Origin of the sequence: Microbispora sp. H13382 (assembly GCF_014161445.1) — a bacterium.
Taxonomy (GTDB): domain Bacteria; phylum Actinomycetota; class Actinomycetes; order Streptosporangiales; family Streptosporangiaceae; genus Microbispora.
Window position 1 is genome coordinate 1 of sequence record NZ_JABBXA010000032.1, and the last position, 57,671, is coordinate 57,671.

43 protein-coding genes and 8 pseudogenes (1 of these 51 running past the window's edge) are annotated in these 57,671 nt (G+C 69.5%); 32 read left to right on the top strand and 19 right to left on the bottom strand.

Annotated features, from left to right (window positions below):
• The first annotated feature begins 391 nt into the window (after positions 1-391).
• From HHX41_RS37905 to HHX41_RS37915, 3 genes are read left to right on the top strand one after another with little or no spacing between them, the layout of a single operon-like run.
• The gene (locus HHX41_RS37905) at positions 392-1,747 is read left to right on the top strand and encodes an SWIM zinc finger domain-containing protein (RefSeq protein ID WP_182909793.1); all 1,356 of its coding nucleotides are present in this window, start codon (positions 392-394) and stop codon (positions 1,745-1,747) included.
• Positions 1,744-3,720, top strand: coding sequence for a DUF6493 family protein (locus tag HHX41_RS37910; protein ID WP_182909794.1), 1,977 nt, complete (start codon positions 1,744-1,746; stop codon positions 3,718-3,720). Before HHX41_RS37905 ends, HHX41_RS37910 begins: the two co-directional genes overlap by 4 nt.
• Positions 3,717-6,368, top strand: a complete 2,652-nt coding sequence (locus HHX41_RS37915; RefSeq protein ID WP_182909795.1) for a DUF6493 family protein — start codon at positions 3,717-3,719, stop codon at positions 6,366-6,368. Before HHX41_RS37910 ends, HHX41_RS37915 begins: the two co-directional genes overlap by 4 nt.
• A 380-nt stretch (positions 6,369-6,748) precedes the next feature.
• Here the strand turns inward: HHX41_RS37915 and HHX41_RS37920 are convergent, their stop codons facing one another.
• Together HHX41_RS37920 and HHX41_RS37925 are read right to left on the bottom strand one after the other, a co-directional pair.
• Positions 6,749-7,561, bottom strand: a complete 813-nt coding sequence (locus HHX41_RS37920; RefSeq protein WP_182909796.1) for a hypothetical protein — start codon at positions 7,559-7,561, stop codon at positions 6,749-6,751.
• Between the two features lie 171 nt (positions 7,562-7,732).
• Positions 7,733-8,950 (bottom strand): IS110 family transposase, encoded by a 1,218-nt coding sequence (locus tag HHX41_RS37925; protein ID WP_182909797.1) that lies wholly within the window; start codon positions 8,948-8,950, stop codon positions 7,733-7,735.
• 380 nt (positions 8,951-9,330) lie between these two features.
• On the opposite strand from HHX41_RS37925, the gene HHX41_RS37930 reads away from it, so the two are divergent.
• Positions 9,331-10,398 (top strand): IS110 family transposase, encoded by a 1,068-nt coding sequence (locus tag HHX41_RS37930; RefSeq protein ID WP_182909834.1) that lies wholly within the window; start codon positions 9,331-9,333, stop codon positions 10,396-10,398.
• Positions 10,399-10,814: 416 nt separating this feature from the next.
• On the top strand, positions 10,815-11,513 hold the full coding sequence (locus HHX41_RS37935) for a trimeric intracellular cation channel family protein (protein WP_220504801.1): 699 nt from the start codon (positions 10,815-10,817) through the stop codon (positions 11,511-11,513).
• Between the two features lies 1 nt (position 11,514).
• Here HHX41_RS37935 and HHX41_RS37940 read toward each other — a convergent pair whose 3' ends face one another.
• The 7 genes and pseudogenes from HHX41_RS37940 to HHX41_RS42535 form a co-directional block, all read right to left on the bottom strand.
• A complete protein-coding gene (locus HHX41_RS37940) occupies positions 11,515-12,765 on the bottom strand; it encodes an amidohydrolase (protein ID WP_182909799.1) in 1,251 nt (416 codons plus the stop codon).
• 143 nt (positions 12,766-12,908) lie between these two features.
• Positions 12,909-13,061 carry a helix-turn-helix domain-containing protein gene (locus HHX41_RS41455; RefSeq protein ID WP_259401637.1) on the bottom strand — a complete coding sequence of 51 codons (153 nt, stop codon included), beginning with the start codon at positions 13,059-13,061 and terminating at the stop codon, positions 12,909-12,911.
• Positions 13,062-13,167: 106 nt separating this feature from the next.
• Positions 13,168-13,344, bottom strand: a pseudogene (locus HHX41_RS41460) (recombinase family protein); the annotation flags it as partial.
• A gap of 389 nt (positions 13,345-13,733) precedes the next feature.
• Complete coding sequence (locus HHX41_RS37950; protein WP_182909800.1) at positions 13,734-15,878, bottom strand: UvrD-helicase domain-containing protein; 2,145 nt, start codon at positions 15,876-15,878, stop codon at positions 13,734-13,736.
• Positions 15,879-16,192: 314 nt separating this feature from the next.
• Positions 16,193-16,525: pseudogene (locus tag HHX41_RS37955) on the bottom strand (Tn3 family transposase); the annotation flags it as partial.
• Between the two features lie 899 nt (positions 16,526-17,424).
• The gene (locus HHX41_RS37960; protein WP_182909801.1) at positions 17,425-18,021 is read right to left on the bottom strand and encodes a DUF3987 domain-containing protein; all 597 of its coding nucleotides are present in this window, start codon (positions 18,019-18,021) and stop codon (positions 17,425-17,427) included.
• Between the two features lie 7 nt (positions 18,022-18,028).
• Positions 18,029-18,115, bottom strand: a pseudogene (locus HHX41_RS42535) (hypothetical protein); the annotation flags it as partial.
• A gap of 183 nt (positions 18,116-18,298) precedes the next feature.
• On the opposite strand from HHX41_RS42535, the pseudogene HHX41_RS37970 reads away from it, so the two are divergent.
• Positions 18,299-21,217 (top strand): annotated as a pseudogene (locus tag HHX41_RS37970) (Tn3 family transposase).
• A gap of 67 nt (positions 21,218-21,284) precedes the next feature.
• Here HHX41_RS37970 and HHX41_RS37975 read toward each other — a convergent pair.
• Complete coding sequence (locus HHX41_RS37975; protein ID WP_169989096.1) at positions 21,285-22,298, bottom strand: NADP-dependent oxidoreductase; 1,014 nt, start codon at positions 22,296-22,298, stop codon at positions 21,285-21,287.
• A gap of 104 nt (positions 22,299-22,402) precedes the next feature.
• Between HHX41_RS37975 and HHX41_RS37980 the strand changes: the two genes are divergently transcribed.
• On the top strand, positions 22,403-22,987 hold the full coding sequence (locus tag HHX41_RS37980) for a TetR/AcrR family transcriptional regulator (RefSeq protein WP_182909802.1): 585 nt from the start codon (positions 22,403-22,405) through the stop codon (positions 22,985-22,987).
• A gap of 472 nt (positions 22,988-23,459) precedes the next feature.
• On the opposite strand, the gene HHX41_RS37990 is transcribed toward HHX41_RS37980, so the two are convergent.
• Positions 23,460-23,837, bottom strand: coding sequence for a MerR family transcriptional regulator (locus HHX41_RS37990; RefSeq protein ID WP_182909803.1), 378 nt, complete (start codon positions 23,835-23,837; stop codon positions 23,460-23,462).
• Positions 23,838-24,011: 174 nt separating this feature from the next.
• Here HHX41_RS37990 and HHX41_RS37995 point away from each other — a divergent pair, with 174 nt between their 5' ends.
• Together HHX41_RS37995 and HHX41_RS38000 are read left to right on the top strand one after the other, a co-directional pair.
• Positions 24,012-24,428 carry a carboxymuconolactone decarboxylase family protein gene (locus HHX41_RS37995; protein WP_182909804.1) on the top strand — a complete coding sequence of 139 codons (417 nt, stop codon included), beginning with the start codon at positions 24,012-24,014 and terminating at the stop codon, positions 24,426-24,428.
• Position 24,429: 1 nt separating this feature from the next.
• Positions 24,430-25,146, top strand: a complete 717-nt coding sequence (locus HHX41_RS38000; protein WP_182909805.1) for an SDR family oxidoreductase — start codon at positions 24,430-24,432, stop codon at positions 25,144-25,146.
• 353 nt (positions 25,147-25,499) lie between these two features.
• Here HHX41_RS38000 and HHX41_RS41470 read toward each other — a convergent pair.
• Positions 25,500-27,355 (bottom strand): annotated as a pseudogene (locus HHX41_RS41470) (transposase).
• Between HHX41_RS41470 and HHX41_RS41475 the strand changes: the two are divergent.
• Positions 27,252-27,788, top strand: coding sequence for a hypothetical protein (locus HHX41_RS41475; RefSeq protein WP_259401638.1), 537 nt, complete (start codon positions 27,252-27,254; stop codon positions 27,786-27,788). The pseudogene HHX41_RS41470 and the gene HHX41_RS41475 overlap by 104 nt on opposite strands.
• Before the next feature lie 216 nt (positions 27,789-28,004).
• Here HHX41_RS41475 and HHX41_RS42540 read toward each other — a convergent pair.
• Positions 28,005-28,397 (bottom strand): annotated as a pseudogene (locus HHX41_RS42540) (DUF4158 domain-containing protein); the annotation flags it as partial.
• Positions 28,398-28,469: 72 nt separating this feature from the next.
• Between HHX41_RS42540 and HHX41_RS38015 the strand changes: the two are divergent.
• The 9 genes and pseudogenes from HHX41_RS38015 to HHX41_RS38055 all read left to right on the top strand — a co-directional run bounded on the left by HHX41_RS38015 (position 28,470) and on the right by HHX41_RS38055 (position 37,932).
• Positions 28,470-31,699 (top strand): annotated as a pseudogene (locus HHX41_RS38015) (Tn3 family transposase).
• Between the two features lie 296 nt (positions 31,700-31,995).
• Positions 31,996-32,427 (top strand): Rrf2 family transcriptional regulator, encoded by a 432-nt coding sequence (locus tag HHX41_RS38025; RefSeq protein WP_182909808.1) that lies wholly within the window; start codon positions 31,996-31,998, stop codon positions 32,425-32,427.
• Between the two features lie 93 nt (positions 32,428-32,520).
• A complete protein-coding gene (locus tag HHX41_RS38030; RefSeq protein ID WP_182909809.1) occupies positions 32,521-33,273 on the top strand; it encodes an SDR family NAD(P)-dependent oxidoreductase in 753 nt (250 codons plus the stop codon).
• Between the two features lie 323 nt (positions 33,274-33,596).
• A complete protein-coding gene (locus tag HHX41_RS38035; RefSeq protein WP_182909810.1) occupies positions 33,597-34,379 on the top strand; it encodes a zinc-binding dehydrogenase in 783 nt (260 codons plus the stop codon).
• Positions 34,380-34,411: 32 nt separating this feature from the next.
• Positions 34,412-35,032, top strand: coding sequence for an NADPH-dependent F420 reductase (locus HHX41_RS38040; RefSeq protein ID WP_182909811.1), 621 nt, complete (start codon positions 34,412-34,414; stop codon positions 35,030-35,032).
• A gap of 46 nt (positions 35,033-35,078) precedes the next feature.
• Positions 35,079-35,495 carry a nuclear transport factor 2 family protein gene (locus HHX41_RS38045; protein ID WP_109383693.1) on the top strand — a complete coding sequence of 139 codons (417 nt, stop codon included), beginning with the start codon at positions 35,079-35,081 and terminating at the stop codon, positions 35,493-35,495.
• Positions 35,496-35,935: 440 nt separating this feature from the next.
• Positions 35,936-36,832, top strand: coding sequence for a recombinase family protein (locus tag HHX41_RS38050; RefSeq protein WP_220504802.1), 897 nt, complete (start codon positions 35,936-35,938; stop codon positions 36,830-36,832).
• A 257-nt stretch (positions 36,833-37,089) separates the two neighbouring features.
• Positions 37,090-37,428: pseudogene (locus tag HHX41_RS41485) on the top strand (recombinase family protein); the annotation flags it as partial.
• Between the two features lie 15 nt (positions 37,429-37,443).
• Positions 37,444-37,932: a helix-turn-helix domain-containing protein gene (locus tag HHX41_RS38055; RefSeq protein WP_259401642.1), complete on the top strand. Its 489-nt coding sequence runs from the start codon at positions 37,444-37,446 to the stop codon at positions 37,930-37,932.
• Between the two features lie 96 nt (positions 37,933-38,028).
• Here HHX41_RS38055 and HHX41_RS38060 read toward each other — a convergent pair whose 3' ends face one another.
• From HHX41_RS38060 to HHX41_RS38085, 6 genes are all read right to left on the bottom strand, one after another.
• Entirely contained in the window at positions 38,029-38,229 is a 201-nt protein-coding gene (locus tag HHX41_RS38060) for a helix-turn-helix domain-containing protein (protein WP_182909812.1), read from the bottom strand.
• Between the two features lie 645 nt (positions 38,230-38,874).
• A complete protein-coding gene (locus HHX41_RS38065) occupies positions 38,875-39,414 on the bottom strand; it encodes an SMI1/KNR4 family protein (RefSeq protein WP_182909813.1) in 540 nt (179 codons plus the stop codon).
• A 162-nt stretch (positions 39,415-39,576) separates the two neighbouring features.
• Complete coding sequence (ltrA, locus tag HHX41_RS38070; protein ID WP_182909814.1) at positions 39,577-41,064, bottom strand: group II intron reverse transcriptase/maturase; 1,488 nt, start codon at positions 41,062-41,064, stop codon at positions 39,577-39,579.
• An 820-nt stretch (positions 41,065-41,884) separates the two neighbouring features.
• Positions 41,885-42,196 carry a barstar family protein gene (locus HHX41_RS38075; RefSeq protein WP_182909815.1) on the bottom strand — a complete coding sequence of 104 codons (312 nt, stop codon included), beginning with the start codon at positions 42,194-42,196 and terminating at the stop codon, positions 41,885-41,887.
• Between the two features lie 11 nt (positions 42,197-42,207).
• A complete protein-coding gene (locus tag HHX41_RS38080) occupies positions 42,208-42,615 on the bottom strand; it encodes an ankyrin repeat domain-containing protein (RefSeq protein ID WP_220504804.1) in 408 nt (135 codons plus the stop codon).
• A 438-nt stretch (positions 42,616-43,053) separates the two neighbouring features.
• On the bottom strand, positions 43,054-43,539 hold the full coding sequence (locus tag HHX41_RS38085) for a GntR family transcriptional regulator (protein WP_182909816.1): 486 nt from the start codon (positions 43,537-43,539) through the stop codon (positions 43,054-43,056).
• A gap of 90 nt (positions 43,540-43,629) precedes the next feature.
• On the opposite strand from HHX41_RS38085, the gene HHX41_RS38090 reads away from it, so the two are divergent.
• The 13 genes from HHX41_RS38090 to HHX41_RS38150 all read left to right on the top strand — a co-directional run.
• Positions 43,630-44,865, top strand: coding sequence for a Tm-1-like ATP-binding domain-containing protein (locus HHX41_RS38090; protein WP_182909817.1), 1,236 nt, complete (start codon positions 43,630-43,632; stop codon positions 44,863-44,865).
• Between the two features lies 1 nt (position 44,866).
• Entirely contained in the window at positions 44,867-45,706 is an 840-nt protein-coding gene (locus HHX41_RS38095; RefSeq protein ID WP_182909818.1) for a phosphoenolpyruvate hydrolase family protein, read from the top strand.
• A gap of 350 nt (positions 45,707-46,056) precedes the next feature.
• Positions 46,057-46,818: an SDR family NAD(P)-dependent oxidoreductase gene (locus HHX41_RS38100; RefSeq protein WP_182909819.1), complete on the top strand. Its 762-nt coding sequence runs from the start codon at positions 46,057-46,059 to the stop codon at positions 46,816-46,818.
• Between the two features lie 61 nt (positions 46,819-46,879).
• Entirely contained in the window at positions 46,880-48,298 is a 1,419-nt protein-coding gene (locus tag HHX41_RS38105; RefSeq protein WP_169989121.1) for an ABC transporter substrate-binding protein, read from the top strand.
• 66 nt (positions 48,299-48,364) lie between these two features.
• The gene (locus HHX41_RS38110; protein ID WP_182909820.1) at positions 48,365-50,599 is read left to right on the top strand and encodes an ABC transporter permease; all 2,235 of its coding nucleotides are present in this window, start codon (positions 48,365-48,367) and stop codon (positions 50,597-50,599) included.
• Positions 50,586-51,344, top strand: coding sequence for an ABC transporter ATP-binding protein (locus tag HHX41_RS38115; RefSeq protein ID WP_182909821.1), 759 nt, complete (start codon positions 50,586-50,588; stop codon positions 51,342-51,344). The genes HHX41_RS38110 and HHX41_RS38115 overlap by 14 nt, the downstream gene beginning before the upstream one ends.
• On the top strand, positions 51,341-52,048 hold the full coding sequence (locus tag HHX41_RS38120; RefSeq protein ID WP_182909822.1) for an ABC transporter ATP-binding protein: 708 nt from the start codon (positions 51,341-51,343) through the stop codon (positions 52,046-52,048). The genes HHX41_RS38115 and HHX41_RS38120 overlap by 4 nt, the downstream gene beginning before the upstream one ends.
• Before the next feature lie 3 nt (positions 52,049-52,051).
• Positions 52,052-52,408: a hypothetical protein gene (locus HHX41_RS38125; RefSeq protein WP_182909823.1), complete on the top strand. Its 357-nt coding sequence runs from the start codon at positions 52,052-52,054 to the stop codon at positions 52,406-52,408.
• Positions 52,409-52,506: 98 nt separating this feature from the next.
• Positions 52,507-53,748: an NADH:flavin oxidoreductase gene (locus HHX41_RS38130; protein ID WP_182909824.1), complete on the top strand. Its 1,242-nt coding sequence runs from the start codon at positions 52,507-52,509 to the stop codon at positions 53,746-53,748.
• A 2-nt stretch (positions 53,749-53,750) separates the two neighbouring features.
• Complete coding sequence (locus tag HHX41_RS38135; RefSeq protein ID WP_182909825.1) at positions 53,751-55,412, top strand: AMP-binding protein; 1,662 nt, start codon at positions 53,751-53,753, stop codon at positions 55,410-55,412.
• Between the two features lie 12 nt (positions 55,413-55,424).
• Positions 55,425-56,585, top strand: coding sequence for an acyl-CoA dehydrogenase family protein (locus tag HHX41_RS38140; protein ID WP_182909826.1), 1,161 nt, complete (start codon positions 55,425-55,427; stop codon positions 56,583-56,585).
• A complete protein-coding gene (locus HHX41_RS38145; protein ID WP_182909827.1) occupies positions 56,585-57,526 on the top strand; it encodes a bifunctional MaoC family dehydratase N-terminal/OB-fold nucleic acid binding domain-containing protein in 942 nt (313 codons plus the stop codon). Before HHX41_RS38140 ends, HHX41_RS38145 begins: the two co-directional genes overlap by 1 nt.
• Positions 57,526-57,671 carry the 5' end (the start) of an acyl-CoA dehydrogenase family protein gene (locus HHX41_RS38150; protein ID WP_182909828.1) on the top strand. It continues 976 nt past the right edge of the window, so 146 of the gene's 1,122 nt are visible here — the first part of the coding sequence; it begins with the start codon at positions 57,526-57,528; its stop codon lies beyond the right edge, outside the window. Before HHX41_RS38145 ends, HHX41_RS38150 begins: the two co-directional genes overlap by 1 nt.

A 57,671-nucleotide genomic window follows, 5' to 3' on the forward strand; every position in this document is an offset into this window, starting at 1 on the left:
GTGTCCACGAGGTCTCCGGTCTTCGGTTTGTCTTGGTCGATCAACCAAATACCGGAGACCTCTTGCGTTGTCGATCTACGACCTCTCCGACTCCCGCACCGCCGCGGACTTCGATACAGGCCCTAGGCGCGGCCAGGCGTGCGCCGCCTCGGACGCGCAGCCTTGGCCGCCGGCACGTCGCGGGGGAAGACCATGCTCGCGGCTCTCGCGGCTCTCGCGGTTCCTGCGGGACGTCGCCGGGGCCAGGCGGGCTCGGCGCGCAGCCGTCCCCGCGGTCGGTGCGCTGCAGCGGCGACGAGATCAGCGACACCCGCAGTACATCGGCGTCCGATCGGCGCAAGCGGCTCAGGCATCGGCGGAATGTCGGTCATGATCTGTAGCGTCCCGGGCCATGGCTGATGCGGTGCTGGCGTACTCCTATGTGCGTTCCTCCGGGCTCGACCTGTCCTCAGGTCTGCTCGACCTGTCCACCTCCGGGGGCGTGACCCCCAGCGGGCCGGCCTTCCACCCCGCGTTCTTCAGCGGCCTGCTGACCCGGGCGGCGCCGGCGGCGGCTGGGCTGCTCGGGGTCGCCGACGTGGCCAGGGCCCGCTACTACGACGCCCGGCCCACAGGCATCGTTCGTGATCCGGTGGTGACGTGCAACGGTGACCGATTGCGCTTCGAGTCCTTCTCCGCCTGCGGCGGCGTCTACGCCCGGCTGGATGTCCTGCAGCAGGCCCTCGACGGCGAAGTCGTCGAGCTCGGCACCACCAACGTGGACGTCAACGACCCGCTGCGGCGGGCGCTGGTCCGGGTCGGCGGGAACGACCCTCTGCACCTGCGGGTCGGCGTCGAGGAACTGGTGGCCACCACGCTCGACGGCGCGGTGGTGGAGAAGAAGGTGCCGCTGCCCACGCGGTGGGTGCGCGGCTTCGCCGAGGTGCAGGTCATCGCCTCGGGGTTCGACCTGCGCGCGGAGTTGACCGGGCCGGAGGCGGTGCGGTTCCTGCGGTCGCTGCCCAGGCGCGGGGTGCTGTGGGCGGTGCCCGCCGGCAGGTCGCTGCGTCTGTCGGCCCGTCCGGCGGCGGGCGCGGTCTGCCTGCCCGGCCCCGACCGGCTGGCCACCCTGCTGCCTCTGCTGCGCTTCGCCAGTGGCCTGCGGGTGTACGGCCCGGCCGTCCCGGCGCATGGGCTTGCGGTCGCGAGCGCCTGGGAGCTGGAGTTGCCCGGCATGCGCTACGTGTTGACCCTGTCGCCGGAGCCGCGCAGGGGATTTTCGGGGGAAGGCGCGGTGCTGGACGACCTGGCCACCGCGCACGCGGAGGAGGACGCCGACCTGGTCGGTGCGATGCTGGCGTTCGAGCCGCGCCTGGACGCGGATCTGCTGGCGGAACGGTGCGGGCTGCCCAGGGACCGGATCCGCGCCGCGCTGACCCAGCTCGGTACGGCGGGCCGGGTCGGCTACGACGTGGCCGAGGCGGCGCACTTCCACCGGGAGCTGCCCTACAACCCGGGCCGGGTGGCGGCGATGAATCCGCGGCTGAAAGCGGCCCGGGAACTGGTGAAGCGAGGAGCCGTCCGGTTCACCGCTCCTGACACCGCGGTGGTGGGGGAGCGGCGGGTTCGGCTGACCCCGGGCGGCCCGGTCTGCACGTGCCCCTGGTACGCCGACTTCCGAGGCAGCCGCGGCCCGTGCAAGCACGTGCTGGCGGCCCAGCAGGTTCGCGACCAGGCTCAGAGGGACCCGAAGGGCGGCACGGAATGAATCCCTGGACGGAGGTGACCGCCCGCATCGACGCGGGCGGCGGCAACAAGCTGGCGCCGTTCCTGGCCACCCTTGACGAGCATGGCCGGCGGGCGGTCGCCGATCAGCTGCCGGGATATCTGTCCGAGCGGCTGGCCCAGGGGTGGGAGGGCCGACGCTGGGTGCAGGACCGGACGGACGCGTTCCGAATCGCGGGGGCGGCCTGCCTAAACGGCGCCGCGCAGGTCGCAGCGTGGCTGAACCGGCGGGACCTGCGCTGGGTGCGCGAGCCCGAGGCTGACGCCGCCCGGATCCTGGCTCTGATCGGGGACCGGCCGGCCGCATGGCGCGAGGATCTGGCCGTTCGCCTGGTGGAGCGGGTGCGCCCGCCGTCGGGGTCCGCGTCACGGCTGATGGAGAACGGTGTGCCGGGGTGGGATCTGGCCGCGGGCCTGGTGCTGGAGACGGGCATCGAGCCGCCGGACAGCGACGCGTTCACCGCCGGCTGGTTGTGGCGGCTGGTCAGGCGGCACTGGATGAACCAGGGCACGCCCGACGCGCTTGCCGGGGACCCGCTGCCCGCCCTGCCGCCCCTGCTCACCTCGCCGGAGGACCTGGCCTGGGAACTCGAGGCGCTGCGGTGGCCGGACGGGCCGCCGCAGTTCGAACGCATACTCGCCGCGCTGATCGAGCTGACCCACCGCGACCGGGACGCCGTGGCGCAGGCACTGCGGCCCTGGTGGCACAAGCACTGGCGGCAGCCGTTCGACCCGACCACCTACGTGTACGGCATCAGCGGCTTCGACCGGACCACGCACGCGCTGCTCATGCGGTGCGCGCTGGCGGTCGTCGCACCCGCCGACAGCAGGAAGCTGTCGGCCCTGCTGGCGGACCACCGGCGCGGCCATCCTGACTATGATCCGCCGATCCAGCTGCTGGTGCAGCGCCGGCTGCGCGAAGTCGTCGAGATGCTGGAGGCCGGCCGCAGCGTGCCGGTACTGCTGGCCACACCGACCTCCCCCACCGGCCACGTCGACGCGGAGACGCTGATCGAGCGGATGGAGCGGATGGAGCGGCTGGAGGGCGCCGAGCCGCTTCAGGCCGACTTCCACCAGGCGCTGCTGCGGCTGCCGCGCGAGATCGACCCGAGGGCCGCCGTACGCGCCGAGGGGCTGACCTCGCGGGCCGGCCGGACGCTGGCGGAGTGGCTGCGGCGGGGCGGGCTGCCCGACCCCGAAGTGACCGTCGGCATGCAGACGGCGCAGCGGCCGTACGCGCACTGGAACACCAGCGCGGACCACTACATCACCGTGCGGGAGATGTACGTCCGGATCGCGCCGCCAGCCGGTGTTCCCGAACCCGTCGCCGAGCTCTGCACGGGGCCGGCGACGGCCTTGTACGACGTCGAGCAGACGGTGTGGTGGCCGGCCGTCATGCCCTCCCACAGAGAGGTCGTCGCCGCCCACCTGCTGGAGACCCTGACCCTCGACATCGACAGCTCTGGGGGCGGGGGTGAGGTTCTCGCGGCGCTGGTTCACGGTGATGGCCCGGTCGGAGCGGCCACCGCGAGCGCGCTCGCCATCGGGATGGGGAACAAGCACCCCGCACAGCGGGGCGCAGCCGTCGACACCCTCGTCACCCTGACAGCGCGCGGGCAGCTCCCCGCCGCCGATCTCGGCCAGGCCGTCGCGCGGCTGGCCGACGCTGGCCTGGTCAAGCTCAACCGGATCACCGCCGCCATGGACGAGGCGACGACGGCGGGCGCGCACGCGGCTGTGTGGTGTGTTCTCCTCAGGGCACTGCCGCCCCTGCTTCCGCGCACAGGGGACATGCCCCGTGCCGGGCTGGGGGAGTTACTCGCGGTCGCGGTCAAGGCGGCCACCCTCAGCGGGCAACGCGCCGGCGTTCCCGGGCTGGCCGAGGTGGCGGCGCGCGGAGGATCCAGCCGGCTGGTCCAGGAGGCTCGCCGCCTTCAGCAGCAGGTGAGCCGATGAGCTTCTGGGCCGCGGTTGTGAAGCGGGCCGGGCAGCCGGGCGGGTTGCCGGGCCGCTTCCGGGCCGCAGATGCGGAAGGCGCCGCCGATCTGCTCGAGCGGGCGGATGACGAGGCAAGGCGCGCGCTGGCCGGGCACCTGCGGGAGTTCGCCGCACAGGGCGGGCTCGGGAGAGGCTGGTGGAACGGCCCGCCGCATGACCCGCAGGCGCCCGCGCTGCGCGTGGCCGGCGCGGCCTGTTTCGACGATGCGGTCGAGGTCGCATATTGGCTGACCCGCCCCGACCTGTGGTTGTTCGAAGGGCACGAGGACGACGCGCGCCGCATCGCCAGGGTGGTGCGCGGCCGGCCGCCGCGGTGGCGGGCGGAACTCGTCCGCCGGCTGGCGGACGAGCACGTGTGGAGGGACGAGGCCGACGGCGGACGGGCGCACCGGCTGTCGGCGTGGTATCCGGCCGCCCGCCTGGTGACAGAAACCGGCATCGAGCCGCCCGGCCATTCCGCCTTCGTGCTCGGCTGGCTGTATGCCGTGGCCGACTCCGGTAGCGGCGTCACCGATGAGCGGCTGACCCGTCATCTGGCCGCAAGCCTGCTGCGCAGCCGAGGTCTGGCGGCGCAGCTGCGGGGAACAGGAGACCTGGTTCCCGCATGGGCCGCCGCCATGGGGCACCAGGCGGGCGACGGCGTCCTGGAGCGCGGCACCTTGCTGGAGGGCTGCACAGGCGCGTTCCTCGACGGTGAGACCCGGCCGTTCACCGACCTCTACTCCGCCCTGCGGCCGAGCCCACAGGAGATCCCCGTCAGGGATCTGGCGCGGCTGGTGCCCACCGCACCGGGACCGGTCGTTCAGCTCGCGGTGAGCGAGCTGCGGCGCGCGGATGACGCCGGGCTGCTCCCGGACGAGCTGTTCGCCGAAGCGACCCAGACACTGATGTTCCGTCCGGAGAAGAAAATCGTCCGCGCGGCCCTCACCTGGGCGCAGGCCGGCACCCGCGGCAGGCGGGAGCGTACCGGCGCCGCTCTGCGAGCACTCGCCGCGGCCTTCGGCAGCGCTCACCGCGACATCGCCGAACGCGCCGTCGCGGCGGCGTCACGGCTGGCCGGCCACTCGGACGAAGACGGTCATGCAGCCGTCCGCGCGGCGGCGGACGCTCTTCCCGCCGACCTGCGGGACCGGCTGACCCCGGCCTTCCACCTGGACGGGCGGCCGATCCCCGCACAGACCGCCCTGCCGGCCCCACCGGCAGAGGAGGCTGAGCCGGTCCCTGTCATCGAGTCGCCCGAGGAACTCGCCGAACTGGCCGTCACCGCGCGGGACCCGCTGACAGTCGAACGCCTGCTCGCCGGGCTGGTGACGCTCGTCCACCGCGACCGCGAGGCGGTCCGCGCGGTCGTCGAGCCGGTGCTCCGCGCGAGCTGGCCGTTCCTGTTCGACGTCGAGCTCGCCGCCCACGGCATCGGCGGGATGAACGACGACCCGCATCTGCTGACGATGCGCGCCGTGCTCGCCGCGGTGGCGCCCGAGGCCGGCAGAAGGCTCCGCGGCCTGGTGAAGTTCTACCCCTTCCGCGACTGGGACCCGGCTCCCGACATCCTCGTCGTGACACGCCTGCGGGAGATCGTCCGCGAGCTCGAAACCGCGGAGGTGCCGGTACTGCTGGCCACGCCCACCGTCACGTCCGGACACATCGACCCGATGACCCTGGTCGAGCGTATGGAGCGGCTGGAAGCGGCCCGCGCCGAGCCACTGGATGCCGATTTCCAGCAGGCGCTCCTGCGGCTACCGCAGACGATCCCCCCGGCGGCGGTCACCCGGGCCGAGACGCTGACATCGACCGCGGGCCGAAAGCTGGCGGCGTGGCTGCGGCGGGGCGGGCTCGCCGACCCGGTGATCGGCCACCGGGTCGTGCGGCTGCCCTTCTATGAAGGCTCTGCCACGATCGTGACGCGGATCTTCCCCGCCGTGCGGCCTCACGAGGAGGACCTGCCGGACCTCGTCCGGCGCATGAGCGTCGTCAATCCCGCCGATGCCGTGAACACCGCCTCCCAGACGATGGGCTGGTGGCCCCTGCTCATGCCGTCCCACCGGGAGGTGATCACCGCCTGGATCCTGCCGCGGCTGCCCCCGCTGATCAAATCCCGCCGGGCCGACCTGGCGCCGCTGTACCGGCTGGCCTGCGGGCAGGGGCCGGTCGGCGCGGTGACCGCCGCCGCACTCGCCCACGGCCTTGGCTGTGAGGACGACGGCGCGCGGGGCATCGCGGTCGACGCGCTGCTGGTCCACGCCGCCCGCGGCGACCTGAACGGTGGCGACCTCGGAGGTTACCTGTCCGTGCTCGTCGCGGCGGACATGGTCAGGCTCGGCCGCGCCGTCACCGCGCTCGCGGACGCCCTTGCGGCCGGTGCGCACGCCCAGGTGTGGGACGCCGCCGCGCGCATGCTCGCCGAGCTTCTCCCGCAAGCACAGGAGCGACCCCGCATCGGCACGACTGACCTGCTCATCGTCGCCGCGACCGCCGCCTCCCTCACCGGCGCCCGCCTACGGATCCCACAGCTGGCCACCGCCGCACAGCGGACCGGCGGCAGCGCCTTCGTCAAACAGGCCCGGCGCCTCCATGAGCTGATCACCACAGGGGAGGAGACGACATGAGCCCGTGGGCGGAGGTTCTCGGACGGATCCAGGCGCGCGACACCGTCCGACCGCCGCGAGATCGCGACGGAACTCCCCGGCTACCTGCAACAACTGCGGCGCGGGCGCTGGGCGGCAATCACGCGCCAAGCTCATCCTGTCCGGCGGGTGAGTGGCTGTGTGCAGGTCTCGCATCGATCACCAAGTGGTATGACGGAAGGGTTCTCCGGATCGCTCAGTACTCGCGAGTCGGCGTCGCGGCGGCCAGGACGAAGATGCCGATCTTACGCCTACAGCCCAGCGGGGTGGTTGCCGACCTGGCGGGCGCGCTGGGCGGCGAGGTCTGCCGGGTCGGTGAGTTCGGGTCCCAGCCGTGTGCGTGCCAGGGGCTTCGGTGGCCCTCACTGCGGGCGAACGGCGATCGATTCGGCGGAGAGTGTGACCTCGACGGTGATGTGCGGATTGTCCAACTGCGGGAGCTGAAGCCCACGCTTGAACTCCTCCGCATCGTCCGGCATCACCTTCGGCTGAACTGTGACCTTGACTTGGCCGGTCTCGTCATCTGGGTGCGCCATCATCGTGGCCACCTCAGGACGGGATCGGAGCCAGGAGACGACCGTGTCCTGGGCCCGCTGGAGCTCCGCGGCCGAGAATCCCTTGCCTCCGATCAGGGTGACCTCCATGGGGAGGGTCCTGGCCAGCTCGATCGCGCGAGTCGGGATGAGACCCTTGAAGCCAACGCGCAGCCCCCGCTGGTCGTCGACGTATCTGACGCCGGAGATATTGTCAGGGAACTCCGCATTGAGTTCGTCGATCACCCGGCTGTTGGACGACTGTGAGCCGAAGCGGTCGATGGCCTCCTCGTACGAGATGCCCTCCGATTTGGCAATGGCCCCGAGGTCGACCAGCTCGGCGTAGGGAATGCCGTCGATCACCACGTCCGGGTCGGTCACCGCAGGGTCGTAACCCTCGAAGTCCGTCGGCTTGGGCGACGAGGTAGCAGCCACCCAGGTCGCGTACCGCTTCACGACCTCCCCCAGGGATCGGCCCGACGACGCCGCCTCTCGCTTGAGCCGCTCCAGGGTGGGCCGATGCACTTTGGGCTGATCGGCCCGCGGCAACACGATCGTCTCGACCCCGGCCACAGTGGATACCGGACCAGTACCAGACTGGCCGCAGGCGAACAACGACGCAAGCACCGCGATGACGATCAAACGCGATCTCTTCATACCTGAGGGACGCGCCACCGGCCTGGAGGGTTCAGGGGTTGAGGAAGATCCGAACGAAAACCGGCGCTTGTACTCTCCGTGACAGGCTCCGAGAGGATCGGAACGACCAGTAGTGAGAGCGGTCAGCTGGTGAAAGACATCCCAGGAGCTTGAATGTCAAGCTGCCAGCTTTTCGACACGATGCGACCAAGCAGCTGCTTCGTCGTAGAGCGTGCCGGTTTTGAGGCAGCCGTGCAGGATGCCGAAGAGCCGGTTGGCGAGCTGGCGAAGCGCGGCGTGATGGCTGACCTCGCGGGCTCTGAGCTCGTCGTAGTAGAGGCGAGCGCCGGGCGAGGCTTGCAGCGCAGCGAAGGCCTGGACGCCGAGAGCGTCGACGAGCCGGTCGTTGTGAATGTATCGGGCCAGGACGACCTTCTTCTTGCCCGAGGCCCGGGTGATCGGGCGGGTGCCGGCGTAGTTCTTGCGGGCCTTGGCGTTGACGTACCGCGTGCGGTCGTCGCCGAACTCGGCAAGCACCCGGGCGCCGAGAATCGGTCCCAGGCCGGGCCGGCTGAGAATGATCTCAGCGTCCGGGTGCCGGCCAAAATGCGCCTCGACCTGCCCTTGCAAGGCTGTGATCTGCTCGTTCAGCACGGCAAGGACGGCGGCCGCCGAGCGTACCCTCGCGGCGTAGGCGCTCACCACGATCTCAGGCTGGCCCAGACGCTCGGTCCGCAACGCGGCCTGGATCTTTGCGGTCTTGTCCGCGATGCCACGGCGGCGAGCACGCTTGAGCACCGCGGCGATCTGCGCGACCGTCAGCTTCGCGGCCGACGCCGGATCGGGAGCCTTGGCCAGCAGCTCCAAAGTGTCAGCGGCCGTCAGGTCCTCGAACGCCTCCCGCGCGGCGGGGAAGTAGTCCCGCAGCGAATGCCGCAGCCGCTGCGCGTGCCGGGTCCGCTCCCAGATCAGTGTCTTGTGCGCCCGGGCCACCACCTTGATCGCCGCAGCCTGGGCGCTGTCTCCGGCTACCGGACGCAGCTGATGGGAGTCGGTCCGGACCATGTCGGCCAGGACGTGGGCATCGGCGGCGTCGCTCTTGGCGCCCGACACCCCATGTCGCTCCCGGTACCGCGACGCCTGCAGCGGGTTGATCGCGAACACCCGGTACCCCGCGACGATCAGTGCCTGCACCCACGGGCCCCGGTCGGTCTCGATGCCGATCACCGCCTGATCGGCGGCGTCCTCGCCGAGCTGCTCACCGAGCATCGCGTGCAGCCGGGCCATCCCCGCCACGCCTTCGGGCAGCCGGGCCTTGGCCAGCCGACGGCCCGTATCGTCCATCAGTTCAACGCCGTGATGGTCTTCGACCCAGTCGTCTCCGACGAACAGCAATGCTTCTCCCGTCTGCGATGTCGATCGATCTCGGCAGCCGTTCGGGAGAACCATCAGCAACCTAATGAATCAGTGCTCACGTCCAGGCGGCGGGCACGACATCCAGTGAGACTCCAGGGGCAGCAACAACAGCCCTTGCTGAAGAGATTCAAGGGCAGGAGGTGCTTCAGTGAGGCTGACCCAACGACATCCCGGCTCCGTCTGGATGCCTTGTGATGGATCTGTCGCCTCTTCTCGGAGCATCTCCGAAGGTGCGTGCCGGAACGCTCGTGCGTGGCTTGATAGAAGCCTGATCACGCGACCCGTCACTGGTCTGCCCGCCCGGCCGACCGGCACGCACCATCTCTCAACTCTCCGAGACATGAGGACACGCGTTGGCGATGAAGCCAAGGAAGCGCCGGATCACCGGCGGGGTCGACACCCACAAGGACACCCACCACGCCGCAGTGATCTTGATGAACGGCCGCCGGCTCGCCGATGCGGAGTTCCCGGCCACCGCAGCCGGGCACGCCGACTTGCTGGAGTGGATGCGCTCGTTCGGAAGACTGCATGCTGTCGGGGTGGAGGGCACCGGCTCCTATGGCGCTGGACTGGCTCGCCACCTGCGCAGTGCGGAGGTCCGCATCGTCGAGGTGAACCGCCCCGACCGGCGGCAGCGCCGGGCCAAGGGCAAGTCAGACCCGCTGGACGCCTATGCCGCGGCCGACGCCGTGCTGTCCGGGCGTGCCATGGCAGTGCCCAAGGCCGGCGACGGCATCGTGGAGTCGATCCGCGCGCTGCACCTGGCCAGGAACGGTGCGATCAAGGCCCGAACCGCCTGCAGTAACGAGATGAAAGCCCTGGTCGTCACCGCTCCTGCCGAGCTGCGCGAGCAGCTGCCAGCACGGTCTGCCACCAAGCTTGCCCAGGTCTGTGCCCGGCTGCGGCCCCTGGCCGATCTGGCCGACCCCGCCCAAGGCGTCAAAGCCGCCCTCCGCACCCTGGCCCGCCGCTACAACGCCCTCACTGCTGAGATCGCAGACTCCGACGCCCAGCTCGCCGTCCTGGTCAAACAAGCCCGACCCGACCTGCTCGCGATACGGGGTGTCGGCGTCGAGACCGCCGCCCAGCTCCTGGCCACCTGCGGCGATAACCCCGACCGGCTGCAGTCCGAAGCAGCATTCGCCTCGCTCTGCGGGGTATCGCCGGTCCCCGCCTCCAGCGGCAAGACCAGACGTTACCGACTCAACCGCGGCGGCGACCGACAGGCCAACCGAGCCCTCTACATGATCGCCATCACCCGGATGGGCCACGACGCCGACACCCGCACCTACGTGCAACGCCGCACCGCCGACGGCCTGTCCAAGAAAGAGATCATCCGCTGTCTCAAACGCTACATCGCGCGCGAGATCTACAAGGTCCTGACCACCCGCAACACCCGCGACCAAGATCTCACGCTGGCTGCTTGACCGACATAGAAGCATCCATCAGCGATCAACTTACCCGGTTACCGGCAGGGGCACTGTCTTTCATCAGGGCTCGAGGCCCAGGAGAACGGAGTGCTCACCTGCCGGTGGCACCAGTCCCGAGTCTGCCGGATGGCGACTCGCTAACACTCATTAGGATCACGCCCGGCTCGAACCCGGCAACCTTGGACGCCGGCGATGATCCTGCGGGGGTCGGTCACAAGTGGCGCAACGCCTGGTCCCTATCGTGAGGACGTCCGGCCCAGGGGCCCGCGCGCTGGCGGGGCGGAGGCTCTCAGAGCGCGACGAAAGGTGATGAACCCGGAAGGAGGACATGGCCGCGCGTCTTCGCGTCCCCTCGAGAGACGGCAGGTGCTGGGCCGGGCGGCGGCGAGAGGCGCTGTTAGGAAGGCGGTGTGATGGCCGAGCCACCGTTGTTGCTCGTGTTGGATCTGGCCGGCACGTTCGTCTTCGGCCTTAACGGTGCGTTGACCGCCGTGCGACTGGCTCGGCTCGACATCGTCGGCATCTTGGCCCTGGGGGTGATCACCGCACTGGGTGGCGGGATCACGCGCGATGTGCTGATCGGTGCGATACCTCCTGCGGCCTTTGAGGACTGGCGCTACCTGGCCCTGGCGCTGGGCGGCGGTGTGGTTGCGTTCGTGCTGAGCCGGCGCTTGGACCGGTTGGAGACGCCGATCGTTGTGCTCGACGCCGTCGGGCTCAGCGTGTTCGCGGTGATCGGTACCGCCAAGGCGCTGGACTTTTACCTCGGGCTCGGTCCGGCGATCCTGCTCGGGGCGATCACTGCGGTGGGGGGCGGCACGATCCGCGACACCCTGGTCCGGCAGGTCCCGTCGGTGCTGCACTCGGACCTGTATGCGATCCCGGCGCTGATCGCGGCCGGCCTCACCGCCGCTGCCGTACGCCTCGGGATCTACGGGCTGCCCGCGGCGCTCGGCGCCGCCGCGGTCTGCTTCGCCGTCCGGATGGTCGGGGTCAGGTTCCACCTCAACGCGCCGGGCCCGCCGGGCATCGGCCACCACCGCGGCGACCATGACGACCGCGACCGGGGTGGCGACGATCGGGGTGGCGACGATCGGGGTGGCAGCGAGTGAGTTATCGGGCCAGCCAGGCCAGTGCGGCGGTGATGAGGGCCTGGGTGCCGGTGTCGAGGGTGGGCTGGATGACCGGGGCGAAGCCGGGGGAGTGGTTGACCGGGATGTCTCGGGACACCCGGCCGGCGTCCTGCGCCTGCTGGTAGGTCTTTGGGTCGATGCCGCCGATCCCCCAGTAGGTGTAGGGGACGCCCAGGGTCGTGGGGATGTCGCTGAAGTCCTCACTGGCGGTCTGCTGTCCGAGTGGGCCGGCCCGGTCGCCGAAGAAGTCGCCGAACGCGGCGGCGACCCGCTCGGTGACGTCCGGGTCGTTGATGGTGAGCGGGAACCGGTCGAACAGTTCGAACTCCGGGTCGCGCGGGCAGCCCGACGCCTGACACTCGGCGGAGACGATGCGGCGGATCGCGTCGAGGACCAGGGCCCGGGTGGTGTCGCCGTAGGTGCGCACGTTGAGCTCGATCACGGCGCGGTCCGGGATGACGTTGCTCTTGCCGCCGGCCCGGATCGAGCCCACGGTCAGCACGGCCGTCTCACCGGGCGGGGTCTCCCGGGAGACGATCGTCTGCAGCCGGATCACGATCATGGCCGCGAGCACCACCGGATCGACCGCGGCCTGCGGCATCGACCCGTGCGCGCCGCGGCCGTGCACGGTGATCCGCATGCTGTCCGCAGCTGAGAGCACTGGACCCGCGAGTGTGCCGACGTGCCCGGCCGGGACCGGGAGCACGTGCTGGGCTAGCGCGACGTCCGGGGTCGGGATCAGCGTGGCGAGGCCGTCGTCGAGCATGCCGCGGGCCCCGTCGCCGGTCTCCTCGGCCGGCTGGAACAACGCCACCACGGTCCCGCGCCAGGCTTCGCGGTCGTTGGCGAGCAGTTGGGCGGCGCCGAGCAGGCAGCTCACGTGCACGTCGTGACCGCACGCGTGGGCCACGGGTACCTGGTCGCCGTCGGCGTCGGTCGTGGTGACCGTGCTGGCGTAGGGCAGCCCGGTGGCCTCACGCACCGGTAGAGCGTCCATATCCGCGCGCAGCAGCACCGTCGGGCCCGTCCCGTTGCCCAGCACCCCCACCAAGCCGGTGCCACCAATGCCCTCGTGCACCTCGTAGCCGGCGTGGCGCAGTCGCTCGCTCACCCGCTGCGCGGTGCGCCGCTCCTGATGGGACAACTCGGGATGGGCGTGCAGGTCCCGGTAGAGCTCCTCCTGCCAGGCGCGCACCCCGTCCAGCCCAGCCAGCACGCTAGATGTCGTCATGACGTCTCCGAGAGATCGGCGGTGGCCACGATGATGGCCCTCGTGTGCCCGGCGTACCCGATGCGACGGACCAGGACTTGCGTTGCGGGACGACCGTCGTGGGCAGGCCCCGGGCTACTGGTTCGGCTCGGCACGCTCCCACGTCAGATGCGACATTCGAGTCGGTCAACGGCGAGCTCCGGGACGTACTTGTAGATCGTGGATCGGCTGACGCCCAGGAGCCGGGCGATCGATGAGACGGTCGCGTCGGGCTGGGTGAGCAGGGCGCGGGCGTGCCGGACCTGTTCGGCGGTCATGGCAGGCGGGCGTCCGAGGCGAACGCCGCGAGCCTTGGCGGCGGCCAGCCCCTCGTAGGTTATCTTCCACGATGAGTTCGCGGATGAACTCGGCGAGGGCGGCGAACACATGGAACACCAGGCGCCCGCCCGGGGTCGTAGTGTCGAGCGCTTCCTTCAGGGACCGGAACCCGACGCCGCGGCGGCGCAGGTCAGCGACGATCGTGATGAGATCTTGGAGGGATCGGGCGAGCCGGTCGAGGGAGGGGACGACGAGGGTGTCGCCGGGCCGCAGATAGTCCAGAGCCTAGGCGAACTCGGCGCGGTCGGCGCTCTTGCCCGAAGCCTTGTGGGGCGAAGATCCGGATGCAGCCGGCCTCGGTCAGCTGTGCGGTCTGCTGGTCGAGCCGCTGATCCCTGGTCGCGGGCATAGCCGACGAGCGCGCTGGTGATGACCGCGTGCTCGGCGCCGAGGAGGTTGCCGGCGGCCTGGCGGATCACTGCCGAGGGCGTGGACCCGTCGGGGAGCGCCGTCACACCGGAAAAGTGTAGGCAAAACGGTGCCCTCGACGTTGTTGAACGCCCTGACTTCTCAACACGTTTTTCCGACACTCCGGCGTCCGGCCAGTGGTTCGTGAAGAGGACTTCGGGTGGGGTGTTGAGAATCGAACGTTTCTCAACACCCCGGCCGGATCAGGACGTGGACCGCTCTGGTGTCAGGAGCAGTTGTCCCAGCTCTTGGGTGCATCGGGTGAGCGCGACATAGAGTCCGTTCCAGCCTCGCGGTTCAGCAATGATGCCGGGGGCGTCGATGAGCAGGGTGGCGTCCCATTCCAGGCCTTTGGCCTCGGTCGCGGAGAGAACTGGTGTGTCGGGGAGCGCTGTGCGCAGCGCCGGTATGCGTTCGAGGGGGGCGATGACGCCGACCGTTCCTCCCGCCCACCGTTCTGAGAATTCCTTGACGATGCGTGCCGTCTCGGCCGCGAGGTCGCCGTCTTCTACGGCGCGTTCCCAGGGCTCGATACCTGAAGCCCGGACGGCGCGAGGTGGTTCGTTCTGGCTGCCTGCGTTCTGAAGTACCGGGCCGGTGAGGGCTATGACCTCGAGCGGGGTGCGGTAGCAGATGGTCAACCGGGCTTCTGTCCATCTTGTGCCGAAGGCCGCGTTGACCGCTTCTTCCCAGGTGGTGTGCCGGTGCGGCGCCTCGGCCTGGTCGATGTCGCCGACGGCGGTGATCGATCGGGAAGGACAGCGCCGCATCACCATTTGCCACTGCATTTCTGAGAGTTCTTGTGCCTCGTCTATGACGACGTGTCCGTACACCCAGTCTCTCTGTGCTGCGGCACGATCGGTCAGAAATTCACCCTGCTCGCCGTTCGGTCGTGTATCGCCCAGCAGATCGTCCAGGGCATCGAACAGGGGGATGTCGCTGCTCGCCCACGTCTGCGGTTCGCCGACGATCATTTCTCTTTCGGCGTCGGTGAGTTCCGGCGCCCGCCGGTGCAGCAGTGCTTCGTCACCCAGGAGCCGGCGTAGTTCCACCTTCGTATCGCGGGTCGGCCACCACTCGTGCAGCGTCGCGGCCACGTCGGAGTCGACGGCGATCCGGTCGTGCAGGCGCTCCAGGTCCTCCTGCGTGAGCCCCCCGTCGACGTCGGCGCCGGTTGTGCCGTTGCTCGCGGCGCGATTGTCGGAGCGCTCGAATCCGGCGTCGATTCGGCTGAGAATGTCCTCGAAGCCCTCCTCCATCTGCGCCAGCAGCTCTTCGTTGCGTTCGGCTATCGCATCGGTCAGCAGATCATGGATGTGCTCGCTGAAGACGGCGCGGGCCGCGTGGTAGGAGCGCGCCGAGGTCGCTGAGGCGAGGGCCCGGGCGATCCGTCGTCCACCGATCGTGTACCGCTCCCCTTCCCACACCAGTTCGAGGTCGGCGGGCTGCGGGATGAGCGCTGCAACGTGCCGGGAGAGCGCCTGCTGCCAGAGCGCCCGGCCTTTGACCTCCGCGACCTCGCGCGACTCCAGGCGCTCCACATCGATTCCCGGTACGAGGGTGTCGCAGGTCGCCGACACGATGGCGGTCTCCCCGAGCGCCGGCAGCACCTGGGTGATGTATTCCAGGAAACGCAATGACGGTCCGAGTACCAGCACGCCCTGTGCGGCGAGCTGCGGATAGGTGAAGAGCAGGTACGCCACCCGGTGAAGTGCCACCACGGTTTTGCCGGTGCCGGGGCCGCCCTGCACGACCAGCGGGCCTCGGGAGTCAGCGCGGACCACATCATCCTGCTCGCGCTGCAAGGTGGCCGCTGCGGTACTCATCCGGCCGGTGCGCCGCTCTCCGAGGGCGGCGAGCAGGGCGCCCTCGCCCACCAGCTCACTCGCCCTCGACCCGTCGAGCGGCTCGTCGTCAATGCTGATCACTTCGCGCCCGTTGACGCGTATGTGGCGACGTCGTTCCTGGCCCTGGGGGTCGACCGGCGTCGCGGTGTAGAAGGCCCGTGCGGCCGGTGCGCGCCAGTCGATGACCAGAGGATCCCCGTCGTCTGCGGCGCTGGGTATGCCGACGCGCCCCAAATGCAGGACTGTCGCATCGATTGCATCGAGCCGACCGAAGATCAGGCCTTGGTCTGCGCGCCGCAGCTCCTCGCGGTGCCTGGTCAGCACGCGCATCCGGGCCTGCCCGGTCGCGTCGCCCGCCGGGATGGCGAGCTCGGCATCGAGGTACTGGAGCATCCCGTCGCGGCGGGTGAGGGCCTCATCGAGGATGAGCTGTTCCTCGGCTATGGCTGCTGCGTGCGCAGGATCTTCATTCAGCGGCGGGGTGACATTACGTGGAGGCACTCGCGCTCTATTCCATACGTTTTACGGTGACCGCAAAGACTGTAACACCACAACGCTGCGGAATATCCACATCCCTCGACTTCAAGGCCATCATGAGACAATGGCCACAATGGCAGCGTCATTGCAACCCATGGAGCCAGACGATCTGTTGGCGAATCTCGAAGCTTGTACCCTTGACATCACTGGCAAGTCGTGGCCATATCCGGAGGGCTGCCGAAATGTGATACATCCTTTCATCCATTACTCGAAGCCCGCACTGGATCTGTTTCGCACAGGATTCGAGGGGCGAGGCTGCCGCTGAGATAGCTTGGGGTTCATTCCTCGTCCTCATCGCCGCAGTCGGGATCGCGCAGCGGGCGGATGCCGGTGGGGCCGAGGTCGGGCCGGCTGAAGGAGTAGGTGCCGTTGACGTTGATGTGCGCGCGGACGAACGGCGACAGCCGGGCGACGTCTTCGTCCCGCACCGGGTAGCCCTGAGCCTTGAGCTGGTCGAGGGCGGCGTCGATGTAGAAGGTGTTCCACAAGGTGACGCAGTTCAGGACGAGGCCGAGGGCGCCGAGCTGGTCTTCCATGCCCTTGTAGTACCGCTGGTAGAGCTCGCCCTTCTTGCCGTGGAAGATGCTGCTGGCCAGGGCGTGGCGGGATTCCTGGCGCTCGGACACCGAATTCGGCCTCAGCCAGACGCTGAGCCTCGGACTGCGCGACGCCGTGCTGGGCGCGGCAACGCCGTTCAACTGGACTCAGCTTCGCGCTCCTCATCCGCTTCCCAGGATTGAGACGTTGCCGCCAGCAAGCCCTGTGGGAGCCATAGCCCTACCAGCGAGCTGTTTCGGGCGGCGGGCGAGCTTGATGAGGTCTTGGAGATCACAGAGCGAGACGTGCAGACGGGTCCGCTCAGCGGTGCGGTGATGCATGGGGATTCCTGTTCCGGCCACGGCGAGAGCGCCGGCGGCCGAGTCGCGCCCGGGCGCCTCGCCCACGGGCGAGCCGGGGCGAGGCTGGGCGAGTGAGCGAGGGCGGCCCGGCCGTGGTCGGCTGGCCACTCGGGGATGGTCTCCTCCGGCGACGGGGCCGGCCGGGACGGTGCTGGGGACCGTGGGGACCGTTTCGGGGTCCCCGGACGGCTGCGCGGCTGCCGTCGAGGGGTTCCCGCAGGCGGGGACACGTCTTTCCTGGAGAGAAGAGAGAGCTAAAAGCGGCTTTTTAGGGTCGTTGTGATCTCGGTCAGCGGGTCAAACCCCGGGAACAGGCGGAACCCAGTCCCCACGGTCCCCAACCGGCCTCTTCTATGGCCTGAGCTGGCCTCACGCTGGGGACCGCGATGGTCCCCGGGTCCCCACGGTCCCCAGCAGGACGGGCGCGCATCAGCGATCACCGCGGACCATGAACACGCCGCCGCTCTGCAACTTGCCGGTGCCGCTGTAGCGCTTGTAGCTCGACAGGATCCGCGCCCGGACGAGACGGCACAGCGCGTGCCTCCAGGTCGTGCTTGCCCGTGTACCACTTGGAGCGCTTGGCGGTCTGCTGGGCGTCCCTGAGGGTGAACTCAGACCGGCGGGTCCGTTCGATCCACTGGGAGCACCCAGGGCACGCCGGGGCTGGAGTCGCGGCTCTCGCTCAGCCGCCAGGCCGCGTTGACGTGGTCGGCCTGGCGCAGGGCGCACAGGCTGAAGGCGATGGCGTAGGTCATGGTCGTCGCGTCGATGGGCTGGCTCGGCTGCCGGCCTTCGGCGAGGTGGAAGACGGCCGCCAGCCGGAGGACCCTGCCTGCGAGCTTCCCAGCCCGGTCGGTAATGTGCACGTAGCGGCCGACGACGGGCTCGAGGTGAGGTTCGAGTTTGGCGCGCAGCTCGCGCAGGAGCGCGTGAGCCCCGTCATCGAGACCGATGACCTGGCGCTCGGCGTCGACCTCGGGGATGGCCAGGATGCGAGCGACGGTCTGATCCCACAGCGACTCCAGGAGCGCAGGCATGGGCGGGCTGTCCACCGCGCGGCGCCCGAGCGTGGACTCGGGGGCCGCGAACAGGAAGCGCCCGAGCAGGCCTCGGCTTGCCGCGCCGGGGATGCGGGCCGCCTTGTCGAGGACGTCGGGCTGTACCCAGGAGCCCGATGGCCAGGGCCGGGTGCGCCAGGTAGACGGCACCGCGGCTGACGCGTTTCACGCTGCTGGGGCTCTCGTCGTACGCCTTGAGGTAGAGGTCCAGGTTCGGATCGCCGCCGTTGTAGCGACCTCCCACGAGGTCGAACAGGCCGCCCTCATCGGAGATGACGCCCAGGCGCTCGTTGTTCTCGGGGGTTGAGGAACATCGGAACGAAAACCGGCGCTAAGGCCGGAGCGGCGCTTCTGGTGCTTTTGACCTGGCTTGATCGGGTGGCGGAGTCTTCAGCGGTCGTGTTGATCGACTGTTGGGAGGCCGGGCATGCCGGTGGAATTTCTGACCGATGAGCAGGTAGCGGGCTACGCCGCGTTCGGGCGGGCGCCCTCGCGCGCGGAGCTGGAGCGGTTCTTCTTCCTCGACGACGTCGACCGGGAGCCGGTGGAGTCCAAGCGCCGGCCGCACAACCGCATCGGGTTCGCCGTCCTGCTGACCAGCGTCCGGTACCTCGGGGTGTTCCTCGACGACCCGGTCGACGTGCCGACGGTGGTCGTGGACTACCTCGCCGAGCAGCTCGGGATCGACGACGCCTCGGTGCTGAAGGCGTACGGCGAGCGGGAGAACACCCGGCTGGAGCATGTCCGGGAGCTGCGCCGGGTCCTGGACTATCGGGAGTTCGCCGAGGTCGAGGATGAGCTCCGGACGTGGGTGGACGCGCGGGCCTGGACGACAGGGGAGGGCCCGAAGGCGTTGTTCGACGCCTCGGTCGGTTGGCTTCGCGAGCGTCGCGTGCTGCTGCCGGGGGTGACGACGTTGACGCGGCCGGTGGCCTCGGTGCGGGAGGCGGCGAACCAGCGGCTGTGGGACAGCCTGTACGGGCTGTTGGATCCGGGACAGCGGGCCATGCTCGACGCGCTTCTCGTGGTCCCGGACGGCGCTCGGGTCTCGGAGCTGGACCGGCTGCGCCGCGGGCCAGTGCGGGTGTCGGGCCCGCAGATGAGCCGGGCGCTGGAGCGGGCGGCGGAGATCGCCGCGCTGGGCGTGGGTGAGGTCGACGTGTCGGGGGTGCCGCCGCGGCGGCTGGCGGAGCTGTCGCGGTACGGCGTGGACGGCAAGGCGTCGCTGCTGCGCCGGCACGGGGCGTCTCGGCGGCAGGCGACACTGCTGGCCACCGCGGTGTACCTGACCACCCGTGCGGTCGATGACGCACTGGATCTGCTGGAGATGCTGATCTCGACCAAACTGCTCGCGCGCGCCGAGCGCGAGACCGCGAAGGCGAAGATGAAGACGCTGCCGAAGGTCGAGCGCGCCTCAGCGAAGTTGGCGGCCGCGATGCAGGTCCTGCTGGAGACCACCACCGAGCAGGTCGACACCGGCACGGGCGAGGTGTTTCCGCCAGCGGCCGACACCGTTGAGGCCGTGTGGGAGCGGGTCGAGGCCGTCGTGCCCCGCCGGGAGCTGGCGGCTGCGATCGCCGCGATCACCGAGCTCGCGCCGCCGCTGGATTCGGACGCCGATGAGGCCTGGCGGGCCCAGCTCGTCACGCGTTTCCCGACGGTGCGGCCGTTCCTGGTCCGGCTGACCACCGTGGTGGACTTCGGTGCCACGCCCGAGGGCGCGCCGGTGCTCGCGGCGCTGCGGACGCTGCCGGGTCTGATGGGGCGTAAGAAGGTCGCCCCCGACGAGATCGACGTCCACCTGCTGGCCGGATCCAGGCGGCGGCTGGTGCTGGCGGCTCCGCACCTGGAGCCGGGTACGGTGGATTGGAAGGCGTACACGTTCTGCGTGCTGGAGCAGTTCCACCGGATGCTGCGGCACCGGCAGATCTTCGCGAAGAACTCCTCCAAGTGGGGTGACCCCCGCGCGAAGCTGCTGGACGGGCCGGTGTGGGAGCAGGTGAAGGCGACCGTGCTGGCGAGCCTCAGCCTCCCGGCGACGCCGGGTGAGCAACTGGCGGCGCGCGCCGAGCTCCTGGACGCCACCTACCGGCAGGTCGCCGCCGCCCTGCCGCGTAACACCCAGGTCGTCTTCGACGACGCCGGCCGGCTGCACCTGGCCGCTCTCGAACCCGAGGCCGAACCCGCCTCGCTGGTGAAGCTGCGCGAGGCCGTGAATGCGATGCTGCCGCGCGTGGACCTGCCCGAGATCCTGCTCGAGGTCTTCTCCTGGACCGGAGCCGATCAGGCGTTCACCTCGATCACCGGCGGCGAGGCCCGCCTGGCGGACCTGCACGTCACGATCGCCGCGTTGCTGGTCGCGCACGGCTGCAACGTCGGCTACACGCCCGTCATCGGCGGCATCGACGCGCTGAAGTACGACCGGCTCTCCCACGTCGACCAGACCTACCTGCGGCTGGCGACCTACCGCGCCGCCAACGCCACGAGCAGGCGCCACCTGGCTGAACCTGCTCAACGACCAAGCCGCCGGCCTCGGCGGGAAGGTCGTGGCCGGCACCCCGCGCGACTCCCTGTACGTCCTGGACGTGCTGTACGACCGCGACGGCGGCCGCCGGCCGGAAATGATCGTGACCGACACCGCCTCCTACAGCGACATCGTCTTCGGCCTGCTCACCCTCGCCGGCTACACCTACGCCCCGCAGCTGGCCGACCTGCCGGACCAGAAGATGTGGCGCATCGATCCGCGCGCGGACTACGGGACCTTCACCGACGCCGCCCGCGGCCGCATCGACATGAAGCGGATCGAGCGGCACTGGGAGGACATCCTGCGGATCATCGGCTCCATCCACACCGGCGCCGTCCGCGCCCACGACGTCATCCGCATGCTGTCCCGCGACGGCCGCCCACCCCGCTCGGCGACGCCATCGCGCACTACGGGCGGATCTCCAAGACCCTGCACATCCTGCGCCTGGCCGACGAGCCCGACTACCGGCACCAGATCAAAGCCCAGGCCAACCTGCAAGAAGGCCGCCACGCCCTGGCCCGCAAGATCTTCCACGGCAAGAACGGGCAGCTGTACCAGAACTACCAAGAAGGCATGGAGGACCAGATCGGCGCCCTGGGCCTGGTCCTCAACGCCCTCGTGCTGTTCAACACCCGCTACATGGACGCCGCCCTCACCCAGCTCCGCGCCGACGGCTTCGCTGTCCGCGACGAGGACGTCGCCCGGCTCTCCCCGTTCGTGCGCCATCACATCAACGTGCTGGGTCGGTACTCCTTCCAGCTCCCCGACCTGCCCGGCGGTCTGCGGCCCCTGCGCGACAAACACGCCACCGACGACGGGTGAACTTCGGGCAGCTGGGGAGTGAGAAAGCCGCACTGGATTTTTCTCGTCCCCGGCCCGCCGACCAGTCTTAAGGGACCGTGAGCACGATCTTGCCTTGGATGTGCCCCTGGGCGGCGCGCTTGTGTGCTGCTTGGGCGTCTGCGAGCGCGAACGTGCTGTCGATGGCGACGCGGATCGTGCCCGCGTCCATCAGGCGTCCCAATTCCGCGAGCTGAGCGCCGTTCGCTCGTACCTGCGTGCCGGATACGGTGATGCCCAGCCTCGCGTTCTCCTCGTCGTCGAACTCTCCGAAGTACACCGGGTACAGTGCGCCGCCGCGCTTGAGAGTGGGCAGGAAGCGTCGGCTGTCGGGGCCCCCGACGGTGTCCAGGACGAGGTCGACGTCGCGGACGATGTCCTCGGGGCGCTGCTTGGTGTAGTCGATGTATTCGTCGGCGCCGAGGCCGTGAAGGAAGGTTTCGTGGGTGCCGGAGGCCACGGCGATGACGCGGGCTCCCTTCCACTTGGCCAGTTGCAGGGCGAGGTGGCCGACGCCGCCGCCGGCTCCGTTGATGAGCACCGTGGTGTCGCTGCCCAGCGCCATGGGGCGGTGCCTTGCCTCCTGGAACGGGGAGGGGTGGTCGTGCCCGACGTCGATCAGGTATTGCCACGCCGTCAGCCCCGACATGGACAGTGCGGCAGCGTGTGTGTGGTCCACGGCGGCTGGCTTGGGCGCGAGGTCGGATGCGGGTGCGGTGACGTACTCGGCGTACGCGCCGCTCTGCATCAGGACGGGAAAGCGCAGCAGCCCCACCACCTCGTCCCCGGCTGTGAAGCCGGGGACATCGGCGGCGACGGCTTCCACGACACCCGAGATGTCGGTCCCCGGGATCAGGGGCAGGTCGAACGGGGGCCTGAACTCGGGAGGGATGCCGGGCATGCCCTCGCGTACGTACCAGTCGGGCGGGTTGAGACCGACCGCCCTCACGCGGACGAGTACCTCGCCCGAGGCCGGTTCGGGAACTGCGACCTCCTCGTGACGCAGCACCTCGGGGCCGCCGAACTCGTGCAGCTGGATCGCTTTCATCATGCGGGTCGGCATCGTGTTCCTCCTGCCTATATGCTTATTCGGATCAGTGGACCACATAAACGGTTCACTGATCCGAATATATGGATCAGTGAACCGGTTGTCAAGTAAGGAGACCGATGCGAGTCGACGCGCAGAGAAACCGCGACCATCTGCTCGCCGTGGCGGGTCCCGTCATAGCCGAGCAGGGCATCGACGTGTCGATGCGCGACATCGCGCGCAGAGCCGAAGTCGGCCTCGCGACGCTGCTGCGGCACTTCCCGACGCGCGAGGCGCTCCTGGAGGGCCTGCTCCACGCGAGCTTCGGCGACCTGACGACCAGAGCGAGCGAGCTTGAGACAGCGCACACGACCGAGGACGCTCTCGTCTCATGGGTGCGCGACTGCGTCGCCTGGACAACCGAGTACCGAGGGGTGACCGTACTGATGGCGGCAGCCATCGAGGACCCCGAATCCGCCCTGCATGCCTCGTGCGTCACCCTGCGCGCAGCCGGTGCCCGGCTCCTCACCCGGGCTCAGGCCACAGGCGCAGCCCGGAACGACATCGACGGCGATGACCTCTTCGCCCTGATAGCCATGCTCGCGTGGGTCGGCGATCAACCCACACTCGCATCCCGCGCCAACCACCTCTTCGACCTCGTCACCAGCGCTGTACTGACGCGCGCGGACGGCGACCGGGGCACGGGTGCCCCCGGCGAACGGTGAAGCCCCCCATCACCGGCAGGTCCGGCGCCATGACGGCAGAGCTCTCTGTCCGGATCATCACCGCCGTTCACGGGACGAAGCGGCTGCCGGGGGCCGGGGGCGCGTGTTCGGCCCGAACAGGTGACTCAGCGCCGAGCGTCGCCGGGCGCGAGGAGGCTGGTCAGCTCAGAGATCGCCTCGGGGGACGGCTTGAAGTAGCGGCGGACATTCTCCGGCTTCTTGTGCCGGGACTTGGCCATCAGCATCAGCAGGGAGGCACCCTGCTCTCCGAGGTGGGTGAGGGCAGAATGGCCTGGACCACCCACGTCCCCCAGGTCTGGTGACCAGAACGACAAGAGCCGTATGACGGGCGACCGTCACGTACGGATCTGTGAGGGCCGGGAGGTGAGACTCCCGGCTACTCGGCGGTCAAGGCCCGCCGATGGGCTGCCGCATGGCCATGCTGGCACGAGGCGGGGCGAGGACGTGTTCGTCACCCGGCGGCTTGCGGTGACGGTTCGTCGTGGATCCCGACGCGTAGGACGTGCTCGATGACGCCGTCGAGCTTGTCGCGTGCCGCGGTCAGCTCGGTGATGCGCTGCTGGATGGCGTCGCGCTCGTGCCGGATCTTGTCGTACATGCTGCCGGTGACCATTCCCGTAGACACGCACGGCAGCAGATCGACGATCGTGTGGCTGGGCAGGCCTGCGGCGTAGAGCTGCTGGATCAGCTGAACCCGCTCGACTGCGCCCTCGTCGTAGGTTCGCTGCCCGCCCGCGGTGCGGTCCGAGTCCAGCAGCCCCTGCTGCTCGTAGTAACGCAGCGAGCGCACGCTGACGCCGGCTCGATCCGCCAGTTCCCCGATCCTCATCGTGTCTCCCGTCACATTCGCCTTGGCGGATTTGTCCCTGACATCAGTGTCAGGTTCTAGCGTAGGCGACGGCTCCAAGAACGGAGACCACCACGCACCCGGCCCCCGTTCTCGCACCCTGGTGCACGAGCAGACGGGACCGGGCAGAACGAATCGGCTGAAGAGGCACACATCATGAGTGACAGCATCGACATGACCGGCAAGAGCGAGCGGTACAAGAAGGGCATCGCCTACTACGAGTCGATCCACGGCGCGGCCGGCGCGCAGTCCTTCGACGCTTTGGAGGGCATCGCCCCTGGGTTCGCGGACGTGCTCATCGAGTTCACGCTCGGCGACATCCACTCCCGCCCCGGCCTGGACGTCAAGACGCGCGAGCTGCTCACCGTGGCCGCGCTGACCGCCATGGGCACCGCGAACCTCCAGCTCAAGACCCACGTTGACAGCGCGATGAACGTCGGCTGGACCAAGGAAGAGATCATCGAGACCATCACCCAGATGGCCGTCTACGCCGGGTTCCCCGCCGCTCTCAACGGGTTCTTCGCCGCGGCCGAGGTCTTCGCCGCCCGCGAAGCCGCCGGCCAGGAGGCCTGAAATGGAGCTCGCAGGACAGACCGCCCTGGTCACGGGCGCGAATCGCGGCATCGGCCGCCGGTTCGTTGCCGAGCTCCTCGCTCGTGACGTGCGCAAGGTCTACGCCGGCATCCGCAACCCGGATGCCGCCGACCAGGAGATGCGTGAGGACCCACGCGTCGAGCTCGTGCGCCTGGACATCACCGACACCGACGCGGTCGAGGCGGCAGCACACCGGGCCGAAGACGTATCGGTGTTGATCAACAACGCCGGGATCTCCACCTCCCAGCCCCTCCTAAAGGCCGACGTCGACACCGTCAGGCGCGAGATTGAGACACACGTGTTCGGGACCCTTTCCATGGCCCGGGCGTTCGCCCCCGCACTACGAGCGCACCAGGGCGCGATGGCCAATATCCTGTCCGCGCTGTCATGGTTCTCCTACCCCGGCTCCGGTGCCTACTCCGCGGCCAAAGCAGCCGAATGGAGCCTGACCAACAGCCTGCGTCTCGAGCTGGCTCCCGCAGGTGTCCTGGTCCAGGGCGTGCATCTGGGAGCGGCCGACACCGATATCAGCGCCGGGTTCGAGGGACCCAAGATCGACCCCACCGACGTCGCACGCTTCAGCCTCGACGGGATCGAGAACAATCAGATCGAAGTCCTCGTTGACGACTGGAGTCGAACCGTCAAGGCCGCACTCACCAGCGAACCCAACGCCGTGCTTACCGCACTGGTCGGCTAGAAAAGCCGACCACAGGTGTGTGGCGTGCCGGCACGGGCACGCCACACACGGCATGGGTGCCGCACTCGGCCAGGGCCACCACCCTCGCCTGCGGATACGCACTGCGGCCCTGCCCGCGTATGGTGCCAGGACGCCCGAAGAGCTGAGCGTTCGCCGCGGTGTCCGGAATGCCGAAGACCGTGCCCCCCACCGCGACAAGCAGCCACCGCCGATACCAGGCGCCCTGCGTCCGCGCGACCGCGACCGGCCGGCACACGCCCACGCCGACTTCGCCGCCCTTCAGGCGGGCGAGAGCAACCGGTCACTCTGAGCTACTTGCCACTTCGCCGGAGTTTCGGGAGGGCAGGGCCGTTTCAGGCGGCAGTGCCGAAACCAGCTGCGGGCAGGTCCTGCTCACGCAGCGGGGTGAAGTCGACGTCGAGTTTCGGGTCGTATGCCTCGGGCTGGATGCCGAGTTCGTGCGTGGAGTACTCGCCGAACCGGTTGATGTGTTCCATCAGGTACGGCGAGATGTGGGCCAGGTCCTCCGGGTCGATCTCCCAGCCCTCCTCCAGCAACTGCCGGACGAGCTCGGCGATGTCGAGGGCGTTGTGGAAGATCACCGCGTTCGTGAGCAGCGCGTTGAATTTCATCGCCTTCTCCTGCTCGACGGGGTCGTTGTCGGCGATGACGCCGCGGTTGCCGAAGCCGAGCCACTGGAGAAGCCGTTGAACGACTCGACCTTGTTCGTTGCCGCGGTCACCCTGCACCACAGCGGGGCGTCGGAGAGGTAGCGCAGCAGTCGCACGGTGCGGATGACGCGGCCGACCTCGCGGAACGCGGTGTAGGTAGCGTTCTTCCGCGATCCCGAGCGCAGCCGCTTCAGCAGCGTCGACGAGGAGATCGCCCCCTCCCTCACGGAGATGGCCACCCGCATCAGGTGCCGGAACTGGGATTCGATCAGGTCCCAGTCGATCGTGTTCTTGCCCGGCTCGCCGAACAGCGCGTCGATGTGCACGTACTCGGTCTGCTTCGACGGCCGGTAGAAGGTCAGGCCCTTCCAGTTCCTGATCCTGGGCATCAGGTCGAAGCCCAGCAGGTGGGCGAGTGCGAACACCGGCTGGGACTGGCCCTGCGTGTCCGCGTGCACGGTGGTCGGCTTCACCTCGGAGGTGTTCTTGAGCAGGCCCTCGATGATGTAGACGGCCTCCCACACGCCGCACGGGATGAAGTGCGTGAACAGCGCGATGTAGGTGTCGGAGATGTGGTGGTAGGCGATGCCGCCCGGCTTGCCGTACCGCACGGACGTCTCGGACAGCAGATTGTTGAGGTGGGTGTCCATGTGGGTGCCGTCCGCGGCGACCGCGGAGCCGTCGCCCCACGCCTGGGAGATGTCCAGGCGGGCGTGCGCATTGACCAGGTCGGCGATCGCCTCGTTCAGCAGCACGATCGAGAAGTGCCGGTTCGCCGTGTACGACAGCTCGTGCCCACACACCCCGGGGATGTGGCGGGCGGCCTCGTACGGGCCCATGTTGGCGCCCTTGACGAACGTGGTGATGACGTAGCGGCCGAACGGATCGTCCAGCTTCGGCTCGTTGCCGGAGGCCGGGCCGAAGCGGCGCCACCACTCCACCCAGTACGCGGTCCTGGACAGAATCCCGATCAGCGTGCGCTCCGGCATCCTCGCCTTGATCTCCTGCTCCAGTCGCTTCGCCGAGGGCGTGAGCCCCTCCGCGCGGTGCGGCTTCAGCGACGGGATGCCCGTCTCCGGGTCGATGACCAAGCCCTCGTTGTCCGCGTATCCGGCATCCGCCGCCGCGGCAGCGCTGCGGAGCTTGTCCTCCAGCTGCCGGCGGAAGAACTGTGCGTCGAACCCGTCGGTCTCGCCCGGCTCGCACAGCCCGACCTCCACCAGGTAGTCGGCCAGCTTGTCCTGGACGGCCTCCCACTCCAGCAGCTGCTGGGACCAGTCGGCGTACTCCTCCGAGCCGAGAACTGCGACGTCGCCACAGCGCAGTTCCTCGGCAAGGTAGGTGAAGACCATCGCCTCGAAGTGCTTGCGGACGAACTGCCCGGTGCGGGTCTTGTCGACCACCACCTTGCGCCAGTTCTGGGTGGCGAAGGAGATGTCCACCTCCTTGCCCTCCTCGTCGATTGATGAAGGCGAGCAGGGCCGGGGAGACCTTCCCGCCCAGCCGCCGGACCACCTCGTCGGCCGGCGCCTCCTCATTCAGCCCCTCAAGGGCCGCCCCGGTCTCGGCAGTCATCTCCGCGGCCTTCGCGAGCGCCAGCTGGGCCGGGCCGTCGGCGTCGATGTCCTTGAGCACGACGCGGTAGTTCCCGATCAGCGCCTCGGTGATCTCCCGCTCGGCGAGCCGAATCTCCTCCAGCTCCGTCTTGGCCTTCTTGATCTCCGCGGCGACGCGCTTGCAGAACATCGTCGCCATGTCGTCACGGACGCGCATCCTGGCCCTGTGGACCAGGCACGCGATCAGCGCGAGGCGCTTGACGGGCGTGTAGTCCCGAAGCGCCGGGGCGTCCCCGGCATCCGCCTCCCCGGCGAAGTCGGTGATCTTCCGTGCGGCGACGCCGTCCATCCACACCGCGCTATCACTGAGGCCGTCCAGCCACTCCATGCGCTTGGCCAGGTTCTTGAAGTGTGACCAGCTCGGCCCCTTGGCGGGCTTCTTCAGCCGGTTGAACAGCGTCGTGCCGTCGTTGTCGCGCTCCTCCAGCAGCCGCAGCAGCTCGGTGCGCTGAAGGGGGCTCATGCTGTCGTGGATGCCCGCGCAGATCGAGGCGTTCACCTCGGCGCGGATCTTCGAGGCCATCTTGTCGAACGTGGAGAACCCCGGCAGCTCCAGCCCGGCCTCCACCACCTTCTCCAGCGCGATGTTGATCAGGTCCGCCGGCCGGTTCTTCGCCGCGGCCTCCTTGCAGATCGACTGCTCGGCGATCCGCCGGGCCTCCGCCTGGTCGTACGCCACCCCGACCCGCTTGCGCACCAGGCCCCGGTGATGCTTCACGGTCCGCTCCGCCCGGTACACCGGCAGCGTGCCCTCCGGCAGCTCCACCTGCCGCCGCACGAACTCCACCACCTGCTCCGGCACACCCTCCAGCGCCGGGAAACACCCCATGCGCTGGTAGGACTTCAGCATCAGAAGCAGGGCCAGCAGATGCTCGTCGCTGTCCGTCGCCCCGGCCGCCCACTCCAGCTCATCGCGAGTCGGCGAGAAGAACGGCCTGACCCAAATACACCAGAAACCCGCCACGGGATGATCTTGGGGGCCTGAGCGGGCCCACCCGTCACCCGTTCAGCTCAGCGTCGTTGGTGGTGACGTTGGATGTCGTCCGGGGCGGGGTGGGCTGTGACCTCGATCGAGAGGACCGCGTATCCGCGGTTCAAGCGGCTGATCACCGCGCACGAGCTGCACTTGTTCTTCTCGCCGAGCCGTGACGAGGTCGAGTGGGCCGCCGCTCGTGCTGGCTGTGACGAGCACCTGCTGGCCCAGCTGCTCATGCTGAAGTCGTACCAGCGGATGGGGTGTTTCCCGAAGCTGGACGAGGTCCCGGACACGGTCGTCGACTTCGTGCGTCGCGCGGTGGACCTGCCGGAGGGCACGGTGCCGAGGGCGGCGAACCGTACGGCGGAGCGGCAGCGGACCGCCGTACGGCAGCGCACCGGCTTGTCGTACGACAAGGCGAAGGCCCGGAAGATCGCCGAGGCAGTGATGCGGAACGAGGCGGTGTCGAAGAACCGGCCGGCGGACCTGATCAACATCGCGTTGGAGAAGGTCGTCGAGGCCGGGCTGGAGCTGCCGGGCTTCACCACGCTGGACGCGCTCGCGGCGAAGGTCCGCACCGAGGTGAACGCCTCGATCTGCGTGGGCATCTACGACCAGCTCAGCGAGGCGCACCGGGAGCGGCTGCTGGCCCTGCTCTCGGACAAGGACGCCTCCGGCACCACGAGGTACAACAAGCTGAAGCAGTCGGCGAAGGCCCCGACGTGGTCGCACTTCCGCTCCCAGGCCGAGCACCTTGGGTGGGTGGACGAGCTGGGCGAGACCGGGGTGTGGCTGGACGGTGTCGCATCGGGGGAGATCACGGACTTCGCCGGTGAGGCGGACGCTGCGGACGCGCCGGGACTGCGGGACTACAACCTGATGAAGCGGCTCGCGCTGCTGGTGTGTCTCGTGCACAAGGCGCGGATGCGGGCCCGCGACGACCTGACCACGATGTTCTGCAAGCGGATCGCGTTGCAGGTCAAGCGGGCCAAGGCGGAGCTGGAGAGCATCCGGGAGCAGCAGCAGGCCATCGTCGAGGCGTTGATCGGGAATTACCGCACCGTGCTCCAGCACATCGACGCCGACGGCCCAGTCCAGGCCGCACGGGAGAAGGCGGCAGCGCTGACGGCCGAGATCCTGGCGGCGGTCGGGGAACTCGACCAGGACGCGGAGGCCGGCGCTGTGGCCGCGCGGCTCGGCAGCGGGCTCGCGCTCGCCCTGCACACGATGGCGAAGGCCCTTCGGGTGCAGGCCGGCGCCCTGGGAGTGCCTGCGGCAGCGGTGAATGGTTTCGGCGGGTTCGAGGGGCAGTACGAGAGAATCGAGAAGGTCGCCGCCCACCATGGCAACTACTGGGAGGTGCTGCTGTACGGGCACCTGCCCAAGGACCGCTCCACGATGTACGACCTGACCAGCCGCCTGGAACTGACGACCACCTCGGAGGACAGCCGGGTCCTGGACGCGCTCGCACACGCCCGCCGGTACAAGACCTCCCGCGACTACATCCCGGAACGGCACGAGGACGGCCGCCCGGTCGACATCTCGTTCGCCACGCTGAACTGGCAGAAAGCCGTCCGGGACAAGAACCGGCCCGGCGCGTTTGTCCGCAAGCACTTCGAGGCGATGGTCTTCGCCGCGCTCGCCGAGGAACTGCGCACAGGTGACGTCGCGGTGACCGGGTCCGAGGAGTACGCCGACTGGAGTGAGCAGCTGCTTCCCTGGGAGGATGTCGAGGCGAAGCTGGGCGCTTACCTGGTGGAGGTCGGCCTCGCCGAGTCCGGCGACGATGCGCCGTACGACGCGGTGGCGTTCCGTCGGCAGCTGGAGGACAAACTCACTGCGGCCGCCCCGAGTGCGGATGCCGGGTACCCGGACAACGAGGGCCTGGTCATCGACCTTGAGACAGGTATCCCCTCTCTCAAGGCCCACCGCTCCGAGGGACAGCGCGCCTCGGCGAAGGTGTTGGAGCAAGAGATCAGGGCGAGGATGCCGGAGCGCTCCCTGCTCGGGATCATCTCCCGCACGGCGTACTGGGTGGAGTGGTGGCGCCGCTTCGGCCCCGCCTCCGGCAACGAGCCGAAGCTGAAGGACCCCTTCGGCCGGTACGTGATCACCACGTTCGTCAAGGGCACCAACATGGGCCCCTACGAGGCCGCCCGCCACATCCCCGGTGTCAGCGGGCACGAGCTGTCGCTGTCCGCGAACCGGCACTTCTCCATCCCGACGCTCAACGAGGCGATCGCCGACCTGGTCAATGCGCACGCCCGCCTGGACATCTCCCAGGCGTGGGGCGGCGGCTCCGCGGTCGCCGCGGACGGCACCCACATGGACACCTACCTCAACAATCTGCTGTCTGAGACGTCCGTGCGGTACGGCAAGCCGGGCGGCATCGCCTACCACCACATCTCCGACACCTACATCGCGCTGTTCACGCACTTCATCCCGTGCGGCGTGTGGGAGGCCGTCTACATCATCGAGGGCCTGCTCAAGAACACCTCCGAGCTGAAACCGACCACCGTGCACGCGGATACGCAGGGCCAGAGCTTCCCTGTCCTCGCGCTCGCGCACCTGCTGGGCTTCGACCTGATGCCCAGGATCAGGAACTGGAAGGACCTGACCTTCTACCGGCCCACGAAGAGAGCCGAGTACGTGCACATCGACGCCTTGTTCGGGGAGCCGGGCCGCAACGTCATCGACTTCGACCTGATCGAGTCCCAGTTCCGGCACCTCATGCGGGTGGCCGTCTCCGTGCGCGAGGGCGCCATCTCCTCCACGCTGCTGCTGCGGCGCCTGCGGGCGGGCTCACGCAAGAACGCGACGTACACGGCCTTCCGCGAGGTCGGCCGCGTCGTCCGCACCGTCCAGCTGCTGCGCTACCTCTCGGACGCCCCGCTGCGCCGGCGGGTGACCGCCGCCACAAACAAGGTCGAGGCGTTCAACGGCTTCTCCCAGTGGTCGGCAACGGCGGCGTCATCACCGACAACGACCCCGTCGAGCAGGGGAAGACCGTGAAGTTCAACGCCCTGCTCACGAACGCGGTGATCTTCCACAACGCCCTGGACATCGCCGAGATCGTGCGCCAACTCCAGGAGGAGGGCTGGGAGATCGACCCCGAGGACCTCGCCCACATCTCGCCGTACTTGACCGAGCACATCCGCCGCTTCGGCGAGTACTCCACCCACGAACTCGGCATCCAGCCCGAGGCGTACGACCCGCACCTGGACGTCGACTTCAGCCCGCTCCGAGGCAACGACCCGCGCGCCCCGGACGGCTACGGCCAGGCGGCATGATCAGGAGAAGTCGGCCCTGGAGTCCCACTGGCTCAGACACCAGGGGACACCTGATCCGCCGGTAGGTTGGCGGGGCCCTACCGCCGTTCGGCTTCTGTATGGTGCTGGCCGTGGGTGCGTTCTAGGAGTCGATGGACGGTGGCCCGGCTTGACGGAGAAGAACTCGGCGATGGTGTGCTCGCGGGTGGCGTGCTCCTTGACGAGGCCGATCCAGCCAGCTCCGCAGGACTTGCCGCATAGGGTTGTAACAGCTACAGTTACGACTAAGCCGAGGGGTGAGGGAGGTGGAGTCCGACGTGAGTGCCAACAGCAGACTGACCATCGCGGCGCACACCCTGACATGGATCGGGCTGTATCAGCGGCGTGGCCACGAGGTCGCCACCTCCGAGCAGATCGCGACGAGCGTCAACACCAACCCCGTGGTGATCCGCCGCCTGCTGGGCGAGCTACGTAAGGCCGGCCTGGCCGATTCACGGCGGGGGGCGGGGGCGGGCTGGATGCTCGCGCGGGACCTGGCGGCGATCACCCTGCTCGACGTCTACCAGGCGATCGAACCGGGACCGATCTTCGCCCTGCATCGCGCGACACCGGACCCCGAGTGCGTCGTGGGCCACGGCATCGGACCGGCAATGACCGCCGTGTACGACGATGTGGAGGCCGCCCTGTGCAGGGAGCTGGCCAAGACCACGCTGGAGGACGTGCTGCGGGACGTCTTGAAAGCCGCCTGACCTCGAACCGTCGACTTCCCCTGATCGAGGGGGGTCGCATTCCACGGCCACCGATGTAACCGAAATAGTTACACTAAGGAATTGGAGAATCTCATGGGACAACTGGACGACAAAACCGCCCTCGTCACCGGCGCCTCCAGCGGCATCGGCCTGGCGATCGCCCGCCGTTTCGCCGCCGAGGGCGCCACCGTCTACCTGACCGGGCGTCGCAAGACCGCGCTCGACGCCGCCGTCGCACAGGTCGGAGCCCTAGGCATCGCCATCCAGGCCGATGCCTCCGATCTCGGCGACCTCGACCGGGTCTTCGCCGAGATCACGAACCGCAGCGGCCGCCTGGACATTGTGGTGGCCAACGCCGGGGTCGGGGAATACAGCCCGCTCGGCACGATCACCGAGGAAGAGTACGACCGCACTGTCTCGATCAATTTCAAGGGCACGGTCTTCACTGTCCAGAAGGCGCTGCCGCTGCTGACGGCCGGCGCCTCGGTGACGCTAATCTCTTCCAACTCGGCCCTGCTGGCCACCCCGGGCCTGGGCATCTACGCCGCCTCCAAGGCCGCGGTCCGCAGCCTCGCACGCACCTGGGCCGCTGAGCTGGCAGGCCGCGGAATCCGCGTCAACGCTCTTACCCCCGGCCCTGTCGAGACCCCTGGCCTGGCCGAGCTCGTCGCCGCTTTTCCGCGCGACGATCGGCCCACCGCGGCCGAGCCCGCCCCGCCGACCCCGCTCGGCCGCCTCGGCCGTCCCGACGAGATCGCCGCTGCCGCCCTCTACCTGGCCGGCGACCAAAGTAGTTTCACCACCGGCGCGGAACTGCTCGTCGACGGCGGCGTCACACAGCTCTAGGCGGCGAATCGGCGAGGCGGGACGCATCGACGCTCCAGGGCCTCCGAGCCGCGTAATTGCGATCGTCTCGCCAGGGCAACGGCCTCGACACAACAAGGAGTGCGTCATGAAGAGCGTGGTCCACTACCGGGCGGGCGATGCGGCAGCCGTCGCACACATCGAGGACCGGCCGGAGGCGCCGGCCCCTCGGGCCGGCGAAATCCAAGTGCGTGTCAGCATCTCCCCGGTCCACCGCGGCGATCTGGTCGCGACGGAGACCGGCCTGCCGGACGGATCCGCGGGGCGCAGGCTGAGCACCGAGGCGGCGGGCGTGGGTGACTGCGGTGGGTCCATCGGTGCCGGCGCTCCGTGTCGGCGATCGGGTAGCGGTCTTTCCGGCCCCGGGCGCATGGTCCGAGCACATCACCGTGCCGGCCGAGGCCGCCGTAGCCGTCCCGGACTCCCTCAGCGACGAAACGGCGAGCGTCCTGCTCGTCAACACCATCACCTCTCGTGACGTGCTCCGTGCGGTCGATGAGCTGAGGGCTGCCGCGGCAGCGCCGAGCGATTCTCCACTCCTCGTGTCGGGGGCCGCGTCCGCGGTCGGCAAGCTCATCGTTCAGCAGGCCCGCGACCGTGGCTGGCCCGTTGTCGCCGTCGTCCGCAGTGACCGTGCTGCGTCAACGGTCCGCACAAACTGGCCGGACGTGCCCGTCGTGGTCTCCGGAAGCGGCGGCTGGCAGCGCGAGCTGGAGGGGGCGGTCCGCGGGAGGCCGGTGCCGGTCATCGCCGATGCGCACGGCGGTCCCTTCGTGCGGGAGATCCTGCCCTTTCTCGACGATGGCGGGACGCTGGTCGTCTGGGGCGATCTAGCCGCGCAGCCGTGGACGCTCTCGACGTTGGAGCTGCTCATGCGGGAACTGAAGGTCCGCGCGGTGAGCATCACGCGCTGGGCGACCCGCCCTGGGGATATCCGGGCCGCCGATCGGCGAGCCGCCCTCCAGATCGCCGCGCAGCATCCACACCTTCTCGCCGTTCATGCCGCCTACCCCCTCGCCGAGCTGCCGAGCGCCATCTCGGCGGCGCGGACCAGCGGCACCGGCACCGTATTGCTCAAGCTGAACTGACCAAACCTGGACCGCAGGGGAGCAGTGACCTCATGGAATTCAAGACCATCGGCACCATCGGCACCATCGGTGCGGGAGCACCAGCACAAGCCGTGGCCGCCCACGCGGCACGCGCCGGGCACCCGGTGCTGGTCAGCAACAGCCGCGGCCCCAGCACACTCGGCGACGCCGTCGCCGCCATCGGGCCCGGCGCCTCGGCGGCCACGTTCGAAGAAGCGGCGGCGGCCGACCTGGTCCTGCTCGCCGTCCCGTTCGGCGCGGTCCCCGCGGTCGGGCGGCGGCTCGGGGACTGGACGGGCCGAGTGGTGGTCGACATGACCAACCAGTTCGCCCGGTCCGACCCCTACCGCGGCTTCGCCGACGTCTCGCCGCTGACCGGCAGCGAGTGGGTCGCCCAGCAACTGCCCGGCGTCACGCTGATCAAGGCATTCAACGCCATGTTCGCCACCTATATGGCTCCCGATCCCCGGCACCAGGACGGCAACCAGGTCGTCTTCCTCGCCGGTGACGACGAGAGCGCCAAGGCCCCCTTCACACGGCTGCTGACCGAATTCGGGTTCGCGCCGGTCGACCTTGGCGCGCTGCGCGAAGGCGGGGCGCTCATGCAGCTCGGCGGGCCGCTGAGCGGCAAGCACTTCCTGTTCCAGGGCTGAGGCCCGACCGACACCTCAAGAGACGAAGAGACAAAGGACAAGGACGATGGCAACAGATACTCAGACCTCGCGGACCGTGGCCGAGAAGTTCCTGGAGCGCCTCGGCAGGCAGGACCCCGACGGCATCCAGGAACTGTTCTCCGAGGAGATCGACTGGCACGTCCCCGGCAGTGACGCACTGCCCTGGACCGGGCGCCGTACCCGCCAGGAGGAGGTCGCGCCGTACTTCACCACCATGTGGCCGCACTTCGCGCACGGCCAGAGCAAGGTCGTGCTGGAGCGCTTCATCGTCGACGGTGGTGACGTGGTGCTGCTGGCGGTCTTCACGCACACCGCCGTGACCAGCGGCAAGGAGTTCACCACACCGGTGGCCATGCACCTGGCGGTCGAGGACGGCCGAATCGTTCGCATGCACCTGTACGAGGACACACTGACCGTCGCCGAGGCGTTCAACGTCGGCTGAGCGGAGGGCACTCAGGGACCCCGCGGCCCGGGGCGGCCCGGCCGGGCATGTACGCATAGGGTCAGCCGAGACACGGCCGAAGCCGAAACGGAGAGCAGAACTCGCCCCCGGCCAATCGCTGCCGGTCAGCACGTTGGGGCGGTTGGCCTTCGGCGATGACTGCCGATCAGGTCCCCCAGCGATGCCAGGCCGTCGGCCGGTGTCGCCATGTCGACCAGCGTGCCGCCCGCCGGGTCTGCCGCACTGGGGACTTGACCGGCGCCCACGAACTTTCGTCCCCCACCGTGTTCCGCCGGTCTCCGGCCTCCTCGCCCCGCTGAATGGTGTTCGCAAACGATCGTTTTCCGACAGGCAGGCGACGCGTCCAATGAACCCGTGCAATCCGGGGATTCACGGCAGCGCGAATCCAATCAGATCCGAATGGTGATTGCTGACAGGGTTTGACGACAGATAGGGTCCGATCCTCCGTATGGAAGGGGCCCGCGACCGGCATTGAGGACCCAGTCGTCTTCGAGGAGGACCCGGGAACCTCCTGCCGCCTCCACCCGCTTCAGCGGCCGAAGTTCCGCGAACTGCTCACCTACGCGCGGCCGGGCGACACTGTGCACGTCTCCGAGATGTTCCGCCTCGTGCGCGGCACCGGCCACGTCCTCGATGTGCTCGACGTCCTCCACCGCGACCAGGTGGCGCTGCGTATCCACGACGGCGCGTTCTCCGCGATGGACCTCACCGCCCGCCATCCGCGCACCGGCGAGCTGCTGTCCACCGTGAAGTTCATGGTGCAGACCCTCGCCGCCGCTGGCGAACTCCAACGCGACCTCCAGCGCGAGCTGACCTACGACGGACTGCGAGCCGCCGAGGCCAAGGGCAGCAAAGGCGGGCGCCGCCCCGCCGTGGCGGCCGACAGGGCCGGCGCCGTCCGCACCGCGTACCTGGAAGGCCGCTCCATCGCCGCCCTTGCCCGCAAGCACGACGTCAGCCGCGGCGCGATCCGCACAGCCGTTGCCGACCTCCTGCCCAACCACACCGCCATTGAGGAGGATGCCCCCGCGCCGGAGCTGCCGGTCACCCTCGATATGCCCGGCAAGGTCGCCGACTTCCTCCGCACCACCCAACTGGACCCCGCCGAGCGGGCCGCGCTCGACCAGGGGATGACCGTACGGCGCGGCCAGGGCTACACCCTGCGCGTCAGCGCCGTCCCCGCCGTGCACCGCCAGCTCCTCGACCGCTGCCAGCCGCTCGACGGCGCCCAGGGCGTCCCGGCGGTCCCGGCCCAGCGCAAGGCCCGCCGCGAGTACGAGAACCGCGTCAATGCCCTCGCTGACGACACCCCGTAGTGAGTCGCCCGGCCTCCAAGATCACCCCATGGCGGGTTTCTGGCGTATCTGGGTCACGCCCCAAGAACAGATGCAGCTCGTGCGCGGTGATCAACCGCTTGAACCGCGGGTACGCGGTCCGCTCGATCGAGGTCACAATCCCGCCTCGGGCCAGACGACAGCTCAACATCACCACCAACGACACTGAGCCGAACGGGTGACGGGCCGGGCCCTTCAGGGCTTCAAGATCAACTCATTGCCCCCTTTGGCGCGTATCTGGGTCACACCCCTACGAAGACCCCGCCACCTCCAGCCGGCAACTCTCCCTCGACCGCGCGGGCTTCACCAAGCTGCTGCACGAGGCCGCCGTCGGCGACACCATCCGTATCGCCGACGCCGCCCGCCTGTTCCGCTCCGTCGCCGACATTCTCGCCCTGCGCCCAGTGCTCATCCGCCGTGGCCTACACCTGCGCGTCGAATCCGGGCTGCTCTCCGGCATCGACCTGGCCAGCGACGACCCCGGCACCAAAATAATGGTCTCCGTCCTGGCAGCCGTACTGGAGTTCCAGCGCGACATGATCAGCGAGAACACCCGCGAAGGCGTCGCCGCCGCCAAGGCGGCCGGCAAGACCCTGGGGCGCCCCACCGCCCTCGACCCGAACACGGCGACCGCCATCGTCGAGGCATACCGCCAGGGCGCCGCCATCAAAGCCCTGGCTCGGCAGTACCGGGTCGCCCCCAAGACCATCCGGCGCGTCCTCGACGCCGCTGGCGCGCGCGACCTGCCTGGCCCGCTCGACACGCCCCTGGTCCGCCCTGGCGAGCTGGACGACGCGCTCGCCCCACAAGTGGACGTGGTCCTCGACGTACCCGGACGACTCGCCGATCTCCTGCGCATCGCTGGGGACGAGGTCGTCCGCCTGGCCCTCGTCTCAGGACGGAACATCCGCCGCGGCCCTGGCTATTCGGTCCGTCTGGCGGCCCCGCTTGCGCTTCACCGCGCCGTGCTGGAGCAAAGTGCTGCCGCTGCCGACAGCGCCGGCCCGGCTGAGCGCAAGGCACACCGGGTGTACGCGGCCCGCGTCGCAGCCGTCCAAGCCACCCGACTGCATGGGTCATGACCTGCGGAAACCCTTCGGCGAGACGCATTCGAACGGAAAGTCACGGCAAGCCGCTCAACTCTGCTCTGCTAACGGGACTTTTCGTTCGGATGCTCGTCATGCCCCGAGCTTGGCGCTGGGGATCGAGATCTTCTGTCCGATTCGGATCGAGGGGATGTCTCCGCGCTGTACCGCGTCGTATGTGGCGTCGTCGGAGATGCCGAGCAGTCGCGCGGTCTCGGGGACGGTCAGGGTGTGCCGGTCCGTGGGGGCGGGTGTCCGCTCCTGGCGGCTGTCGGCGGTCTGCCTGTGAGTCATGGTGCGTGGAGTAGCAGATCCGGGCGTTAACGTCCCCGGGCAAGATCGACACTCGTTTGACGTGCAGTGATGCGGTCGGGGGCGTGTCGGTGAGTGAGGTTTCGCCGGGGGAGCGGCGGCCACTCATGTCGCGACCTCGCGCAGGGCGTTGAGCGCCTCGAGGTAGGCCTCGCGGTAGCGGCCCCGTGGGGTGCGCCGCCCCAGCGCCCAGTACGAGACGGCCTGGGTGGTGGCGGAGGCCGGCGGCCTGCCGCAGCGCGCGGCAGGTAGAGGGGGGCGGGAGGTCGCGGCGCTGCTGTACGCGCTCCCGTATACGCGCAGAAACGAGCGTTTCGGTCAACTTTGAGATGGCCCTGTGAGCTCGCTGGGATCAATCAAGGCGTCCACCGCGCGCCGCCAGCAGTCTCAGAAAGCAGGAGTGGGGGAGTGCCCAGGATCTCCTCTTATACCCATCAGAATGAGGTTTCTGTCTGGTTAGCGATTTCGGCATCCTCCCTGCCGAATTGCGCTCGTAGAGGATCAAGGGCGGCGCTGCGCGGCCGCCACCGCGCGCGGGCCTGCGCTCGGCCGCACGCTGCGCGTGCGGCCTGGAGGCCGTTCTCGCGTGCGCCGTGCTCGGCCCGCGCCCACGAGAGAGTCGCCCTACTACCACGGTTCACACACCAGGGGGTGACCTTCAGCTCCACGAGCGAACCCACTGCTGTCGAAGCGCGCGCCCGAAGCCCACCCGACCAGCCACTCAGTCATGGTCTCCCTGAACAAGTGCTCCTGCGCCTCGTGATCGTCAATGATGAGCGCCACAGGCCATTCCTCCGGCGTGCCCACCGTCATCCAACCGAGGTAGTCGCCATCTATGGTGGAGCCCCACGGGAAGAACCCCCCAGGCTCAGGCCACATTGCTAGGGGGAAGTCCTCGGGATAATCACCCCTGAGGTCCCGGTAGTGATCCATCCACTCCGGCGCGAGAACACACTGCTCGTGTGTGAGCGCCCGATCGTCCTTGATGCTGAGCCAGCGAGCGAACTCACAGCTTCCATAGCGCTCTAGGAACGCGACATAGTCGGCCGGAAGCCGGAGGCCAAGGTCAGCGAAGACCTCATCCCAATCACGGGTACCAAACACCGGCGTGGCCGGCGGAGGAACAAGGACAGTAAGCCGATCGAGGGGTGAAAGATCCTGAGCCACGACGGCGACTGTAGCGGGGCGCAGCCGGGACAACCATGCCTCCGGTTGGGTCGGACCGCGGCGCCCTGCCGGGGTTGCCCCCGGTGGGTTTCCGCGGCCCGCCCGCCGAACCCGACGTGCCGATTACTCGGCATCGGGCTCTCCGCGTGTCTTGCCCGTTGGTCAGCCGCTGGTGACGGCGGCCGGTGTCGGGGTCCATGGAGTCGGGATCTTGCTGCCGCGGTAGCGGTAGCGTTCGACCGTGACGCTGGCTGCGCCGGTGAACACGACTCCGTTGTGGGCGAACCGCCAGCCCTGGTCGCAGAAGCGGCGGCGCAGTTCTGACATCCCGATCGGGTGGTGTCCGCGCTTGTACTTGGCGCGGGTCCAGCGCATGATCCGACCCCAGGCGTGTTGGTCGATGGCGCTGAACACGGCCTTGGACGACCCGTGTCGGAAGTAGTTCGCCCACCCCGCTAGCGATCGGTTCAAGCTGCGGAGCAGCTCGTCGAGATCGGTGTGGCGGGTTGACCTGTGCGTCTTGGCCTTCACCTTGTCCTTGATCGCCTGGATGGCTTTCCTGGACGGCTTGGTGTAGACGCGGTGCTGGTTGGTTCCTCGCTTCCGCTGACGGCGGATGTGGTGGCCGAGGAAGTCAAACCCCTCGTCAATGTGGACCACGTGGGTCTTCTCCGGCGACAGTCGCAGCCCCAGCGGGGCGAGCACGGCTGCCACCTGCTCCCGCAATGCCTCGGCATGCTGGCGCTGTCCGGACACCATGACGACGAAGTCGTCGGCGTATCGGATGAGCTTCCAGTTGCCGGGGCCGTTCTTCTTGCGTCGGCGCCGCTGCGTGTCGGTGGCCATGTCTTCCCGCCGCTGCCGGTCGAAATGCTCGTCCAACACGGTCAGGGCGATATTGGCCAGCAGCGGGGAGAGGATCCCACCCTGTGGGGTGCCCGTGGTGGTGTCTTCCCGATCGCCGAGGTCGGTGAGGACCCCGGCTTTCAAGAATGCCTTCACCAGTGCGCAGATGCGCTTGTCCTTGATCCGTGCCCGGAACCGGGCCATCAGGGCCGTGTGGTCGATCTCGTCGAAACAAGCCTTGATGTCGGCCTCCAGCACCCAGTGGTAGTTGCTCGGTGCGGAAGCCAGGTTGTGGATGTCGGCGATCGCGTCATGGGCGCGCCGGTTCGGGCGGAACCCATACGAGCACGGTTTGAAATCCGCCTCGAAGATGGGTTCGAGCACCAGCTTCAGGCTGGCCTGGACCACCCGGTCGGCAACAGTAGGTATCCCGAGCTTACGGAGCTTTCCGTTCGACTTCGGGATCATCACCTGCCGCACCTCGGCCGGCCGGAACTCGCCTGATTTCAGCGAGGCCCGGATCCTGGTCAGGAACTCTTCCACCCCCACCCAGGTCTCGACCATGGCCACCGTGACCTTGTCGACTCCCGGAGTCCGTGCCCCGAGGTTCTTCGACACGCGCTCCCACGCGTGCACCAGAAACGCGGGGTGATAAACGAGGTTGAACAGGTCACCGAACCGGCGGGACGAGTCCTCGCCCGCCCAACGGTGCAACTTGGTCTGCATACTCCGTACCGCGACGTACGCCGAATCAGGATCCGGCCACGCCACGGCGCCGATATTCACCGGCGCGTCTTCGGACATTACTTTCCTCCTTGACGAACACGCTGCCGCCCTTCCCCATGTACGCGGCTCTCCCGCGCTCGGAGTACTACGGCGGCTCCGTCCCGTCCGCGCCTTCGGCCGACGTCGCACCTATCCCCACCCCAACCCTTCCGGAAGAAGGGCAGACGAGGAACGCACGCAGACGGTTCCCACGTTCACTGTCGTCCGATCGACGGGTTAGGCACCCGGCTCTGCCCCTGCGGCATCGCCACCGGCTACTCCCGTAGCTCTTCACCCGTGGCCTCCGGCCCGGCCCCCGCAGACCCGACCAAGAGTTCCCCCGCCCGACCTCGCCCAGCGGGGTGCGCACCGCCAACCAGCCCACATCCACCGGGTTAGAGCTGGTGGAGCGTCAAGAGGCGTAACAACACCGGTTCCTCGCGTATACCTTCCCGTCTCGCTTGCCGCGCCCGACCCATCCGGCAGTGCTGACCCGGCACGGCTTTGTCGAGGCTGCTCCCACCCTCCCCGGCGACCCCCGGCTCAGGCTGCCTCCAGCTTCACCCCGCCGCTACGACGACGAGGAGACGGACGGTCTCTCACCTCCGTTCGGACAAACAGCGCCTCGTGGCGCACGCGGAGGCACTCCGGCTCCGGATGATCACCAACGGCCCGCCCATCGTGCCTGGCCGTAGCGGGCTGAGGTAGGGGCCTGATCACCCCGCCCGCCATCGACCCGGGACAAGCCGAGCAGACCAAGGCCGCCGGGTCCAGGTCGTTCGCCAGTAGGGCGCTCCACCATGGACCCGGCGGCCTTGGCCCGCTACCCCTTCGGGCGGGTCGACGGCAAACGGGGTGATCAGGTAGGCGGAGTGTGCGCGCCGCGCAATTCGAAGGTGAAGCGCTCGCGCCAGTTCCATTCCGCGTCCTGTGCCTGAACGCACGTCAGAATCCTGCAGATCTTGTCGAAGACCTCGGTCTGCAGGTTCGCCCTGCTTTCCTCCCAATGGGTCCACATCAGCTCCACCGACCGTTCTGCGTCGGTGCTCAACCTGTCCCAAAGCGCGGCGAGGTTGTGTCCGTAGTAGGGACCGAAGTCCAGCGGCCCTGCCAGTATCCGGTGGAAACCAGGTTCCGACCTGACCTGCCGGCCATCAACGACCACGCGCATCCTGCCGCCCTTCACATACGGGGTTCTGCTGGAGGAAGCTCCGGGCAGGGGTTCGGCATGGTGCCGCCGTGACGGCGAGCGATGTGAGCCTCAAGCAACCGGACCGCCAGCCCATGACCGTAGTGGAAGGCGAAGAGTCGCGGGATTGTTCCATCGGGGCCCGGGCGTTCGGGATCGGCCCCATAGGCCAAGAGCACCGCGGTGCATGCAGCGTCCAGTGGCTCTCCGGTCTGGGTTGCTCCGTCCGCCTCCACGTCGATCGCATGCACGAGCAGGGTCATGTCGGACCACACCTCATTCGGGTCGGCACCGGCGTCGAGCAATCGGGTCAGTTCCCTCAGGTCGCCGTGCTCCACCGCGAAATGTGCCGGAGTCATCGGCTCGTGGAGTGTCGCCTTATGTTCCATGACGGTGATCAAACCAGAAGGCCTCTGCATTGGGACAGAATCGGCTAGCCCTTCCCTGCAGAACAAAGTCGGAGTGCGCGCATCGCATACACCGCAGGTCCTGCGCCTGGCCGCCGGGCCATTAGCGGGCCATTAAGCAGGGTGACGAGGGGGCAACCGCGGTTACTCATGACCGGTTCCACGCCCAGGTCAGCGCCCGTACGAGCCGTGATCCATGCAATTCCCAAGCTGACAGCGCGGGTTCGATTCCCGTCACCCGCTCCAACCTCGAGGGCCCAGGTCAGGACCAGAGATCTAGACGCGATCCTCTTCCTGCTACCGACTCAGTCCAAATGTTGTTCGGGCGCAAGAATACGATCAGCCAGTTCTGCTGTGTCAACGGTGCCGTCGGGGCCGACGCTGATGGGAGTGGCTCGACCATCAGTATGGATAAGCCAAGCAAGTACCGCCTCAGTCACCGGCGTGCCGTCGTACCCATCGTTCCAGTGAGCACGCCATCCGCCCCCTGGGATGACGCTCACAACACGCTCTCCCGTTCCAGATGGGAGAAGTCCGGCCAGTCGGTGACAGGATGCAGCGCACCGCGTTGAGGATCCACGACAAGCGCCACCCCAGTAGCCGGATCCCACGCCTCCACCGGTCGCATGCGTCCAATCTCGGTCTCCGTCCCCGAGAAGATCGCAGTCCAGCCCGTCGCACTGAAATACCGCATTGATCAATTTTCGCGTACGCCTCGGCGACGGTCCCGCGGGACACGCCCAGCGCGGCGGCCAGCGCGCGTTGCGGCGGCAGCGCGGCCCCGTCCACCAGTACGTTCCCGGCGATCAGCTCGGCCAGCGCGCCGGCGAGCGCGTGCGGCAGCGGCACGTCCTCCGCCCACCACCCCCCGATCAAGCGGGCCAGGGCGGCGCTGTCGACGTGTTCCGCACGTGCCATGGACCAATTCTGCGCGATTGGCCTGGCCGATTCGGCCACGGCCGGGCATCGTCGACCGTACGCGCAGGTCGACGACGACAGGAGGCCGCGGTGGCGACGGTGGTGCTGCTGGGAACGCTGGACACCAAGACCGAGGAGTATCGCTGGGTCCGCGACCAGCTGCGTGACGCGGGCTGCGACGCGCTGGTGATCAATGTGGGCACCTTCGCCCATGGGGCGGACCTCGCCGGCATCGGCGCGGACGAGGTGGCCCGGGCGGCGGGCGCCGAGCTTGACCTGCTCCGCGCCGCCCGCGACCGCGGCGCCGCGATGGACGCGATGGCGACCGGCGCCGCCGTGATCGTCCGGCGGCTTTTCGACGAGGGGCGCCTCGACGGCCTTCTCGCGATCGGCGGTTCCAGCGGTTCGTCCGTCGCCGCCCGTGCGCTGCAGGCCCTGCCCGTCGGCGTGCCCAAGCTGCTGGTCTCGACCATGGCCTCGGGCGACGTCGGTCCCTATGTCGGAGACGTCGACGTCACCTTCATGTACTCCGTCGTGGACATCTCCGGCATCAACCGGCTCTCACGCGCGGTTCTCGGCAACGCCGCCGCCGCGGCGGCAGGGATGGCCCAGCGGTACGCCCGGGTCCGTCACGAGACCGGCGACGAGCGCAAGCTCGTCGGCGCCACGATGTTCGGCCTCACCACGCCCGCCGTCGACGAAGCGCGTGACTTCCTGACGAGTGCCGGATACGAAGTGCTGGTCTTCCACGCCACCGGTTCCGGCGGGCGGGCGATGGAGGCCCTCGCCGCCTCCGGCATGCTCGACGGCGTCCTCGACCTGACCACCACCGAGCTGGCCGACGACCTCGTCGGCGGGGTCCTCACCGCCGGCCCCCACCGGCTGGAGGCGGCGGGGCGAGCCGGCATCCCGCAGGTGGTCAGCGTCGGCGCGCTCGACATGGTCAACTTCGGGCCCCGCGACACCGTCCCGGAAAAGTTCGCGGACCGGAAGTTCCTGGTGCACAACCCCACAGTCACCCTCATGCGGACGACCCGCGAGGAGATGGCCGAGCTGGGGGCCAGGATCGGCGCCAAGCTCGGCCGCGCCACCGGGCCCGTGGAGGTCTACCTGCCACTCAAGGGCGTCTCCGGGATCGACGTCGAAGGCGGGCCGTTCGCCGACCCCGACGCCGACGCCGCCTGCTTCACCGCGCTGCGGGACGGCCTCGCGGACACCGGCGTCCCCGTCCACGAGGTGGACGCCGCGATCAACGATCCGGGATTCGGCCGGACCGCGGCCGAAGCCCTGCACCGCCTCATCCGCGCACGCCGAACTGGAGAATGAGATGAACCGCGAGACCGCTCTCGGACGCCTGCGCGCCACCGTCGAGGCCGGCCGGCCCATCATCGGAGCGGGCGCCGGCACCGGCCTGTCGGCCAAGGCCGCGGAGGCCGGCGGCGTCGACCTGCTGATCATCTACAACTCGGGCCGCTACCGCATGGCCGGCCGTGGGTCGCTCGCCGGGTTGCTCCCGTACGGCGACGCCAACGCGATCGTCGTCGACATGGCCAGGGAGGTTCTCCCGGTCGTACGCGACACCCCCGTGCTGGCCGGGGTCTGCGGCACGGACCCCTTCCGCCTCATGGGCCCCTTCCTCGACCAGTTGAAGGCGATGGGCTTCGCCGGCGTGCAGAACTTCCCCACCGTGGGCCTGTACGACGGCAGGTTCCGGCAGAACCTCGAGGAGACCGGGATGGGCTACCGGCTCGAGGTGGACATGATCAGGGAAGCGCACCGGCGTGACCTGCTCACCGCCCCCTACGTCTTCGACGCCGAGCAGGCCGCGGCGATGGCCGAGGCCGGAGCCGACGTCCTCGTGCCCCACGTGGGGTTGACCACGAGCGGCAGCATCGGCGCGGAGACCGCCCTCACCCTCGAAGAGGCGGCCGCCGCGGTGCAGGAGATGCGCGACGCCGCCGTCGCGGTGAACCCGGACGTCATCGTGCTCTGCCACGGCGGCCCCATCGCCGAACCGGAGGACGCCCAGTTCGTCCTCGACCACACGGACGGGATCGCCGGCTTCTTCGGGGCCTCGTCGATGGAACGCCTCCCCACGGAGAAGGCGATCGCCGCCCAGGCGACCGATTTCAAGCGCCTCCGGCTCGGCGGGCCGATCTCGGAATAGTGCGCGCGTCCGTCACGAGGACGTGAACGGGCCGCTTCACGACGCCCGGATGGGCGCGCGAGCGCTTCGACCAGCAGCTCGCCTAATCGACCAGGGTGACGTGCGGACCGATCACCACCCGGACGTCCGCACGCCCGTCGACCGGCTGTTTTTCACTCGGATGTCCCACTCAGGGTGTCCCACCCAATCCGACGCCGACCGGCACGGCGGCGCACTTCCCGGTGACCGGGACCGGCTCACGCCGGAGCCGCGCGGCGGTGAAGCCTGTTCCCGGTGAGCGGGACTGCCCACTTTTGGTGTGCCGCGTCACAGCACTATTTCGGCCCAACACACGGCGGAACGGAAGACGCATGGGAAGCCTGGACGGGAAAGTCGCGATTGTTACGGGAGCCGGTCAAGGCGTCGGCCAGGGCATCGCGCTCGCCCTCGCCGCGGAAGGCGCGTCCGTGGCGGTGCTCGGCCGCACGGCGGCGAAGCTGGAGACGACCTGCGAGCTGATCCGTGAGCGCGGCGGGACGGCGGAGCCGTTCGCGTGCGACGTGACCGAGACCGAGGCGATCCCCGCGGTGGTCGAGGCCGTCGTGACCCGGTTCGGCGGGGTGGACATCCTCGTCAACAACGCCTACACCGGCGCGTACGGCACGCTGCTGTCGATGAGCGACGCGGCCTTCCAGAAGGGCTTCCGCAGCGGCCCGTTCGCCGCGTTCGCGTTCATGAAGGCCTGTCATCCCCACATGAAGGCGCGCGGGGGCGGCAGCATCGTCAACCTCGTCACCTCGGCGATGGTCCGCTGGGACCCCTCCACGTACGGCGCGTACGCCGCGGCCAAGCAGGCGCTGCGCTCGCTGACCCGCACGGCGGCGGCCGAGTGGGGGCCCGACGGCATCCGCGCCAACAACATCGCCCCGCACGCCCTGTCCCCGGGCCTGAAGCGGTGGACGGAGGCCTTCCCCGAGGAGGCGGAGGAGTTCCGCAAGACCATCCCCCTCGGCTACATCGGCGACTGCGAGCAGGACATCGGCCGCGCCGTCGTCGCACTCGTGGGCCCGGACCTGCGCTACCTGACCGGCGCGACCGTGCCCCTCGACGGCGGGCAGGCCTACTTCGGCTGAGCCGCCGCACCCCCCGCACCACCTGCCGCCGTCTGGCGGTCAGCGAAAGGAGAACCACCGGATGAACGGCAAGGCGATCGGCCGCGTGGCGGCCGGTGCCCTGGCCCTCGCGATGCTGGCGGGCTGCGCCGGCGAGCGCGGCGGCTCGGCGGCGGTCCCGGCGAGCGGCGGCGACGCGCAGTCGCCGGCCGCCGCGGGCGGTCAGGGTCAGGAGACGTTCGGCACCCTGGCCTCGCCCTGCGGGCCGGGTGACGCCAAGGGCGCCACCGACCAGGGGGTCACGGACACCGCGATCACCATCGGCTACGGCGACGACCGGGGCTTCACCAAGGCGCCCGGTCTGTCCAAGGAGATGGGCGACGCGGTGAGCGCCATGATCAAGTGGTGCAACAAGCAGGGCGGCATCAACGGCCGCCAGATCGTGGGCCACCAGTACGACGCGGCCTACATGCAGGCGGCCACCGTCATGCAGAAGGCGTGCACGCAGGACTTCATGCTCGTCGGCGAGGGCTTCGCGATGGACGAGTCCGCCGAGCAGTACCGCGTCGCGTGCAAGCTGCCGGTGGTCGCGGGCTACACCGTCGGCCCGAACGCCGCGATGGGCCCGATGAAGTTCGAGGCCGTGCCGTACCCGGTGGACTACTACAACGCCGCGCCGCTGAAGCTGGCCGCCAAGACCTTCCCCGAGTTCACCTCGGCCGTGGACCTGGTGACCTCCACCTCCCCGGCGGTGATGGCGGGCAGCAACAAGATCGCGGGCGCCATGAAGGAGCTCGGCATCGCGCCGAAGAAGTGCGGCGTGCAGCTCAACGCCGAGGGCGACCCGAGCTACGTGCCGTTCGCGGAGAAGTTCAAGTCATGCGGCGTCAAGGCGCTGTGGACGTCCAAGTCGCCGGACCCGGCGATGTTCAGCCTGCTCGAGTCGCTGGACCGGGTGGACGCCCATCCGACGCTGGTGTTCGAGGCCACCTGGTACAGCCAGGCCGTCGCGAAGTGGAACACCAGCGGCCAGGGCGACAACATCCACGCCGGTCTGATCTTCCAGCCCTTCGAGAACGCCGACAAGGTGCCGGCGGTGAGGCAGTACCTCGACCTGGTCGGCGCCGAGGGCGGCAAGACCGCGCTGCTCGGCATGCAGGCGACCTCCGCCTTCCTGCTGTGGGCCACCGCGGCCAAGGACTGCGGCTCCGACCTCACCCGCCAGTGCATGGTCGACAAGCTGTCGCAGATCCACGAGTGGACCGGCGGCGGCCTGCACGCCCCGACCGACCCGGGCGCCAACATGCCGTCGGACTGCACCCTCATGGTGAAGCTGACCGGCTCGACCTACAAGCAGGTCGCCCCGGCCACCGTGGGCGAGTTCGCGTGCGACAAGAGCAACCTGCTCAAGACGGACCCGGCGACCTGGGGCACCAAGCTCGGCGAGGACCGGGTCGCGACCACCTTCCTCACCCCCGACGTGATCAAGCCGCAGGCCTGATCGCCCCGGCGGCGGGCCGGTCCGCCGGTCCGCCGCCGTTCTCGCCGTCCAGAGCAAGGGCCCCGCATGACGTCGTTCCTGACCTTCACGATCCTCGGGCTGGTCCTCGGCGCGGTCTACGCCATCGCCGCGTCCGGGCTGGTCCTCACCTACACCACCTCGGGAATCTTCAACTTCGCGCACGGCGCCCAGGCCATGCTGGGCACGTTCCTCTACTGGCAGCTCACCTACGGCTGGGGCTGGCCGATGTGGCTGTCGCTGGTCGTCGTGGTGGGCCTGGCCGGGCCCGCGATGGGGGCCCTGCTCCACATGCTGATCATGAGGGGGCTGCGTGAGACGGCGGACGTGACCAAGATCGTAGTAACCGTCGCCATCATGCTCGGGATGGTCTACCTCTCCCAGTGGATCTGGCACCCCGAAGAGGCCCGGGTCACGGAGATGTTCTTCGGGGCGAACGCGAAGATCGAGTTGGGCGGCGTGGTCGTCCGCGTTCACGAGCTCGTCTGCCTCGTGGTCGCCGTGGCGGTCGCGATCGGGCTGCGGCTGCTGTTCACCCGCACCCGCGCCGGGGTGGTCATGCGGGGCGCCGTGGACGACCCGGACCTGCTCCGCCTCAACGGCCACGACCCCGACAGGATCGCCATGCTGTCGTGGGCGATGGGCTCGACCCTCGCCGTGCTGGCCGGCATCCTGGTCACCCCGATCGGCGGCGGCGCGCTGGAGGCCAACCAGCTGACGCTGCTGGTCATCGACGCGTTCGCGGCCGCGATGTTCGGCCGGCTGCGCAGCATCCCGCGGACCTTCACCGGCGCGATGGTGCTCGGCATGACGGCGACGTACGTCATGGCGTACTTCCCGACCGACTGGACATGGGCCGGCAACCTCCGCGTCTCGCTGCCGATGATCATCCTGTTCGTGGTGCTCATCGTGCTGCCGCAGGACCGGCTTCGGGTGGCGGCGGTGCGCACCCGGGAGCGGTACCGGCCACCCACGCCGCGCTCGGCGGCCGTGTGGGGTGCCGCGCTCGTGGCCGCGGTCTTCCTGCTCGCGCTGCTCCTGGACGACGGGTCGATCACGACGTTCGCGCTCGGCATGACGTTCGCGATCGTCGCGCTGTCGCTCACCCTCCTCACCGGCTACGCCGGGGAGCTCAATCTCGCCCCGCTGTCGTTCGGCGCGGTGGCCACGATCACCGGGTTCCACTTCGGCGTCACCGGCAGCGGCCTGGCCTCCCGGCTGACGCTGTGGGGGGTGCTGCTCGCCGTCCTCGTCACCGCCGTGGTCGGCGGTCTGGTCGCGCTGCCGGCGCTGCGGCTGCGCGGACTCTACCTGGCACTCGCCACGATGGCGTTCGGCGTGTTCCTGTCGAACATGGTGCTGCGCGACACCACCGAGCACACGCTCTTCGGCGTGACGTTCTCGATCTTCCCCAACGGCACGCTGATCGTGCCGCCGCTCCAGGTGGGCCCGTTCGACCTGCGCGACCCGCGCACGCTCCTGATGACCGCGACCGTGCTGTTCGCGCTCATCGGGGTCGGCCTGGCCGCGCTGCGCGCCAGCGGGTACGGCCGGCGCCTGGCGGCCATGAAGGACAGCCCGGCGGCCGCCGCCATGCTCGGCCAGAACCTGGTGAAGCTGAAGTTCGGCGTGTTCATGCTGTCGGCGGCCATCGCGGGCCTCGGCGGGCTGCTGATGGCGAGCGCCGGCGGCTCGGTCTCGGGCGACAACTTCGCCATCATGTCGAGCCTCGCGCTGGTCATGCTCACGGTCGTCGGCGGCATCGGCTACATCAGCGGCGCGCTGTTCGGCGGCCTGGTGTCCGGCGTCGGATTCACGATCATGGTGGGCACGTTCAACGACCTCGCCACCGCGCACCCCTCGATGGAGTCGATCTACAAGACGATCGGTCAGCTCCTCGTGGTCGCCACCGCCCTCATCGGCATGGGCGTCGGCAAGAACCCCAGCGGCACCGTGCACGACATCGTCGAGGGCTACCGCACGCTGCGCGGCGCGAGGGCGCTGCTGGCCGGGGCCGCCGCCGTCGAGGCCGTGCTGTACGGCCTGGCGCTGACCGGGGTCATCGGCAACTGGTGGTTCGCCATCCTGACCGCGTGCCTGGTCATGGCGTTGCCCGTCGCGGGCCGGATGCGGGCGGCCGCACCCGTCAGGCGGACCCCGCCGGAGCTGGCCGGTGTGGCCGAGCCGTACAGCGACGAGCTGCGCGAACGGCTCGACCGAGAGCTGGGACTGCCCGCCCGCGAGCGCATGGCGAAGGAGGCGAGCGTCCATGCCGTTGCTTGAGACACGCGACGTCACCGTGCGGTTCGGTGGCAACACCGCGGTCGACGGGGTGAGCATCGGCGTCGAGGCCGGGTGCGTCACCGGACTGATCGGCCCGAACGGCGCCGGCAAGACCACGTTGTTCAACACCGTCACCGGCCTGCAGCGGCCGGCCGCCGGGCGGGTGCTGCTCGACGGCGCCGACGTCACCCGCCTCGCCCCGGCCGGGCGGGCCCGCCTGGGCCTGGCCCGCACCTTCCAGCGGCTGGAGCTGTTCCTGTCGCTGTCGGTGCGCGACAACGTCAGGGTGGCCGGGGACATCCTGCGCGCCACCGGGCGCACGGTGGACGTCGAGAAGGAGACCGACCGCGTCCTGGCGCGCACCGGGCTGGAGGACATCGCCCACCTGGAGGTCTCGGCCATCCCGACCGGCCGGGCCCGGGTGGTCGAGGTCGCCAGGGCGCTGATGACCGCGCCGCGCGTGCTCCTGCTCGACGAGCCCGCCTCGGGCCAGACCGAGCGGGAGACCGAGGCGTTCGCCGCGCTGCTGACCGGCCTCGCCGCCGAGGGACTGGCGATCTGCCTGGTGGAGCACGACCTGCCGCTGGTCATGCGGCTGTGCACGACGATCCACGTGCTCGACTACGGCAGGCTCATCGCCTCCGGTACGCCGAAGGAGATCCGGGAGTCGCCCGAGGTCGTCGCGGCGTACATCGGCACAGAGGAAATCGGCACAGAAGAGGTGCGCAGGGAGGAGGTCGCGTGAACGAGCAGGCGCCGTTGCTCGAGCTCACCGGGGTCCGCGCGGCCTACGGCCCGATCCAGGTGCTGCACGGGGTGGACCTGCGGGTCCACCCCGGGTCGGTGGTCGCCCTGCTCGGCCCGAACGGCGGCGGCAAGTCGACCACGATGAAGGTCTGCGCCGGTCTGCTGCCACTCACGGGAGGTGAGCTGCGGCTGGCCGGGCGGCGGGTCAACGGCATCACGGCCCAGGACGCCGCCCGGCTCGGCATCTGCTCGATCCCGGAGGGCAGGGGAGTGTTCCCCAACCTGACGGTGCGGGAGAACCTGTGGGCCGCGACCGGGACCGGGGCCCGCCTGGCGGACCTGGAGGAGGCCGCCTACACCCGCTTCCCGATCCTCGGCGAGCGCCGCCACCAGCTCGCGGGCTCGCTGTCGGGCGGTCAGCAGCAGATGCTCGCGCTGTCGCGCGCGCTCGGCACGGATCCGGTGATCCTGCTGCTCGACGAGCTGTCCATGGGGCTCGCCCCCATGATCGTCACGCGGATGTACGAAACCGTGGCGCAGCTCGTGGCGGAGGGGCTGTCGGTGCTGGTGGCCGAGCAGTTCGCCCGGGCCGTGCTGCCCATCGCCGACACGGCGGCCCTGATGCTGCACGGACGCGTCGTCGCATCCGGCCGCCCCGGCGACATCGAGGACCAACTCTCAAGCAGCTATCTAGGAGGCTGACCGATGCTGACCGAGGAACGACGCGAGCGGTTCATGTCTGACGTGGCGCGGATGAAGCTGAAGACCGACGGGTCGAAGCACGACGGCACGGTGCGCGTCATCGGTGTGCTGCTGATGATCGCCGGGGTCGTCGGCGGGCTCATCGCGTACAACAACTCCCTCACGCAGGACGACCTGAGAGACATCGCCTCCTTCCAGATCCTCGCGACGGCGTGCGCCGCAGTGACCGTGTCCGGCGCCGCGCTGTACCTCGCCGCGGCGGTGGCGCGCGTGCTGCGGCTGTGGCTGCTGCGCCAGCTCGTGGAGGGCCAGGCGCACACGGACCAGATCGCCGCCGCGCTGGAGGCGCGCGGCGCCTGACCACCGTGTTCTTCCCGGTCAGCGGGATTCGCCGGATCGCCGGCGGGTCCCGCTGACTAACGTCTGGACAGCTTGAAGACCGGAGAGGAGGATCCCCAATGACTCAGGAAGCGCCCCGGACAGCGCGCCCGTCCCCGGAGGCCGCGCAGAACGCTCCGGACGTGCTCGCCCCGGCGAAGCTCGGGCCCGTGACCCTGCGCAACCGCATCATCAAGGCGGCCACCTACGAAGGGCTGAGCCGCAGGAGCCTGGTCACCGACGAGCTGATCGAGTTCCACGTACGCCACGCCCAGGGCGGCGTCGGCATGACCACCGTGGCCTACTGCGCGGTCGCCCCGGAGGGGCGTACCGACCGGCGCCAGATCCAGTGGACCCCCGAGGCGCTGCCGGGCCTGCGCAGACTCACCGAGGCGGTGCACGCCGAGGGGGCCGCCGTCGCCGCGCAGATCGGCCACGCCGGCCCGGTCGCCAACCCGAGGTCGAACGGGCTGCCCGCGCTCGGCCCCACCCGGCACTTCCACGCCACCACGACGAGCTTCACCAAGGCCGCGACCCGGGACGACCTGCGGCGCATCGTCGCCGCCCACGCCCACGCCGCGAAGATGGCGATCGAGGCGGGCTTCGACGCCGTCGAGATCCACCTCGGGCACAACTACCTCGCCAGCTCGTTCCTCAGCCCCAGGGTGAACCACCGCAAGGACGAGTACGGCGGCAGCCTGGAGAACCGGGCCCGCCTGTCGAGGGACATCGCCCGCGCCGTGCGCGACGCGGTCGGCGACCGGATCGCGATCACCGCGAAGCTCAACATGGACGACGGCGTGCCCGGCGGCTTCTGGCTGGACGAGTCCATCAAGGTCGCCCGGTGGCTGGAGGAGGACGGCTCGCTCGACGCCCTGGAGCTCACCGCCGGCAGCTCGCTGCTCAACCCCATGTACCTGTTCAAGGGCGACGCCCCGCTGCGCGAGTTCGCCGCGGTGATGAAGCAGCCGGTGAAGCTGGGCGTCCAGCTCGTCGGCAAGCACTTCCTGCGCGCCTACCCCTACAAGGACGCCTACCTGCTCGACGACGCCCGGCAGTTCCGCGCCGCGCTCAAGACGATGCCGCTGATCCTGCTCGGCGGGATCACCAACAAGCAGGTCATGGACCAGGCGATGGCCGAGGGCTTCCAGTTCGTCGCAATGGCCCGGGCGCTGCTGCGCGAGCCCGATCTCATCAACCGCATCCGGGCCGACAACAACGTCAGGTCGCTGTGCATCCACTGCAACAAGTGCATGACCGCGATCTACGGCGGCACCCACTGCGTGCTGACCGGCCCGATCCCGACCCAGCGGAAGGGCTAGCGGTGCGCCGGGAGACAATCGCCGACCTGCTGCTCGACCGTCTGGGCGACGACCACCCCGGCCTGCGCACCCGTGAGCGCACCTGGACCTGGGACGAGGTGGTGCGGGAGAGTGCCGCCCGGGCGGCGCTGGCCCGGGGCCTGCGCCGGGAAGGTCCCTTCCACATCGGCGTGTTGCTCGACAACACCCCCGAGTACGTCTTCTGGCTCGGCGGCGCCGCCCTGGCCGGCGCGACGATCGTCGGGATCAACAGCACCCGGCGCGGCGCCTACCTGGAGCAGGAGGTCAGGCACGCCGACCTGCGGCTCGTCGTCACCGACGAGGCCGGCCTGAAGCTGCTCGACGGCCTCGACATCGGCGTGCCTCGCGACCGCTTCCTGCTGGTGGACGGCGACGGCTACGCGGACACGGTCGCCGCGCACGCCTGCGAGCCCGTCCGCGACCCGGAGATCACGCCCAGGACGCGGATGCTGCTGCTGTTCACCTCGGGCACGACCGGCGCGTCCAAGGCCGCCGTCTGCTCCCAGGGCCGGCTGACGGGGCTCGGCTACGCCAACTGTGAGAAGTACGACGTCCGGCGGCACGACGTCAGCTACTGCTGCATGCCGCTCTTCCACGGCAACGCGCTGATGGCCCTGTGGGCGCCGTCGCTGACCGCCGGGGCGACCGTCGCGCTCGTGCCGAGGTTCTCCGCCTCCGGTTTCCTGGCCGACGTGCGCTTCTACGGCGTGACGTTCTTCACCTACGTCGGCAAGGCCATCGCGTACGTCCTGGCCCAGCCCGAGCGGCCGGACGACGCCGACAACACCCTCGACCACGCCTTCGGCACCGAGGCATCGCCGGAGGACCAGGCCGCGTTCCTGCGCCGCTTCGGCTGCCGGCTCATCGAGGCGTACGGCTCCAGCGAGGGCGCGGGCATGATCCGGCTCGCGCCCGAGGGACCGGCGTCGGCGCTCGGCCGCCCGGCGCGGCCCGGCGTACGGGTGGTCAACCCCGAGACCCGCGAGACCTGCCCGCCCGCCGTGCTCGACGCGCACGGCCGGGTGACGAACGCCGAGGACGCCATCGGCGAGATCGTGGACGTCGACGGCGCCGCGAGGTTCGAGGGCTACTACAAGAACGACGCCGCCAACGCCGAGCGCGTGCGCCACGGTTGGTACTGGACCGGCGACCTCGGCTACGTCGACGAGGACGGCTACATCTACTTCGCCGGCCGGTCGGGCGACTGGATCCGGGTGGACGGCGAGAACATCTCCGCGCTGCTGACCGAGCGGGTGCTGCGCCGGCACCCGCTGATCGTGGCGGCCGGCGTCTTCGGCGTGCCCGACCCGCGCTCCGGCGACCAGGTCATGGCCGCGATCGAGATCCCCGAGGGCACCTCGTTCGAGGACCTCGGCCTGCCGGAGTTCCTGGCCGCGCAGGAGGACCTCGGCACCAAGGGGGCGCCGCGCTACGTGCGGGTCTCCCACGCGCTGCCGGCCACCGGGTCGAACAAGCTGCGCAAGAAGGAGATGCAGATGGACGGCTGGCGGACCGCAGACCGGGTCTACCGCTGGGCCGGGCGGGGCGCACCCGAATACAGCCTCATGACCGAACAGCACAAGGCCGCGCTGCGCGAGGAGTTCGCCGCCAACGGGCGCCTGCGCTTCCTCGGTCAGGCGTGAAGGAGAGCGGACATGGACCTGCGTGAGAGTCCGGAGCAGCGCGAGCTGCGCCGGGAGTTGAGGGAGTACTTCGCGGGCCTGCTGCCCGAGGACGAGCGGCGCCGCGTCGGCGAGGAGGGCGTCGGCGGCGCCCGGTTCCGCGAGGTCGTCAAGCGCCTCGGCGCCGACGGCCGGCTCGGCATCGGCTGGCCGGTCGAGTACGGCGGGCAGGGCCGCTCGATCGAGGACCAGTACGTGTTCTTCGACGAGGTCCAGCGGGCCGGGCTGCCGTTCCCGTTCGTCACCGTCAACACGGTCGGCCCCACGCTGATGAGCCACGGGTCGCCGGAGCAGAAGCAGCGCTACCTGCCCGGCATCCTGTCCGGCGACGTCGTCTTCGCGATCGGCTACACCGAGCCCGGCGCGGGCACCGACCTCGCCTCCCTCACGACCCGGGCGGTCAGGGACGGCGACGAGTGGGTGATCGACGGCAGCAAGATCTTCACCAGCGGCGCCAACACGGCCGACTACGTGTGGCTGGCCTGCCGTACGGATCCGGACGCGCCCAAGCACAAGGGCATCTCGATCCTGATCGTGCCGACGGACGCACCCGGCTTTTCCTGGAGCCCCATCCAGGCGGTGGGCGGCATGGTCGTGACCGCCACCTACTACAGCGGCGTACGGGTGCCGGCCGACGCGGTCGTCGGCGAGGTGAACGGCGGCTGGCGGCTCATCACCCACCAGCTCAACCACGAGCGGATCGGCCTGGCCGCGCTCGGCGGCCGGATGATCCAGCTCTGGGAGCAGGTCGTCGACTGGGCGCGGGACAACGGCGCGATCGAGCTGCCGTGGGTTCAGCGGGACCTCGCGCGCACGTACGCGCGGCTGGAGGCGATGCGGCTGATGAACTGGAAGATGACCGACGCGGTCGCGCGTGACGCGCTGTCGGGCGCGGACGCCGGGGCGGCCAAGGTCTACGGCACCGAGACCCACATCGACGTGCAGCGCACGCTGTCGGGGATCATCGGCGCGGGCGGCCGGATCCGCCCCGAGTCGCCGGGCGCCGTGCTCGCCGGGCAGATCGAGCAGCTCTCGCGGCAGGGCATCGTCAACACCTTCGGCGGCGGCGTGAACGAGGTCCTGCGGGACATGGTCGCCACCCAGGGCCTCGGCCTCCCGAGGGCTGGTCGCTGATGAGTGCTTACGAGGACTTCGCCGGGCGGGAGATCGTCCCGCTGCGGGAGGGGCCCGACCCGGTGAACGTGCCCATGATCCGGCACTGGGCCGAGGCCATGGGCGACCGCAACCCGGTCTACCTCGACGACGCAGCCGCCCGCGCGACCGGCCGTCCCGGGATCGTCGCGCCCGCGTCGATGACGCAGGCGTGGACGATGCGGGGGTACGCCGCCACCGTGGAGGGCTCGAGTGCCGGTGCCGGGGCGCGGGAGCTGAACGCGCTGCTGGAGAAGGACGGCTACACCTCGGTGGTGGCGACCGACTCGGAGTTCGAGTTCCACCGCGAGCTCGTGGTCGGCGACCGGGTGAGCGTCCGCGAGGTCGTGGAGTCGATCTCCCCGGAGAAGGCCACGGCGCTGGGCGTCGGCCGGTTCGTGACCACGGTCCGCACCTACACCGACCAGGACGGCGAGGTCGTCGCCGTGCAGCGCTGGCGTCTGCTGCGCTTCAGGCCGAAGGCCCCTTCCACCGAGAAGCGGGAGCCGAAGGCGCCGCGGCCGCGGCCCGCGATCAACCGGGACAACGCGTTCTGGTTCGAGGCGGCGCGCGAGCACCGCCTGGTGATCCAGCGCTGCTCCGGGTGCGCGACGCTACGCCATCCGCCCGGCCCGTGCTGTCCCCACTGCGGCTCGTTCGAGTGGGACGCCGCCGAGGCGTCCGGCCGCGGGCACGTCTACAGCTTCGTGGTCAACCACCACCCCCGCCACCCGGCGTTCGAGTATCCGCTGATCGTCGCGGTCGTGGAGCTCGACGAGGGCACGCGGCTCATCACCAACCTGGTCGGCGTCGCACCGGAGGAGGTCGAGATCGGCATGCCGGTGGCCCTGGAGTGGCTGGACGCGGACCCCGATCTGACGCTCCCGGTGTTCCGGCCGGTCGCGCAGGAGGAACAGGACTGATGGACTTCACGCTGGACGAAGAACTCGAAGCGGTCCGCGTCCTGGCGAACGAGATATTCGCCGACCGCGCCAGGACCGAGCGCGTACGCGAGGTGGAGGGCTCCCCGGCCCGGCTGGACGAGGAGCTGTGGGCGGAGCTGGGCAA

Excerpts from the sequence above, each read along its gene's own strand:
- HHX41_RS37905 (WP_182909793.1), top strand. The coding sequence starts at position 392 with ATGGCTGATGCGGTGCTGGCGTACTCCTATGTGCGTTCCTCCGGGCTC.
- HHX41_RS37910 (WP_182909794.1), top strand. The coding sequence starts at position 1,744 with ATGAATCCCTGGACGGAGGTGACCGCCCGCATCGACGCGGGCGGCGGC.
- HHX41_RS37915 (WP_182909795.1), top strand. The coding sequence starts at position 3,717 with ATGAGCTTCTGGGCCGCGGTTGTGAAGCGGGCCGGGCAGCCGGGCGGG.
- HHX41_RS37930 (WP_182909834.1), top strand. The coding sequence starts at position 9,331 with ATGAAGCCAAGGAAGCGCCGGATCACCGGCGGGGTCGACACCCACAAG.
- HHX41_RS37935 (WP_220504801.1), top strand. The coding sequence starts at position 10,815 with ATGGCCGAGCCACCGTTGTTGCTCGTGTTGGATCTGGCCGGCACGTTC.
- HHX41_RS37940 (WP_182909799.1), bottom strand. The coding sequence starts at position 12,765 with ATGACGACATCTAGCGTGCTGGCTGGGCTGGACGGGGTGCGCGCCTGG.
- HHX41_RS41455 (WP_259401637.1), bottom strand. The coding sequence starts at position 13,061 with ATGACCGCCGAACAGGTCCGGCACGCCCGCGCCCTGCTCACCCAGCCC.
- HHX41_RS37975 (WP_169989096.1), bottom strand. The coding sequence starts at position 22,298 with ATGCCGACCCGCATGATGAAAGCGATCCAGCTGCACGAGTTCGGCGGC.
- HHX41_RS37980 (WP_182909802.1), top strand. The coding sequence starts at position 22,403 with ATGCGAGTCGACGCGCAGAGAAACCGCGACCATCTGCTCGCCGTGGCG.
- HHX41_RS37990 (WP_182909803.1), bottom strand. The coding sequence starts at position 23,837 with ATGAGGATCGGGGAACTGGCGGATCGAGCCGGCGTCAGCGTGCGCTCG.
- HHX41_RS37995 (WP_182909804.1), top strand. The coding sequence starts at position 24,012 with ATGAGTGACAGCATCGACATGACCGGCAAGAGCGAGCGGTACAAGAAG.
- HHX41_RS38000 (WP_182909805.1), top strand. The coding sequence starts at position 24,430 with ATGGAGCTCGCAGGACAGACCGCCCTGGTCACGGGCGCGAATCGCGGC.
- HHX41_RS41475 (WP_259401638.1), top strand. The coding sequence starts at position 27,252 with ATGTCCACCTCCTTGCCCTCCTCGTCGATTGATGAAGGCGAGCAGGGC.
- HHX41_RS38030 (WP_182909809.1), top strand. The coding sequence starts at position 32,521 with ATGGGACAACTGGACGACAAAACCGCCCTCGTCACCGGCGCCTCCAGC.
- HHX41_RS38040 (WP_182909811.1), top strand. The coding sequence starts at position 34,412 with ATGGAATTCAAGACCATCGGCACCATCGGCACCATCGGTGCGGGAGCA.
- HHX41_RS38045 (WP_109383693.1), top strand. The coding sequence starts at position 35,079 with ATGGCAACAGATACTCAGACCTCGCGGACCGTGGCCGAGAAGTTCCTG.
- HHX41_RS38060 (WP_182909812.1), bottom strand. The coding sequence starts at position 38,229 with ATGACTCACAGGCAGACCGCCGACAGCCGCCAGGAGCGGACACCCGCC.
- ltrA (WP_182909814.1), bottom strand. The coding sequence starts at position 41,064 with ATGTCCGAAGACGCGCCGGTGAATATCGGCGCCGTGGCGTGGCCGGAT.
- HHX41_RS38075 (WP_182909815.1), bottom strand. The coding sequence starts at position 42,196 with ATGCGCGTGGTCGTTGATGGCCGGCAGGTCAGGTCGGAACCTGGTTTC.
- HHX41_RS38085 (WP_182909816.1), bottom strand. The coding sequence starts at position 43,539 with ATGGCACGTGCGGAACACGTCGACAGCGCCGCCCTGGCCCGCTTGATC.
- HHX41_RS38095 (WP_182909818.1), top strand. The coding sequence starts at position 44,867 with ATGAACCGCGAGACCGCTCTCGGACGCCTGCGCGCCACCGTCGAGGCC.
- HHX41_RS38100 (WP_182909819.1), top strand. The coding sequence starts at position 46,057 with ATGGGAAGCCTGGACGGGAAAGTCGCGATTGTTACGGGAGCCGGTCAA.
- HHX41_RS38105 (WP_169989121.1), top strand. The coding sequence starts at position 46,880 with ATGAACGGCAAGGCGATCGGCCGCGTGGCGGCCGGTGCCCTGGCCCTC.
- HHX41_RS38110 (WP_182909820.1), top strand. The coding sequence starts at position 48,365 with ATGACGTCGTTCCTGACCTTCACGATCCTCGGGCTGGTCCTCGGCGCG.
- HHX41_RS38115 (WP_182909821.1), top strand. The coding sequence starts at position 50,586 with ATGCCGTTGCTTGAGACACGCGACGTCACCGTGCGGTTCGGTGGCAAC.
- HHX41_RS38125 (WP_182909823.1), top strand. The coding sequence starts at position 52,052 with ATGCTGACCGAGGAACGACGCGAGCGGTTCATGTCTGACGTGGCGCGG.
- HHX41_RS38130 (WP_182909824.1), top strand. The coding sequence starts at position 52,507 with ATGACTCAGGAAGCGCCCCGGACAGCGCGCCCGTCCCCGGAGGCCGCG.
- HHX41_RS38140 (WP_182909826.1), top strand. The coding sequence starts at position 55,425 with ATGGACCTGCGTGAGAGTCCGGAGCAGCGCGAGCTGCGCCGGGAGTTG.
- HHX41_RS38145 (WP_182909827.1), top strand. The coding sequence starts at position 56,585 with ATGAGTGCTTACGAGGACTTCGCCGGGCGGGAGATCGTCCCGCTGCGG.